At 59.0% G+C, this 42,443-nt stretch carries 36 protein-coding genes and 2 pseudogenes; 17 read left to right on the top strand and 21 right to left on the bottom strand.

Annotation, left to right across the window (positions count from 1 at the left end):
• Nucleotides 1-500: PAAR domain-containing protein (locus ACMWKK_RS21885; RefSeq protein WP_406542931.1), on the bottom strand; the 500-nt coding region annotated here is incomplete at its 3' end.
• Between the two features lie 278 nt (nucleotides 501-778).
• Here ACMWKK_RS21885 and ACMWKK_RS21880 point away from each other — a divergent pair.
• From ACMWKK_RS21880 to ACMWKK_RS21870, 3 genes are read left to right on the top strand one after another with little or no spacing between them, the layout of a single operon-like run.
• Nucleotides 779-2,155: a glycoside hydrolase family 1 protein gene (locus tag ACMWKK_RS21880; protein WP_045327423.1), complete on the top strand. Its 1,377-nt coding sequence runs from the start codon at nucleotides 779-781 to the stop codon at nucleotides 2,153-2,155.
• Between the two features lie 51 nt (nucleotides 2,156-2,206).
• Nucleotides 2,207-3,529 (top strand): PTS sugar transporter subunit IIC, encoded by a 1,323-nt coding sequence (locus ACMWKK_RS21875; RefSeq protein WP_112781531.1) that lies wholly within the window; start codon nucleotides 2,207-2,209, stop codon nucleotides 3,527-3,529.
• Nucleotides 3,530-3,544: 15 nt separating this feature from the next.
• Entirely contained in the window at nucleotides 3,545-4,261 is a 717-nt protein-coding gene (locus tag ACMWKK_RS21870; RefSeq protein ID WP_112781532.1) for a GntR family transcriptional regulator, read from the top strand.
• A gap of 42 nt (nucleotides 4,262-4,303) precedes the next feature.
• Here ACMWKK_RS21870 and ldtB read toward each other — a convergent pair whose 3' ends face one another.
• Nucleotides 4,304-5,224, bottom strand: a complete 921-nt coding sequence (gene ldtB / locus ACMWKK_RS21865; RefSeq protein ID WP_161656428.1) for a L,D-transpeptidase — start codon at nucleotides 5,222-5,224, stop codon at nucleotides 4,304-4,306.
• Between the two features lie 222 nt (nucleotides 5,225-5,446).
• Between ldtB and ACMWKK_RS21860 the strand changes: the two genes are divergently transcribed.
• The gene (locus tag ACMWKK_RS21860; protein WP_008501187.1) at nucleotides 5,447-7,042 is read left to right on the top strand and encodes an ABC-F family ATPase; all 1,596 of its coding nucleotides are present in this window, start codon (nucleotides 5,447-5,449) and stop codon (nucleotides 7,040-7,042) included.
• 84 nt (nucleotides 7,043-7,126) lie between these two features.
• Here the strand turns inward: ACMWKK_RS21860 and ACMWKK_RS21855 are convergent, their stop codons facing one another.
• Nucleotides 7,127-9,490 (bottom strand): TIM-barrel domain-containing protein, encoded by a 2,364-nt coding sequence (locus ACMWKK_RS21855; RefSeq protein WP_161656427.1) that lies wholly within the window; start codon nucleotides 9,488-9,490, stop codon nucleotides 7,127-7,129.
• A 17-nt stretch (nucleotides 9,491-9,507) separates the two neighbouring features.
• Nucleotides 9,508-10,809, bottom strand: coding sequence for an MFS transporter (locus ACMWKK_RS21850; RefSeq protein WP_112781535.1), 1,302 nt, complete (start codon nucleotides 10,807-10,809; stop codon nucleotides 9,508-9,510).
• Nucleotides 10,810-11,097: 288 nt separating this feature from the next.
• Here ACMWKK_RS21850 and ACMWKK_RS21845 point away from each other — a divergent pair, with 288 nt between their 5' ends.
• A complete protein-coding gene (locus ACMWKK_RS21845) occupies nucleotides 11,098-12,171 on the top strand; it encodes a LacI family DNA-binding transcriptional regulator (protein ID WP_045327416.1) in 1,074 nt (357 codons plus the stop codon).
• Here ACMWKK_RS21845 and ACMWKK_RS21840 read toward each other — a convergent pair.
• The 4 genes from ACMWKK_RS21840 to ACMWKK_RS21825 all read right to left on the bottom strand — a co-directional run bounded on the left by ACMWKK_RS21840 (nucleotide 12,168) and on the right by ACMWKK_RS21825 (nucleotide 17,889).
• Nucleotides 12,168-13,424, bottom strand: coding sequence for a DUF1479 domain-containing protein (locus tag ACMWKK_RS21840; protein WP_112781536.1), 1,257 nt, complete (start codon nucleotides 13,422-13,424; stop codon nucleotides 12,168-12,170). The genes ACMWKK_RS21845 and ACMWKK_RS21840 overlap by 4 nt on opposite strands.
• Before the next feature lie 147 nt (nucleotides 13,425-13,571).
• Entirely contained in the window at nucleotides 13,572-14,387 is an 816-nt protein-coding gene (locus tag ACMWKK_RS21835) for a Cof-type HAD-IIB family hydrolase (protein WP_112781537.1), read from the bottom strand.
• Nucleotides 14,388-14,552: 165 nt separating this feature from the next.
• On the bottom strand, nucleotides 14,553-16,985 hold the full coding sequence (locus ACMWKK_RS21830) for a formate C-acetyltransferase/glycerol dehydratase family glycyl radical enzyme (protein ID WP_112781538.1): 2,433 nt from the start codon (nucleotides 16,983-16,985) through the stop codon (nucleotides 14,553-14,555).
• A 4-nt stretch (nucleotides 16,986-16,989) separates the two neighbouring features.
• Nucleotides 16,990-17,889: a glycyl-radical enzyme activating protein gene (locus tag ACMWKK_RS21825; RefSeq protein ID WP_112781539.1), complete on the bottom strand. Its 900-nt coding sequence runs from the start codon at nucleotides 17,887-17,889 to the stop codon at nucleotides 16,990-16,992.
• Nucleotides 17,890-18,017: 128 nt separating this feature from the next.
• On the opposite strand from ACMWKK_RS21825, the gene fsa reads away from it, so the two are divergent.
• Nucleotides 18,018-18,680 carry a fructose-6-phosphate aldolase gene (fsa, locus tag ACMWKK_RS21820; RefSeq protein ID WP_112781540.1) on the top strand — a complete coding sequence of 221 codons (663 nt, stop codon included), beginning with the start codon at nucleotides 18,018-18,020 and terminating at the stop codon, nucleotides 18,678-18,680.
• 141 nt (nucleotides 18,681-18,821) lie between these two features.
• On the opposite strand, the gene moeB is transcribed toward fsa, so the two are convergent.
• Both moeB and moeA read right to left on the bottom strand, forming a co-directional pair.
• Nucleotides 18,822-19,574: a molybdopterin-synthase adenylyltransferase MoeB gene (gene moeB, locus ACMWKK_RS21815; protein ID WP_045327408.1), complete on the bottom strand. Its 753-nt coding sequence runs from the start codon at nucleotides 19,572-19,574 to the stop codon at nucleotides 18,822-18,824.
• Nucleotide 19,575: 1 nt separating this feature from the next.
• On the bottom strand, nucleotides 19,576-20,808 hold the full coding sequence (gene moeA / locus ACMWKK_RS21810) for a molybdopterin molybdotransferase MoeA (RefSeq protein WP_048994248.1): 1,233 nt from the start codon (nucleotides 20,806-20,808) through the stop codon (nucleotides 19,576-19,578).
• Between the two features lie 188 nt (nucleotides 20,809-20,996).
• Here moeA and iaaA point away from each other — a divergent pair.
• From iaaA to gsiD, 5 genes and pseudogenes are all read left to right on the top strand, one after another.
• A pseudogene (gene iaaA, locus ACMWKK_RS21805) lies at nucleotides 20,997-21,960 on the top strand (beta-aspartyl-peptidase).
• Entirely contained in the window at nucleotides 21,947-23,818 is a 1,872-nt protein-coding gene (gene gsiA, locus ACMWKK_RS21800) for a glutathione ABC transporter ATP-binding protein GsiA (protein ID WP_112781541.1), read from the top strand. Before iaaA ends, gsiA begins: the two are co-directional and overlap by 14 nt.
• Before the next feature lie 23 nt (nucleotides 23,819-23,841).
• Nucleotides 23,842-25,380 carry a glutathione ABC transporter substrate-binding protein GsiB gene (gene gsiB / locus ACMWKK_RS21795; RefSeq protein ID WP_045327402.1) on the top strand — a complete coding sequence of 513 codons (1,539 nt, stop codon included), beginning with the start codon at nucleotides 23,842-23,844 and terminating at the stop codon, nucleotides 25,378-25,380.
• Nucleotides 25,381-25,385: 5 nt separating this feature from the next.
• Nucleotides 25,386-26,306, top strand: coding sequence for a glutathione ABC transporter permease GsiC (gene gsiC / locus ACMWKK_RS21790; protein WP_045327401.1), 921 nt, complete (start codon nucleotides 25,386-25,388; stop codon nucleotides 26,304-26,306).
• A 1-nt stretch (nucleotide 26,307) separates the two neighbouring features.
• Nucleotides 26,308-27,219 carry a glutathione ABC transporter permease GsiD gene (gsiD, locus tag ACMWKK_RS21785; protein ID WP_045327399.1) on the top strand — a complete coding sequence of 304 codons (912 nt, stop codon included), beginning with the start codon at nucleotides 26,308-26,310 and terminating at the stop codon, nucleotides 27,217-27,219.
• A 60-nt stretch (nucleotides 27,220-27,279) separates the two neighbouring features.
• On the opposite strand, the gene rimO is transcribed toward gsiD, so the two are convergent.
• Nucleotides 27,280-28,605 carry a 30S ribosomal protein S12 methylthiotransferase RimO gene (gene rimO, locus ACMWKK_RS21780; protein WP_112781542.1) on the bottom strand — a complete coding sequence of 442 codons (1,326 nt, stop codon included), beginning with the start codon at nucleotides 28,603-28,605 and terminating at the stop codon, nucleotides 27,280-27,282.
• A 216-nt stretch (nucleotides 28,606-28,821) separates the two neighbouring features.
• Between rimO and bssR the strand changes: the two genes are divergently transcribed.
• Nucleotides 28,822-29,205 (top strand): biofilm formation regulator BssR, encoded by a 384-nt coding sequence (gene bssR / locus ACMWKK_RS21775; protein WP_112781543.1) that lies wholly within the window; start codon nucleotides 28,822-28,824, stop codon nucleotides 29,203-29,205.
• A gap of 106 nt (nucleotides 29,206-29,311) precedes the next feature.
• Nucleotides 29,312-30,430, top strand: coding sequence for a PQQ-dependent sugar dehydrogenase (locus tag ACMWKK_RS21770; protein ID WP_112781544.1), 1,119 nt, complete (start codon nucleotides 29,312-29,314; stop codon nucleotides 30,428-30,430).
• Here ACMWKK_RS21770 and ACMWKK_RS21765 read toward each other — a convergent pair whose 3' ends face one another.
• The gene (locus ACMWKK_RS21765; protein ID WP_045327394.1) at nucleotides 30,431-31,057 is read right to left on the bottom strand and encodes a glutathione S-transferase family protein; all 627 of its coding nucleotides are present in this window, start codon (nucleotides 31,055-31,057) and stop codon (nucleotides 30,431-30,433) included.
• Between the two features lie 241 nt (nucleotides 31,058-31,298).
• Here ACMWKK_RS21765 and dacC point away from each other — a divergent pair, with 241 nt between their 5' ends.
• Nucleotides 31,299-32,504: a serine-type D-Ala-D-Ala carboxypeptidase gene (gene dacC, locus ACMWKK_RS21760; protein WP_008501207.1), complete on the top strand. Its 1,206-nt coding sequence runs from the start codon at nucleotides 31,299-31,301 to the stop codon at nucleotides 32,502-32,504.
• Nucleotides 32,505-32,589: 85 nt separating this feature from the next.
• Here dacC and deoR read toward each other — a convergent pair whose 3' ends face one another.
• The 3 genes from deoR to ACMWKK_RS21745 form a co-directional block, all read right to left on the bottom strand.
• Complete coding sequence (gene deoR, locus ACMWKK_RS21755) at nucleotides 32,590-33,348, bottom strand: DNA-binding transcriptional repressor DeoR (RefSeq protein WP_045327392.1); 759 nt, start codon at nucleotides 33,346-33,348, stop codon at nucleotides 32,590-32,592.
• Between the two features lie 67 nt (nucleotides 33,349-33,415).
• Nucleotides 33,416-34,024 (bottom strand): undecaprenyl-diphosphate phosphatase, encoded by a 609-nt coding sequence (gene ybjG, locus ACMWKK_RS21750; RefSeq protein WP_112781545.1) that lies wholly within the window; start codon nucleotides 34,022-34,024, stop codon nucleotides 33,416-33,418.
• 7 nt (nucleotides 34,025-34,031) lie between these two features.
• Complete coding sequence (locus ACMWKK_RS21745) at nucleotides 34,032-34,760, bottom strand: phosphatase PAP2 family protein (protein ID WP_112781546.1); 729 nt, start codon at nucleotides 34,758-34,760, stop codon at nucleotides 34,032-34,034.
• 168 nt (nucleotides 34,761-34,928) lie between these two features.
• Between ACMWKK_RS21745 and ACMWKK_RS21740 the strand changes: the two genes are divergently transcribed.
• On the top strand, nucleotides 34,929-36,161 hold the full coding sequence (locus ACMWKK_RS21740) for an MFS transporter (RefSeq protein WP_112781547.1): 1,233 nt from the start codon (nucleotides 34,929-34,931) through the stop codon (nucleotides 36,159-36,161).
• 490 nt (nucleotides 36,162-36,651) lie between these two features.
• On the opposite strand, the gene ACMWKK_RS21735 is transcribed toward ACMWKK_RS21740, so the two are convergent.
• Together ACMWKK_RS21735 and ACMWKK_RS21730 are read right to left on the bottom strand one after the other, a co-directional pair.
• On the bottom strand, nucleotides 36,652-37,464 hold the full coding sequence (locus ACMWKK_RS21735; RefSeq protein WP_112781548.1) for a Cof-type HAD-IIB family hydrolase: 813 nt from the start codon (nucleotides 37,462-37,464) through the stop codon (nucleotides 36,652-36,654).
• On the bottom strand, nucleotides 37,454-38,668 hold the full coding sequence (locus ACMWKK_RS21730; protein WP_112781549.1) for an MFS transporter: 1,215 nt from the start codon (nucleotides 38,666-38,668) through the stop codon (nucleotides 37,454-37,456). The genes ACMWKK_RS21735 and ACMWKK_RS21730 overlap by 11 nt, the downstream gene beginning before the upstream one ends.
• A gap of 81 nt (nucleotides 38,669-38,749) precedes the next feature.
• Here ACMWKK_RS21730 and ACMWKK_RS21725 point away from each other — a divergent pair, with 81 nt between their 5' ends.
• The gene (locus ACMWKK_RS21725; protein ID WP_032639141.1) at nucleotides 38,750-39,301 is read left to right on the top strand and encodes a TetR/AcrR family transcriptional regulator; all 552 of its coding nucleotides are present in this window, start codon (nucleotides 38,750-38,752) and stop codon (nucleotides 39,299-39,301) included.
• A 21-nt stretch (nucleotides 39,302-39,322) separates the two neighbouring features.
• Here ACMWKK_RS21725 and arsC read toward each other — a convergent pair whose 3' ends face one another.
• The 3 genes from arsC to ACMWKK_RS21710 are packed head-to-tail and all read right to left on the bottom strand — an operon-like array spanning nucleotide 39,323 to nucleotide 41,417.
• The gene (arsC, locus tag ACMWKK_RS21720; RefSeq protein WP_406542930.1) at nucleotides 39,323-39,754 is read right to left on the bottom strand and encodes a glutaredoxin-dependent arsenate reductase; all 432 of its coding nucleotides are present in this window, start codon (nucleotides 39,752-39,754) and stop codon (nucleotides 39,323-39,325) included.
• 12 nt (nucleotides 39,755-39,766) lie between these two features.
• On the bottom strand, nucleotides 39,767-41,056 hold the full coding sequence (locus ACMWKK_RS21715) for an arsenic transporter (RefSeq protein WP_112781551.1): 1,290 nt from the start codon (nucleotides 41,054-41,056) through the stop codon (nucleotides 39,767-39,769).
• Nucleotides 41,057-41,096: 40 nt separating this feature from the next.
• On the bottom strand, nucleotides 41,097-41,417 hold the full coding sequence (locus ACMWKK_RS21710) for a metalloregulator ArsR/SmtB family transcription factor (protein ID WP_112781552.1): 321 nt from the start codon (nucleotides 41,415-41,417) through the stop codon (nucleotides 41,097-41,099).
• Nucleotides 41,418-41,584: 167 nt separating this feature from the next.
• Here ACMWKK_RS21710 and ACMWKK_RS21705 point away from each other — a divergent pair, with 167 nt between their 5' ends.
• Nucleotides 41,585-41,860, top strand: coding sequence for a hypothetical protein (locus ACMWKK_RS21705; protein ID WP_406542929.1), 276 nt, complete (start codon nucleotides 41,585-41,587; stop codon nucleotides 41,858-41,860).
• On the opposite strand, the pseudogene ACMWKK_RS21700 reads toward ACMWKK_RS21705, so the two are convergent.
• A pseudogene (locus ACMWKK_RS21700) lies at nucleotides 41,857-42,333 on the bottom strand (IS3 family transposase); the annotation flags it as partial. The gene ACMWKK_RS21705 and the pseudogene ACMWKK_RS21700 sit on opposite strands and share 4 nt — an antisense overlap.
• Nucleotides 42,334-42,443 lie beyond the last annotated feature (110 nt).

The following is a 42,443-nucleotide window of genomic DNA, read 5'->3' as shown; positions in this document are numbered from 1 at the left end:
ATGTTCTCCGTGTTTACGGCATTATTCCCCGTACCGTCAAAAAACAGGCCTATCGTCAGCGTCACGTCTTGCGGCGCGGGAGAATCTGACTCAGACGGCGTGGAAAGCGGTGGAGTGAAGGGCGGAGGTGATGTGACAGGCGGTTCATCCGGTTGTCTGCTGAATGACGAATGCCCCGTGGGTAGTACGGTGTCCTGAGTTACCGCACCAGCGTCCGATAAAGGGACGATAATGCGATTGCTTCCTGACGGACAGCCACATTTGACTTCGGAGTCATGAATAGCGGCCCACGCTCCGTCAATGATGAAATCCGGCGTGCCGGTGACAACGGTGCCGGGAATTTTACAGAGGGGACAGGGCGTTGTGTTATCGCCCACGCGAACCATGCCTCTGCCGGTATCCTGATTGACGGGAAGGGAGCTGATGCAGCGGGCGCCGGTGGTGGTTTTATCCCCGTCAAGGGCGAGACCGAGTGCATCAATACTGACAAAATGGAGCATTTCATATCCGTATGAAAAGTGCGGTTAGTGCACGAACTATACGCCCGGTCTGCAGGTGGAAAATATGTTTAGCACGCAAATTGTCACACCAGGAGAGAATTAGGATTTAAACCCGGTCTGGAGAAAGGCTTGATAATTTTTAATAGACCAACTTGTCCTTTACTCGGTTTTTTCCCGCACTGTTCACAAAAAACGATCCTCCTCTTTGATCAACTTTTCATCTTCGCCTATATGACTAGTCATGATATTTTAAATGACTAGTCATATAGGGAGAGAGCATGAACACATCGCTACCGGCCAATTTTTTATGGGGCAACTCGGTCTCCAGCATGCAGACGGAGGGCGCGTGGAACGAGGGCGGAAAGGGCATGTCGGTCTACGACATCCGTGAAGCCGGGGAGAATATTTCCGACTGGAAAGTGGCGACCGACTCCTACCACCGCTACCGGGAAGATTTCGACCTGATGCAGGATCTCGGCATGAACTGCTACCGCTTCCAGATTTCCTGGAGCCGCGTCTGCCCGCAGGGAGACGGTGATTTTAACGATGAAGGCATCGCGTTTTACGACCGCTTTATCGACGACCTGATCGCCCGCGGCATTGAGCCGATGATCTGCCTTTACCACTTCGATATGCCGCTGGCGCTGGCGCAGGAGTACAACGGCTTTAACGACCGCCGCGTGATGGAGGCCTTTATCCGCTACGGTAAAAAGATGATCGACTGCTTTGGCGACCGCGTGAAGTACTGGCTGACCTTCAACGAGCAAAACATCTTCCATATGCCGGAAGCCTTCCGCATTTCCGGCTATATGAAGGGCGACAAAACCCTGCGCGAGCTGTACGAGCTGCAGCATCATACGATGGTGGCGCACATGGCGCTGACCGAATACCTGCACCAGACCAAACCGGGCAAGCTGATGGGCGGCATGCTGGCGCACCAGCTGATCTACCCGGCCACCTGCAAACCGCGCGATATCTTCTGCGCCCAGCAGTATGACGAATTCCTCAACCAGAACCTGCTGCGCGTCTTTGCCGGGCAGGGCTACAGCCCGGCGGTAATGGCGGTGGTGGAGCGGGAAGGGTTTGGCGATATCTACCGCGCCGAGGATTTAGCCCTGCTGGCGCGCACCAAAAACGACTATATGGCCTTCAGCTACTACGCCAGCAAAACGCTGGACAGCGACGCCATCCCGGAAGGCACGCCGGTGAACGATTACCTGCTGCACGGCGAGAAAAACAACCCGTACCTGAAGGCCACCGAGTGGAACTGGCAGATCGATCCGCTCGGCTTTCGCACCATCATCACCCGCTACGCCAACGACTGGCGGATGCCGGTCTTCCCGATTGAAAACGGCATTGGGGTGATTGAGGCCTGGGACGGCGTGAACCCGATTGAGGACACCTACCGCATCGACTACCACCGGGCGCATATCGAGGCGATGAAAGCGGCGATGTTCGAGGACGGGGCAGAGGTCATTGGCTACCTCGGCTGGGGGTTAATCGACATTCTCAGCTCCCAGGGCGACATGCGTAAGCGCTACGGCGTGGTCTATGTCAACCGTGAAAACCACGACCTGAAAGACCTCAGGCGCGTGCCGAAGAAGAGCTACGCGTGGTTAAAACAGGTTATCCATACCAACGGACGCGAGATGTAAGCCGTACGCTGCCGGGCCGTTTTTGTGACTGATTGATGGGAACTCTCCGCTATGTCTGAAACAAAAATCACACCGCATATGCAGTCCTTTGTTGATAAATTTGTCGAGTTCTCGGCGCGCCTGGCAAACCAGGTGCACCTGCGTTCTCTGCGCGACGCCTTCGCCACGGTGATGCCCATCTTCATTCTCGCCGGTCTGGCGGTGCTGGTGAACAACGTGGTGTTTCCGTGGATTTTTCACGGCGATACGCTGGCACACTTCAAAGTGTGGGGCGAGGCGATTATTAACGGCACGCTGAACATCGCCGCGCTGCTGCTGGCGCCGATGATCGCCTGGTCGCTGGCGCGCAACAAAGATTTCGACAATCCGGTCTCGGCAGTGGTTATCGCCGTGAGCAGCTTCATCATCATGATGCCGATGCGCCTGCAGATTACGCCCGTCGGCAGCGATGCCACGGTGAACGTCACCCAGGTGCTGACGTTCGCCAATATCGGCTCGACCGGGATTTTCGCCGGGGTGCTGATCGGGCTGCTCTCAACGGAGGTGTTTATCGCCATCTCGCGGCTCAGGGCGCTGCACATTTCGCTGGGGGAAAACGTGCCCCCGGCGGTGAGCAAATCCTTCACCGCGCTGATCCCGACGATCCTCACGCTCTCCCTGTTCGCGGTGCTGGCGGCGATACTGGCAAACGTGCTGCATACGGACCTGATCCATCTCATTACCACCTTTATCCAGCAGCCGCTGCGGCTGATCAACACCAGCCTGCCGGGGACGATTTTCATCTATAGCTTCGGTAACTTCCTGTTCACGCTGGGGATTCACCAGTCGGTGGTCAACAGCGTGGTGCTGGAACCGTTCCTGCTGATCAACACCAACGAGAACATGCTGGCCTTCGCCAACGGCCAGCCCATTCCGCACATCATCAACAATATCTTCGTGCCGACCTTTGGCATGGTGGGCGGGACGGGCAGCACGATCTCGCTGCTGATCGCCATCTTTATCTTCTCCCGGCAAAAATCGGCGAAGCAGGTGGCGCGCCTGTCGCTGGCGCCCGGATTATTCAACATCAACGAGCCGGTGATTTTTGGCCTGCCGATCGTGTTTAACCTGCCGCTGATGATCCCGTTCGTGCTGCTGCCCGCCATCGGCATCTGGTTTGCGTGGCTGTGCACCACGCTGGGGTTAATGTCGCGCTGCGTGGTGATGATCCCGTGGACTACGCCGCCCATTCTCAGCGCCTGGCTGGCCACGGCAGGGGACTGGCGGGCGGTGGTGGTGCAGTTGGCAATCATCGTATTTGGTGTATTCTTCTACCTGCCTTTCCTCAAAATTGCCGAGCGAGTGGCCTTGAAAAACAGCGGGATAGAAAACTAACTGAAAGGAAGGACGATGGCGGCGAAGTACATCACCATAGCGCGGGAAATCAAGAAACGCATTATCAGCCAGCAGTACGCCGCCAACGAACCGCTGCCGGACCAGTTTGCGCTGGCGGCGGAGTTCAGCACCAGCCGGATGACCATCCAGCAGGCGATGCGCCAGCTGATCGTCGAAGGCCTGGTCTATACCCGCCAGGGGCAGGGCACGTTCATCCGCAAAAACTTCCTCCAGCTCTCGCAGTGGGATCTCTCCGGCAGCGACTATTTTGGCGCCACCAAAACCTGGGAACATCTGGGCACGGTCACGAGCCGGGTGGTACATTTCGAGCTGCGCTTCCCGAACGAAAAGGAGCAGGCCTCGCTGATGGTAAACGCCGATGCGCCTGTCTATGACTTCATTCGACTGCGCTTGCTGAACGGCGAACCGATGTCGCTGGATTCCACGGTGATGCCGATGAATCTGGTGCCGGGCCTGACGAAAAACCATCTTGAAGGCTCTGTGTTTCAGTACGTGCAGGAGACGCTGGGGCTGAAAATTATGGGGTCGTACCGGGTGGTGAGGGCGCTCAAGCCCAGCGCGCTGGACAGAGAGCATCTGGTCTGTGAGGAAACCGATCCCGTACTGGAAGTGGAGCAGGTGATTTATCTCGAGGACGGTACGCCGCTGGAGTACGCCCACTGCCACTATCGGTACGACCACGGCGGGATCGTGATCGTGAATAACGGATAAAAAAAAGCGGGCAACGTGGCCCGCTTTTTTAATGCTTCGCTATCAGTTCAAGCGCACCGGCATACCGGAGCGGTTCTGTACGGCCTGGTCAACGATGGTCGTTTCCACGTCTGGCTGAGAGGTCACCGCCTGCACCGCGCTGTTCAGCGTAACAGGAACAACTTCGTTGTTGTTGATCTGGTCTTCGCTGGTGGACAGCGGGTTGTGCACTTCGATGTAGCGGCTGCCGTCTGGCTCAGTGGTCGCTTTCACCGGTTCGTTGATGAACTGCACGCGCGTACCGACCGGCACGTTTTCGAACAGGAACTTGATGTCGTCGTTACGCAGACGCACGCAGCCGTGGCTGACGCGCAGGCCGATACCGAAGTTGGCGTTGGTGCCGTGGATAGCGTACAGGCGGCCAATGTACAGCGCGTACAGACCCATTGGGTTATCCGGGCCCGCTGGCACAACGGCCGGCAGCGGTTCGCCCGCAGCGATGTATTCCGCGTGCATTTTGGCGGTCGGCGTCCAGGTTGGACCCGCTTTCTTACGCTCAACTTTGGTGGTCCAGTTCATTGGGGTGTCTTTACCCAGCTGGCCGATGCCGATTGGCAGCACGATCACGGTGTTGGTGCCTTTCGGGTAGTAATACAGACGCATTTCCGCGCTGTTAATCACGATACCTTCATGAACGGTATCCGGCAGGATCAGCTGCTGAGGGATATTCAGCACGGTACCCGCTTTTGGCAGATACGGGTCAACGCCCGGGTTCGCTTCCAGCATGTTAGACAGGCCCAGCTGGTACTGCGCCGCGAAGTACTCCAGCGGCTGAGAGTTACCTTCAGGAACCGTCACCACCTGGTTTTGACCCACCAGACGGCTACCGTCTGTAGGCAGAGGGTACGTCACCGCAGACGCGGTCTTACAAAAACCTACTACGGCTAACGCCGCCGCAAAAAGCGTTGTTAATTTCATGTTCATGTTGTGCGAGGTATCTAAGCCATTCTGGCGATGAGTTGATAAGTCTGAATCTGTGATGGGAGCGCATTATATGTGCATTCCCGCTCACTGGGAATTCAGATGTGTACGAAATCACATTTTTTTCGATTTTGTTAAAGTTTAGTGGATTGCCGCAACACGGGATCTCAATTCGGAATTGTGGCATAATGCCGTGTTTATCACACTTTTCGCAGGAATCTCCCCGTGTTAGTTACCAGCAACGTCACTATGCAGTTTGGCAGTAAGCCGCTGTTCGAAAACATTTCCGTCAAATTTGGCGGCGGCAACCGTTACGGCCTGATTGGTGCCAACGGTAGCGGAAAATCCACCTTTATGAAGATCCTCGGCGGCGACCTGGAGCCGACGCTCGGCAACGTATCGCTCGACCCTAACGAGCGCATCGGTAAGCTGCGTCAGGATCAGTTCGCCTTCGAAGAGTTCACCGTGCTGGACACCGTGATCATGGGGCACGCGGAGCTGTGGGAAGTGAAGCAGGAGCGCGATCGCATCTACGCCCTGGCCGAAATGAGCGAAGAAGACGGCTACAAGGTGGCCGACCTGGAAACGCAGTACGGCGAGATGGACGGTTACTCGGCGGAAGCCCGCGCGGGCGAGCTGCTGCTGGGCGTGGGCATTCCTGTTGAACAGCATTACGGCCCGATGAGCGAAGTCGCGCCGGGCTGGAAGCTGCGTGTTCTGCTGGCACAGGCGCTGTTCTCTAACCCGGACATCCTGCTGCTCGACGAACCGACGAACAACCTCGATATCGACACCATCCGCTGGCTGGAGCAGACGCTGAACGACCGCGACAGCACCATGATTATCATTTCGCACGACCGTCACTTCCTGAACATGGTCTGTACGCACATGGCGGATCTGGACTACGGCGAGCTGCGCGTCTATCCGGGCAACTACGACGAATACATGACGGCGGCCACCCAGGCGCGCGAGCGTCTGCTGGCGGATAACGCCAAGAAGAAAGCGCAGATTGCGGACCTGCAGTCCTTCGTTAGCCGCTTCAGCGCCAACGCCTCTAAGTCGCGTCAGGCGACCTCGCGTGCGCGTCAGATTGACAAAATCAAGCTGGAAGAGGTTAAAGCCTCCAGCCGTCAGAACCCGTTCATCCGCTTCGAGCAGGACAAGAAGCTGTTCCGTAACGCGCTGGAAGTGGAAGCCCTTACCAAAGGCTTCGATGAGGGCCCGCTGTTTAAAAACTTCAACCTGCTGCTGGAAGTGGGCGAGAAGATTGCCATTCTGGGCGCCAACGGCGTGGGTAAATCCACTATGCTGAAAACCCTGGTCGGCGAACTGCAGCCGGACAACGGCACCGTGAAATGGTCCGAAAACGCGCAGATTGGCTACTACGCGCAGGACCATGAGTACGAGTTTGAAAACGACCTGACCGTCTTCGACTGGATGAGCCAGTGGAAGCAGGAAGGCGACGACGAACAGGCGGTGCGCAGCATTCTGGGCCGTCTGCTGTTCAGCCAGGACGACATCAAAAAGCCTGCAAAAGTGCTCTCCGGTGGTGAAAAAGGCCGCATGCTGTTCGGCAAGCTGATGATGGAAAAACCCAACATCCTGGTGATGGACGAACCGACTAACCACCTGGATATGGAATCGATCGAATCGCTGAACATGGCGCTGGAGATGTATCAGGGCACCCTGATCTTCGTCTCTCACGACCGTGAGTTCGTCAGCTCGCTGGCGACCCGAGTGATTGAAATTACGCCAGAGCGCGTGGTGGACTTCACCGGTAACTACGAAGATTACCTGCGCAGTAAAGGCATCGACGGCTAAAAAAAAAGCCCGGTGGCGCTGCGCTTACCGGGCCTACGGTTCAGCTTGTAGGCCGGGTAAGGCGAAGCCGCCACCCGGCAATGTTTAAAGCACCCACTCGCTCCCTTCAACCCCGTTCACCAGCAGCTTGCGTTTTTCCCCCGCCGGTAATGACACTTTCAGCGCCTTCCACGCCGGGCGATAGTCTCCGCGCGCGTTCACCTTCAGGTTGATGGTTGCGCCGTCGCACACCATTTCCCATTCCACCCACAGCGCATTGCCGTTCTGATAGCCCCAGGACTCGCCGTCGTCTTCAAACAGCAGCCCCGAGGTCGTGCCGACGCCTTTCACCGGGAACAGCTTCAGCTCGCGGGTCGTATCTTTTTCGGCACTCACATGCGTGATGCGCTCGCTCAGCGGCAGACCTGCTCCGGCGCGCACCAGCAGCGGCAGCTTTTCCAGCGGCGCATCGAGGACGATGGACTGCCCGCCCGCATACCACGCGTGGGTGTAAAAATCGTACCAGCCCGTTTCGTTATTCGGCAGCCAGACCCGGCGCTCGCGCTGCCCGGCTTCGACGACGCTGGCCACCAGCAGGTCGCGGCCCAGCAGGAAGTCGTCGCACTCTTCGAAGGTCTGCGCGTCGTGCTCGTGGTCGAGGAAGGTTGGGCGCAGCATCGGCTCGTCGTCGGCGTGCGCCTGCCAGAGCAGGGTGTAGAGATACGGCAGCAGGCGGTAGCGCAGCTCAATCGCGCCGCGAATCGCTGGCGTGACGCCCGGGTACATCCACGGCTCGTTCACCGTGTGGTCATCGTTCCACGAGTGAATGGTAAAGCGCGGATGCATCACTCCGTTTTGCACCCAGCGGACAAACAGCTCGGCGTCCGGCTTGTCGCCGGAGAAACCGCCGACGTCGTGGCCGACGTTGAACAGCCCGGAGAGGCTCATGCCCAGCCCCATGCGGATGTTATAGCGCAGGGTATCCCAGTTAGTGCGGTTATCGCCGCTCCAGGTCTGGACGTAGCGCTGCATCCCGGCACAGCCGGAGCGGGAGATGAGATACGGGCGTTTTTCCGGCGCAAAGCGCTGCTGCGCTTCCAGCGAGGCGCGCATCATCAGCAGCGGCATCACCGGGCGAATGTGCTTGATGGCGATCTCCCTGCCGAAGCCGAAGCAGCGCGCTTCCCCGTCCCACACTTCATATTCGTTGTTGTCGTTCCAGGTGGAGTCGATGCCCATCTCCAGCAGCTGCGTGGTCACGCCTTCCTGCCACCACTTCACCGTCTGCGGGTTGGTAAAGTCGAGGTGCGAGCCTTCGTCATCCCAGAAGCTTGAACGCTCCGGCGCATCGGTTTCTGAATCACGAATAAACAGGCCGCTCTCCGCCACTTCGCCGTAGCGCGGATGATCCTGCAGCAGGCACGGCTTGATGTTCGCGGCAAGCTTTAACCCGGCGTCGTGAAACGCCTGGCTCATCACCTTCGGCTGCGGCACCTTGTCGTAGTTCCAGTTGAAGACGTAGCGCTTGCCGTTGATGGAGGTATAGCCGGAGGAGAGCTGGAACGAGTCGCACGGAATGGCGTGCTCTTCGCACAGGCGGATGAAGTTCATCAGCTGGTTTTGCGCGTCCGGCGCGTCGGTATAGTGCATGGTCGAGCCGCTGTAGCCCAGGCTCCACTTCGGCCCGAACAGCGTTTTCCCGGTCAGGCGCACGAAGGCCTTGGTGACGTCCAGCACGCGCTTGCCGGTAAAGAGGTAGTAGTCGATATCGCCCGCTTCCGCCTGCCAGCGGCGGTAGGCGGTGTGGTAGTTGTCGATTTCGTTGCCCAGATCCAGCCAGCAGCTGCTCAGGTTGTCGTAGAACAGGCCGTAGCTGACGTCGTCACGGCGGGTGAGGGTGAACGGAATGTGCTTGTACAGCGGGTCGGTGCTGGCGGCGTTGTAGCCCATGGCATCGAGGTTGCGCATCTCGTAGCGTTTACCGTTGCGCTGCAGATCGCCCGCTTTTTCGCCCAGTCCGTAGAAACGCTCGTCCCTGCGGCGGCTGAGATAGTGCGCCGCACCGTCGCCGTGGGCGTTCAGCAGGTAGGCGCTGGTGGGGCGGTCGTTGACCAGAGGCTGCCACTCGCCCGCCTCGTTGCGATAGTGCCACTCCAGCCACAGGGGCTGGTGGACGGTCACGCGAAGCTGTTCGGTCGCCACCGTCACGGAATTTTCCTGCTGCGTCAGGGTCCAGGCCGGGCAGGAAAAGCCGCTTATATCGTCACGACGGCGACCTTCCCACGGCACGTCTTTTTCCGGCGCGATGCTCCAGGTACGATCGAGCGCCAGTTCGCCTTTGCGCTTGATCAGCACGCGGAACAGGTTCTCTTCCAGCACATACAGGCACAGACGGTGCTGGTTATCCACCAGCAGTTCCAGATGGTTTGCCGACTGCGTATCAACGGTCCAGTTTTTCAGGGTTTTCATATGCAATACATCCACTATCAGGCGCGCTTGGCGCGACGTTCAGCAATAAATGCTACCAGGAAGACGGCGCCAATCAGGTCAAAGAAGCCCATGGCGATAAAGAGCGGGTTAAAGCCGATTTTGTCGGCGGTCACCCCGATTAACAGCGAGAACAGGAAGCTGGCGACCCACGCCGCCGAGCCGCGCATGCCGTTGACGGTCGCCATCTGGCCTTTGTCGAACGACTCCACCACCAGGGCGCTCAGCATGCAGGAGATGATCTGGTGCCCGAAGCCGCCGATGGAGATCAGCACGATGGTGATATACGGGTCGCGGGTAATGGCCACGATGCCCAGCGAGATCATCAGGAACGCGCCGGTCACGGAGCTGGCGACCACCGAGTTAACGCGGGAGCAGCCGAACAGGCGGGCGTACAGACGCGTCAGGTAGCCGCTCGCCACGCTGCCGAGGTCGGCGGCGAGGAACGGCAGCCAGGCAAACATCGCAATCTGCTTCAGGTCCATACCGTGCTCTTTGGCGAGGTACAGCGGCACCCAGAAGCTCAGCACCGCCCAGGCCGGTTCCGCCATAAAGGCCGGGATGGCAATGCCGTAGAAACGTTTGTTTTTCGAGACGGTTTTCAGCGCGGTCAGGAAGGGCAGCTTCACCGCAGGCGGTTCGTTATCCTGCTTGATAAACGCCAGCTCGTCCTTGCTCAGGTTCGGGTGCTGCTCCGGGTTATGGTAGAACGCCCACCAGAGGATCACCCACAGCAGCGCCAGCACGCCGGTAAACATAAACGCGCCCTGCCAGCCGAACGACGCATGCGCGAAGTAAATGATGGGCGGAGCCAGCATCGCGCCAACGGAGAAACCGACGCCCGCCCAGCCCGCAGCAACGGGACGCTCGGATTTCGGGAACCATTCGCCGATGGTTTTGGCGTTCGCCGGGGTCGCGGCGGCTTCGGACGCCCCCATAAAGAAGCGCAGGATAGCGAGGTGCAGCCAGCTTCCGGCCCCCGCGTGGAAGATACACATCAGCGCCCAGATCCCGGCGCAGACCATAAAGCCAATCTTCAGGCCAATAACGTCAATCAGCCAGCCGCACAGGGGCTGGAAAATGGTGTAGGCGATCTGGAACGCGCCGACTATCCAGGAGTACTGCTCGGTGGTGATCCCGAGGCTCTCTTTCAGTTCCGGGGCGAGGATCCCTAATGAATTTCGGGTGATGTAGTTAACGGTGACGCCAAGCAGGAACAGCACCAGTACGTACCAGCGCAGGTTCTTGATGACGCGACGGGTTTTGCTTGTCGCTACGGTGTTATTGATGTCCTGACTCATTTTACTCTCCACAAGACGGACGGTAAGGGAACGGAGGTTCAGGTATCACACAGATTTTTATGCCTTTGATTTCTATCCGTTTACACTGTCTAAGTTGGTATACAACTAGTATGGAAGTTGTGTGACAAGTTCACCTTAAGGGAGAAAATGAGCGGGCAATAGTGGATTTTGTGCAAAGTTTCTCATAACGGGCGTAAACCCTCTGGCATGATGGCCTTTATGCCCGTTATTACCTGACGAACACGCTATGAAAATTTTTTCATTTCGCAAATGGAGCCAGATCACAAAATGGATAAAAGGCTAAAAATCACCGAAATCGCGGCCCGTACGCAGCTCTCTATCAGTACCGTTTCCCGCGTGCTGGCGGGCAAAGCGAACACCAGTGAAAAAGCGCGCGCAAAGGTGCTGGCGTGCGCGCGGGAGCTGGGGGTGATCGAGGGCATGGCGGCGGGACGGCTGCTGCTCAATAGCCTGGTGGTTTTTGCGCCGCAGCGCGCATTCGACGAGCGGTCCGATATCTTTTACTACCGCGTGATCCAGAGCGTGAGTAAGGGCCTGGCATCCCACGACGTGCGCCTGCGCTACTGCGCGCTGGAGGAGAACGACAGCGACGCCCAGCTGTTTCTGGCGCGCATGAACGAGTCGGACACCCAGGCGGCAATTCTTCTTGGCATTGACGATCCGCATATCCACGATCTGGCGGTGGACGTGGGTAAACCCTGCATGCTGATTAACTGCCGCGACCGGCACATGCGTCTGCCTGCCGTCGCGCCGGATCACCGCGCCATTGGCGAGCGGGCGGCGGAATACCTGTTCGAGATGGGGCACCGTGAGGTGATGAACGTGCTGTGCCTGCGTCGCTACACCATGGAGCTGCGCCTGGCGGGGATCCGCGACGCGTGGCGCGCCCATAATCTGTCGTTCAGCGATAAACGCGATCTGCTGGTGGTACCGAGCTTCAGCGCGCGCGAAACGGAACAGGCGGTCAGCGGCTGGCTCAGCGAAGTGCAGGGCAGGGATTTGCCGACCGCGTTCCTGGTCGGCGGCGACTTTATGGCGGCGGGCACCATCAGCGCCTTACAAAACCACGGTTTGCGCGTGCCGCAGGACGTGTCGGTGATGAGCATCGACGGCTTTAACCTGGCGGCGATTCAGGATGTGCCCTTAACGGCGGTGCATGTTCCCCGCGACGAGCTGGGAACGGAAGCGGTATACATGCTCCAGCAGCGGCTGATGCGCCCGGACGCGCCGGTGGGAACCTTGCTGCTTAACGGTACGCTGGCCGTGCGGGAATCGGTACGGCGGATACGTCAGGGGAAACGACGCACCGCCGTGGAGCGCGAAGGGCTGTACGACAGTTAGGCCATGCCCAGCGCGCGCCTGCCGTGGATATTGAGATCGTTCACGGTAAAGCGGTCCTGCCAGGTTTTTTCATAATCCTCACGCGGGAAGTCTCCCGGCGACGCGCCGGTTTCCAGGGCTTCCTTGACCTTTTTTGCGTAGGCGAGGTTTTTCTCGCACATCGGCGCGGCAGGAATGTACATCACGTTGCCCCATCCCTGCTGATTGTCCACCGGTGCGACGGAGTGGATCACATCGCAGTGCCACCACACGGAATCGCCCGCCTCAAGTGCCGGAATGCTGGTCAGCGCCTCGATGAGCAGCGGGTGCCACTTCTCGGAAACCGGCAGCACGCGGCCCGGCGCCACGCCGCAGAGCTCGTCTTCCGGCACGTCGTCCAAAAGCGGACGCAGCAGGATGTAGGCCATCGCTTCCGGGATCGGCACCACGTGCAGCAGACCCTGGCCTGGGATCATGTCCGACAGCGCCGTCCAGCCCTGGAAGGTGCGGAACACCGAGCACTTGGTGGTGTTGTCCACGGTGTACTCTTCTACCTCGGTGCGGTGCGCGGCGTTCCACGGATCGTATTTCTCAACGTTGCCGTCAAACACGCGGGCAAAGACCTGCTGGTAGGCCGGCAGCAGCCAGCGCTCCAGCGCCCCGGAGTCGGTATGCGCGCCCAGCCCTTTCGAGGTTGTTCCCGGCGGACGGCGGCGAATACGGTCCGGATAAATCACGCTGACGTCCGGGTTAAACCACGTTTTACCGTTGCTCTCGAACGTCCATAAACGGTTCAGGAACGACTGCACCTGCGCCATCTCTTCGCTCTGGCGCGCCTGCATCTGCGCCTGGGACCAGTAAATCGGGTAAATTTCCGGACGGGAGGCGGTCAGGGTACCGAAGAAGTTATCGCCCGGCCCTTTGTACACTTCGTCAAACTTGTTCAGATCGAGGTAGTCGAGCATCGACCGATCCCACGCCAGCGCCTGTTCGCGCGGGAAATGACCTTTGATCACCGCGCAGCCGCGACGCTTAACCGCCTCGCGCTGTTCAGCGGTGATGGTGCCGTTTTTCACATCGGCAAACGGGATCTCCGGCCAGACGGTTTCGCCTTTGTTCTTAAGGGCGTTGATTTCCGCCACGCGGGTGGCAATTTTATCGCTGAGCGTATTAAACACCGCCTGCACGTCGCCGATCTGCGCGCGCAGCTCGCGCTTCAACTGGCGGATTGCCGCTTTGTGGTCCGCCGGCAAGGTTTCACTGGTAAGGGTCATAACTGCCTCGCATCTTTCATTTGAAAGTAAAATTGTCTACAAATGATACTTTAAGTTAAAAATAAGTTAATGCAAGTTTAAAAACTTGACGGAAGCCACAGGACGGAAAAAGAGTGAGGCCGGAGCGAGGCTCCGGCGAGGAGAGGATCAGGCGTCGAACGGGGAATGGCTGTCGAGCACGGCCTGAATGACGTTCAGCGCGCCCTGATGATTGTTGTCGTCGGTGCCGTAGCGGGCGATCTGCTTGATGCTTTCTGCCGCGTTGTCCATCGCAAAAGAGTATTTCACCAGCTTCAGCATTTCGGCATCGTTGCCGCTGTCGCCAATCGCCACGCACTGTTGCGGGGAGAGCTCCCAACGCTTCAGCAGGCGGCTAATGCCGTTGGCTTTATGCAGGCCTGGAATAATCAAATCGACAAAGCCAAAGCCGCTGGTGACCGGCTTCATGATACCGTCCAGAGAGACGTGCAGCTTATCGATCAGGTTTGGGATATCGCTGTCCGGCAGGTTCAGGGAGAATTTAAACAGCACGTCGTTAATCTCGTGATAGTCGCTGACGCGCTTTAAGCGGTGGTAGTGCTTTGACATCAGAGCCACAAATTCATCCGGCGCTTCATCGCTCACGTACGCGCTCTCCAGCCCGCAGGCCACGAAGTTCAGCGCTTTGTCTTTCAGCAGCTCGCCAATCACGATTTGCGACTCGTGGCGCGTCAGCTCGCCGTGGAAAATCTGCTCGCCGCGATCGAACACCAGCGCGCCGTTTTCCGCCACGAAGGAGATGCGATCTTTCAGCTCGGGGAAGAAGGAGATGAGCTGGTAATACTGGTTGCCGCTGGCGACCACGAATTCAATGCCGCGGGCGTTAAGCTGCTCAAACTGTGCCTGGAAGCGGTCGCGATCGTACTGCTTGGCATCATCAAGGAAAGTTCCGTCCATATCGGTGACGATAACTTTAACGGTCATACTGTGCTCCTGGGTCACTGCGTTTTGAAACATTCTAATAACAAGGTGACGGGGAGCACAAATTTATTTCGAATGAAAGTCAAAAGCCGGGTGGCGGCTTCGCCTTACCCGGCCTACGGAGAGACTATGTAGGCCCGGTAAGCGCAGCGCCACCGGGCGTTTTTCTTACAGCGTATGTTCAGTACGGGCGATAATATCGTCCTGCGCATCCGGGGACAGGGCGGTGAAGAACGCCGAGTAGCCTGCGACGCGCACCACCAGATCGCGGTACTGGTCCGGGTGTTTCTTCGCTTCCAGCAGCGTTTCGCGCGAGACGATGTTGTACTGAATATGCCAGCCTTTATGCACCTCGAAGAAGGTGCGCAGCAGCACCATCAGCTTCTGGCGATCGCTGTCGTTCTCAAGCGTCGACGGGTTCAGCTTCTGGTTCAGCAGCACGCCGCCCAGAATCGCTTCCGTCGGCAGTTTGCCCACCGAGCCGATCACCGCCGTCGGGCCGAGGTGGTCGGTACCGGACGCCGGGCTGGCCCCTTCCGCCAGCGGGGTGTGCGCCTTACGTCCGTCAGGCGTCGCCATCGTCGCCGCGCCAAACGGCACGTTTGCCGAGATGGACGACGTGCCCGCGTAGTAGTTACCGCCAATCGGGCCGCGGCCGTAGCGCGGGTTATGGTACTGCTTCAGCTCCTCAATGTAGGTCTGATAGGCGCGCGTCAGCAGCATGTCCACGCTGTCGTCGTCGTTGCCGTACTTTGGCGCGCCGTTGATCAGGCGCTGACGCAGCTGCTCGTGGGTCAGGCCGTCGAAATCATCCGCCAGCGCGGCCGCCAGCTGCTGTTGACCGATGACGCCCTGTTCAAACACCAGCTTCTTCACCGCCGCCAGGCTGTTGCCGAGGTTGGCGATACCGACCTGCAGGCCGGAGACCCAGTCATACTTCGCGCCGCCCTGCTTGATGCTTTTTGCGCGCTCGATGCAGTCGTCCACCAGCGCCGAGCAGAGAATATCGTGGACGTTCTCTTCCAGCATGGTGTCCACCACGTATTCAATCTCGATGGATTTACGGGTGTAGTAGCGGATCTGGCTATCCCACGCCGCCATGACTTCGTCGAAGCTATTGAAGTTACCGGCAGAGAGCGCTTTCTCCTGCGGCAGGAATACCTTGCCGCTGGTGGCGTCGCGGCCACCTTCCAGCGCGGCCAGCATCACGCGGGCGAAGTTGATAAAGCTCATGCCGGTGCAGCGATAGCCCCACTTGCCGCCGACAGCGGTTTCGATACAGCCGATGGCCGCGTAGTCGTAGGCATCCTCTTTTTCGACGCCGAGCTTGATGAATTCCGGGATGACGATTTCGTCGTTGTTGAACGCCGGCATGCCGAAGCCGCAGCGGATCACCTGCACGCAGGCGTCGAGGAAGTCGTTGCTCATGCCCGCGTGGTAGCGCACGCTCAGGTTCGGCTGGGTGGAGCGCAGGCGACCGCAGGATTCCAGAATCGCGTAGGAGAGCGGGTTCACCGCGTCCATCGGCTCACCGTTGACCAGCTTCTGGCCGCCGATGGTCACGTTCTGGTACAGCGGGCTGCCTGCAGACGCTTTGGAGTGCGAGCCGGAGCGGATCTTGTTCACTTCCAGCAGCTTCAGCCAGCAGCTGTGCAGCAGCTCGATGGCGTGTTCGCGGTCAAGACTCTGGTTCAGCTCCACGTCGCGGCGGTAGAACGGATAGAGATACTGGTCCATGCGGGCAAAGGACACGGAGTGGCCGTTAGACTCAATCTGCAGGATCAGCTGAATGAAGTAGCACAGCTGCAGCGCCTGCCAGAAGGTTTTTGGCGGCTCGTGGGCAATGATGTCGCAGTTTTCCGCCATTGCGAGCAGCTCGTCGCGACGGCTTTCGCGGGTCTCTGTTGACGCCATTTCGCGCGCCAGATCGGCAAAGCGCGTGATGTGCAGGCTGACCGCCTCCAGCACGATATCAATCGCCTTCAGGAACTGGTCGCCGTGCAGGTCTTCCAGCACCGTCAGGTTGATGCGCGAGCGGCGTTCGGCCACTTTGGCGCGCAGGCCGTCGAGGCCTTTCTCCAGCACCAGCGGGAAGTTCACCGCCAGGTGCGCGTCACCGGAGGTCATGTTGCCTTCGGCTTTGATAATGCCGGTTTCCAGCAGGCCTTTCTGCTCGTCGGTGAACATGCCGTAGCAGCGGTCCTGCACCGTCTGGCCGCGCCACCACGGGCAGATTTCATGCAGGACGCGCTTGTTCTCTTCGCTTACCGCAAAGCCCGCGCCGGGACGGTCCGCCAGATCGTCGATCTCTTTCTCAATCCAGGAGACGGTGTATTCCGGGAAGATCGGCGCAGCGCGGACTTCGCTTGCCTGGTTACCGATAATCAGCTCGTCGTGTTTGATCCAGATGGTGCGTTTCGCCAGGTGATGCGCCAGCGCCAGGGCGCGACGCACCGGGATCGGCTTATCCATGTGCTGCTGATACATTTCGGTGTAATGCTGCGCGCGCTCGGTGCAGACCGGCGGCTTAACGATATGGACCAGCGCGGTTTTGTGCGCCTTGATGCGCTCGCTGAGGGTGTTGAGATTCAGGGTTGTCATAAGTTTATCCTCGTAAGGTCGCGGTTAACCCTTTCTGGCAGGCGTACTGCTGCGCGAAGTCCAGCAGGGCAGGGTTATCCAGCGGTTTGTCAGGGGCAGAGTAGGGTTGGCCGAGCAGGGTGTATTTGTTCATGCCCAGCGTGTGATACGGCAGAAAATGAATATCATCGACGCCGAGTTCGTCGGCGGCGAAGTTGGTAATGGCGGCTATGGACGCTTCGTCAGCGTTGAAGCCCTGGATCAGCGGCACGCGGATGGTGATCTTTTTCCCGGCAGCGGCCAGGCGTTTGAGATTATCGAGGATCCGTTTCGCCGAGCCGTCCGTCCACTGCTTGAACACCTCAGGATCGACGTGCTTCAGATCGGCGAGGAACAGGTCGACGTACGGTAATGACGGCGCGATATAGCGCCACGGCACGTGAAGACACGTTTCAACGGCGGTGTGGATCCCCTGTTCATGGCTGGCTTTAAACAGCGCATGGGCCAGCTCCGGGTTCATAAACGGCTCGCCGCCGGAGAGGGTGATCCCGCCGCCGCTGCGGTCGTAAAAGGGTTTATCGCGCAGCACGGTCGCCATGATCTCCTCGACCTGCTGCTCTTCACCGCAGACGGTCAGCGCCTGCGTCGGGCAGCAGTCGGTGAGGGCATTGAGCGTCTCTTCGCTCAATTTTTCACGGTGGATGACGAGGCCATTCAGCGCGCGTTCGATACAGCCCGGCGCCGCCTGCTGGCACAGGTCGCAGCCGTCCAGGCACAGGCGCGCATCAAACAGCACGTCCCGGCTGCGGGAGCGGCTTTCGGGGTTCTGGCACCAGCGACAGCCCAGCGAGCAGCCTTTCAGGAACACCACGGTACGAATACCGGGGCCATCGTGGGTAGAGTAACGCTGAATATTGAAGATCATGTTTTCGCCTCTCATCTTGCATATGAAGATTAAATGACTTTCGAATGAAAGTTATCTTGATGCAGGTCAACTCCTGAGCAGGTTTTCCTGTGATAGGTTAAGTGCAGGCTAATTTTGAGGGTGACATCATGGAACTTTATCTCGACACATCTGACGTTGCGGCGGTCAAAAAGCTGGCGCGTATCTTCCCGCTGGCGGGCGTAACCACTAACCCAAGCATTGTGGCGGCAGGTAAAACGCCGCTGGACGAACTGCTGCCCGCGCTGCACGACGCGCTGGGCGGTAAAGGCCGTCTGTTCGCCCAGGTGATGGCGACCACCGCCGAAGGGATGGTGGAAGACGCGCGTAAGCTGCGCGCCATCATTAACGATCTGGTGGTGAAAGTGCCGGTGACTGTCGAAGGGCTGGCGGCGATCAAGATGCTGAAGGCTGAAGGGATCCCGACGCTGGGCACGGCGGTGTACGGCGCCGCGCAGGGGATGCTTTCCGCGCTGGCAGGGGCGGAATATGTCGCACCTTACGTGAACCGAGTGGACGCGCAGGGTGGGGACGGGATCCAGACCGTGATTGAGCTGCAGCAACTGCTGACGCTGCACGCTCCGCAGTCAAAAGTGCTGGCGGCGAGCTTTAAAACCCCGCGTCAGGCGCTGGACTGCCTGCTGGCAGGATGCGAATCCATCACGCTGCCGCTGGACGTGGCGCAGCAGTTTATTACCTCTCCTGCGGTAGACGCAGCGATCGTGAAGTTTGAGCAGGACTGGCAGGGGGCGTTTGGACGGACGTCCATCTGATGCGGTTGCCGGGTGGCGCTAACGCTTACCCGGCCTGTGTTCATATCGCTGTTGCCGGGTGGGGCTAACGCTTACCCGGCCTACGTTCGAGCCGTTTTAGCCGTTGTAGGTCGGGTAAGGCGAAGCCGCCACCCGACTTGTTTATCGGCTACACACCTCACACCCCGGATTACGCATCAGCTTCATCTCGCGGAACTGGCAGGTCATCGCGTCATACATCACGATTTTCCCCGCTGCGGGCGTGCCGTAGTGCGCCAGCACTTTGATCGCTTCCATTGCCTGCAATGAGCCAATCACGCCGACGAGCGGTGCCATCACGCCCGCCTCAACGCAGGTCAGCGCATTCTCACCGAACAGGCGGCTCAGGCAGCGGTAGCAGGGTTCCCCTTCCGCGTAGGTGAAGACGCTGATTTGCCCTTCCATGCGGATTGCCGCGCCGGAAACCAGCGGGATTTTGTGGGCAAAACATCCCGCGTTGAGCTGGTTGCGGACGGCGACGTTATCGGTGCAGTCCAGCACCAGGTCATGCTGCGCAATCTGCGCCGACACCGCGTCGTCATCCAGCATTGCGTCAATCAGGGTGAACTGAACGTTGGGGTTGATGCGCGCCAGCGCGGCCCTGGCGGATTCCACTTTCGGCTGGCCCACCGTCGCGTCGCCGTGCAGCGTCTGGCGCTGCAGGTTAGACACCGACACGGTATCGAAATCCAGCAGCGTCATCCTGCCCACGCCCGCGGCGGCAAGGTATTGCGCGGCGGCGCAGCCCAGACCGCCAAGCCCGACGACCAGCACATTGGCCGCCTTGAGCGCTTCCTGGCCCTCGAAATCAAACCCGCGCAGCACGATCTGGCGGTTGTAGCGCAGCATCTCCGGGTCGCTCAGCTCCACCGTCATGTCAGCCTCCGAACAGGTGGTTAAAGCGCTCTACCTCAACCCACTCGCCCGCTTCCACGTTGCCGCGCTCGCGCTCCAGCACGATAAAGCAGTTGCCCTGGCTGAAGGAGCTGAAAATGTGCGAGCCCTGGTGCCCGGTGGTGCTCACCTCGAGCTGTCCGTCCGCGCTACGTGCCAGAATGCCGCGCTGGAAATCGAGGCGGCCCGGCGATTTTTTCAGGCGCGTGGCGGCACGCACGCGCAGGCGTTCGGGCAGCGGGCTGGCGCGGTTGCCGGAAAGCTTCGCCAGCAGCGGGATCACCAGCTGATAGAAGGTGAGCGCCGCCGAGACCGGGTTACCCGGCAGGCCGCAGAACCAGCCGTGCGGGAGCTTGCCAAAGGCGAACGGCTTGCCCGGCTTGATCGCCAGCTTCCAGAAGGCGATTTCGCCCAGCTCTTCAAGCAGGGTTTTGGTGTAATCCGCTTCCCCCACGGAGACGCCGCCGGAGCTGATGACCACGTCGGCGGAGGTGTCCGCCTCGATAAACGCCGCGCGCAGTTTTTCCGGATCGTCTGGAATAATCCCGAGGTTAATCACCTCGCAGCCCAGCTGCTCCAGCATCAGGTGTACCGCCAGGCGGTTGGTATCGTAAATCTGGCCGTCCTGCAGCGGCTGGCCCGGAAGCTGCAGCTCGTCGCCGGTGGAGAAAATGGCGACGCGCACTTTACGGATAACGTCGACGTCCGCGATGCCGAGCGAGGCCAGCACCGGCAGTTCGGCCACCGTCAGCTTCTGCCCGGCAGAAAACACCGTCGCACCGAGGGTGATGTCTTCACCCGTGCGGCGGATGTTCTGGCCCGCTTTGACGCTGGCGGTAAAACGCACGCCGTCGTCGGTTTGCTCGGTCTCTTCCTGCATCACCACGGCATCGCAGCCAGCCGGTATTGGTGCGCCGGTCATGATGCGCACGCAGGTGCCCGCAGGCCATTCACCGCTAAACGGCTGACCTGCAAAGGCCTTACCCGCCACCGGCAGGGCGTTACCCGTCTGGAGATCCGCCAGGCGCACCGCGTAACCGTCCATCGCGGAGTTATCAAACCCCGGCACGTTAAGCGGAGAGACGATATCGCGCGCGGCAATGCGGCCAAAACAGCGCACGAGGGGCAGCGTTTCGACATCTTGCAGCGGGGAAAGTCGGTCAAGCATCTGCGTGAGTGCCGTCTCAAGCGGCATCAGTCCGGCGGTAAAATCCATGGTGGGCTCCTGCGGAGTAACAACGAAAGCGCCCATTATGGCAGAAAAGTGCGGCTAACTGTATGACCCGATGGGTGTACGCTTTACATCACTGTTACGTCTTTCTATATTCAAAAATCATCTGAAGTTTCGTCGACGATAATGATATTTATAGAAAAAGCCGCCAATCAGGCTAACGGGTGATGCGAATGGTTAATGCGGTAATCGCAATTCATGGTGGCGCAGGGGCAATCACCCGTGCTCAGCTCAGTCCCGAGCAGGAAAAGCGCTACATTGACGCGCTGTACGCCATTGTGGAAACGGGGCAGAAAATGCTGGAAGCGGGCGAGAGCGCGCTGGACGTGGTCACCGAGGCGGTGCGCCTGCTGGAGGAGTGTCCGCTCTTTAATGCGGGCATCGGTTCAGTCTTTACCCGGGATGAAACCCACGAGCTGGATGCCTGCGTGATGGACGGCGTCACCCTGAAAGCAGGGGCCGTGGCGGGCGTGAGTCGTCTGCGCAATCCGGTGCTGGCGGCGCGTCTGGTGATGGAGCAAAGTCCGCACGTGCTGCTGGCGGGCGCCGGGGCGGAGGCGTTTGCCTTCGAATACGGGATGGAACCGGTATCGCCGAATCTGTTTTCCACGGAAGAACGTTATCAGCAGCTGCTGGACGCCCGCTCCGCGGGCATGACGCAGCTTGACCATGCTGCCCCGCTGGACGAAAAAACCAAGATGGGCACGGTGGGCGCGGTGGCGCTCGATAAGGCAGGCAACCTTGCGGCGGCAACCTCCACGGGCGGGATGACCAACAAGCTGCCCGGACGCGTCGGCGACAGCCCGCTGCCGGGCGCCGGCTGCTACGCCAATAATGCCACGGCGGCGGTGTCGTGTACCGGCACTGGAGAAGTGTTTATCCGCGCCCTCGCGGCCTACGACATCACCGCGCTGATGGACTACGGTGGCTTAAGCCTCAGCGAAGCCTGCGAGCGCGTGGTGATGGAAAAACTGCCTGCGCTGGGCGGCGTCGGCGGGCTCATCGCGGTGGATCGTGAGGGCAACGTGGCCCTGCCGTTCAACAGCGAGGGCATGTATCGCGCCTGGGGTTATGCCGGTGATGAACCGAGCACGGGCATCTATCGTGAATAAGGGGGCCACGCGTGCCGCACAGTGAAGAACTGGACACCCGCGAAGTGCTGGCTGTCCATCAGCTGAATATTGCGTTTCAGGAAGAGCGGCAGTTCATCCCCGCAGTGCAGAATTTATCGTTTACGCTCCGGCGCGGCGAGACGCTGGCGATTGTTGGCGAGTCCGGCTCCGGTAAATCGGTCACCGCGCTGGCGCTGATGCGCCTGCTGGAACAGACGGGTGGGCAAATCAGCAGCGAGAAAATGCTCCTGCGCCGCCGTAACCGTGATGTCATTGATTTAAATGAGCTGAGCGGTTCGCAGATGCAGGGCGTGCGCGGGGCGGATATTGCAATGATCTTCCAGGAGCCGATGACCTCCCTGAACCCGGTGTTTCCGGTGGGGGAACAGATCGCCGAGTCCATCCGCCTGCATCAGAGGCTGAGCGGCGATGAGGCGCTCAGGGAAGCCAGAAGGATGCTGGAGCTGGTGCGCATTCCGGAGGCGCAGGCCATTCTGGGGCGCTACCCGCACCAGCTTTCCGGCGGCATGCGCCAGCGGGTGATGATTGCCATGGCGCTCTCCTGCCGTCCGGCGGTACTGATTGCCGATGAACCGACGACGGCGCTGGACGTGACGATTCAGGCGCAGATCCTGCAGCTCATCAAAGTGCTGCAGCAGGAGATGGAGATGGGGGTGATTTTCATCACCCACGATATGGGCGTGGTCGCCGATATCGCCGATCGGGTGCTGGTTATGCACAAGGGCAGCGCGGTGGAAACCGGCCCGGTGGAGCAGATATTTCACGCGCCCGCGCATCCTTACACCAACGCGCTGCTGGCGGCGGTGCCGCGCCTGGGGGCGATGAACGGGCGCGACCTGCCGCGCCGTTTTCCGCTGATTTCTCTTGAGGCATCAGAGGTGCAGGAGGAGGAACGCGAGCAGGACACCGTGGTGCCGGGCAGGCCCATTCTGGAAGTGCGCAATCTGGTCACCCGTTTTCCGCTGCGAAGCGGCGTACTGAACCGCGTGAAGCGCGAAGTGCACGCGGTGGAAAACGTCAGTTTCGATCTCTGGCCGGGCGAAACCCTGGCGCTGGTGGGGGAGTCCGGCTGCGGCAAATCCACCACCGGACGCGCGTTGCTCCGTCTGGTGGAGTCTCAGGAAGGCAGCATCACCTTTAACGGTGAGCGCATTGATACCCTGCCGGACAGCAGGCTGCAGGCGGTGCGGCGAGATATTCAGTTCATTTTTCAGGATCCGTATGCCTCTCTCGATCCGCGCCATACGGTGGGGTACTCGATCATGGAGCCGCTGCGGGTCCATAACCTGCTCGACGGCGACGCGGCGCAGCGGCGCGTGGCCTGGCTGCTGGAGCGCGTCGGCCTGAAGCCGGAGCACGCCTGGCGCTATCCGCACGAGTTTTCCGGCGGGCAGCGCCAGCGTATCTGCATCGCCCGCGCGCTGGCGCTGAACCCGAAGGTGGTGATAGCCGATGAGTCCGTCTCGGCGCTGGACGTCTCCATCCGCGCGCAGATCATCAACTTATTACTGGATTTACAGCGGGATATGGGGATCGCCTTCCTGTTTATCTCGCACGATATGGCGGTAGTTGAGCGCATCAGCCATCGCGTGGCGGTGATGTTTATGGGGCAGATCGTGGAGATCGGGCCGCGACGAGCGGTGTTTGAGAACCCGCAGCACCTGTATACCCGCAAGCTCATCGCGGCGGTCCCGGTCGCCGACCCGGCGCATCGTCACGGCCAGCGGGTGCTGCTGCAGGATGAAATGCCGAGCAATATTCGTAAACGCGGCGAGGCCGTGGAGCGCGTGGCGCTGCGCGAGGTCGGTCCGGGCCATTTCGTCGCGCCGCCGCGTCAGGACAACGCGTTTTCGCGGTTATAACTTACAACAGGCAGGAGAACACAATGGTTACATTTGTAGCGCGTAGATGGTTGTTAGCCGCGAGCGTGACGGCAGCCCTGGCCGCTGCCCCCGCGTTCGCTGCCAAAGATGTGGTGGTGGCCGTCGGCTCTAATTTCACCACGCTCGATCCGTATGACGCCAACGACACGCTGTCGCAGGCGGTGGCGAAATCGTTCTATCAGGGCCTGTTCGGCCTGGATAAAGAGATGAAGCTGAAAAACGTGCTGGCGGAGGGGTACACCGTCTCCGGCGACGGGCTGGTGTATACCATCAAGCTCAGAACCGGCGTGAAGTTCCAGGACGGAACCGATTTCAATGCGGAGGCGGTAAAGATTAACCTCGATCGCGCCAGCAATCCGGACAATAGCCTCAAGCGCTATAACCTGTATAAAAATATCGCTAAAACAGAGGTGGTCGACCCGGCCACGGTAAAAATTACCCTGAAAGAGCCGTTCTCCGCGTTTATCAATATCCTGGCGCATCCGGCAACGGCGATGATTTCCCCTGCCGCGCTGAAGAAATACGGCAAGGAGATCGGCTTCCACCCGGTCGGTACCGGCCCGTACGAGCTGCTCACCTGGAACCAGACCGATTTTGTGAAGGTGAAGAAATTCGCGGGTTACTGGCAGCAGGGGCTGCCGAAGCTGGACACCATCACCTGGCGCCCGGTGGTCGACAACAACACCCGCGCGGCGATGCTGCAAACCGGCGAGGCGCAGTTTGCCTTCCCGATCCCGTATGAGCAGGCCGCCATTTTACAGAAAAACAGCAAGCTGGAGCTGGTCGCCAGCCCGTCGATCATGCAGCGCTACATCAGCATGAACGTCACGCAAAAGCCGTTCGATAACCCGAAGGTGCGTGAAGCCATCAACTACGCCATCAACCGCCAGGCGCTGGTGAAGGTCGCTTTTGCGGGCTATGCCACCCCGGCGACCGGCGTGCTGCCACCGGCGATTGCCTATGCCCAGAGCTATCAGCCGTGGCCGTACGATCCGGCCAAAGCCCGCGAGCTGCTGAAAGAGGCGGGCTTCCCGAACGGCTTCAGCACCACGCTGTGGTCGTCGCATAATCACAGTACCGCCCAGAAGGTGCTGCAGTTCACCCAGCAGCAGCTGGCGCAGGTGGGCATCAAGGTGCAGGTCACCGCGATGGATGCCGGACAGCGTGCGGCTGAAGTGGAAGGGAAGGGGCAGAAAGAGAGCGGGGTGCGGATGTTCTACACCGGCTGGTCGGCCTCGACCGGCGAAGCCGACTGGGCGCTGTCGCCGCTGTTTGCCTCGCAAAACTGGCCGCCAACGCTGTTCAACACCGCGTTCTACAGCAATCCGCAGGTGGACAAAGACCTTGCGGATGCCCTGAAAACCACCAAACCGGACGAGAAAGCGCGCCTCTACAAAGACGCGCAGGATATTATCTGGAAAGAGTCGCCGTGGGTGCCGCTGGTGGTGGAGAAACTGGTGTCAGCCCATAACAAAGCGTTGACCGGGTTCTACATCATGCCGGACACGGGCTTTAGCTTTGACGATGCGGATTTAAAATAAACCTCATGCTGAATTATGTTTGTAAACGCCTGCTGGGGCTTATCCCAACGCTGCTGATTGTGGCAGTGCTGGTGTTTTTGTTTGTGCATCTGCTGCCGGGCGATCCGGCGCGCCTGATCGCCGGGCCGGAAGCGGATGCCACCGTCATTGAGCTGGTGCGCAAGCAGCTGGGGCTCGACCAGCCGCTGTATATGCAGTTCATCCATTATATCTGCAACGTTCTGCAGGGCGATTTCGGCATCTCGATGGTGTCGCGTCGTCCGGTGTCCGAGGAGATTGCCAGCCGCTTTATGCCCACCTTCTGGTTAACGATTGCCAGCATGAGCTGGGCGGTGGTGTTTGGGCTTGGCGCCGGGATTGTGGCGGCGGTCTGGCGCAACCGCTGGCCGGACAAGCTCGGCATGGCGCTGGCGGTGACCGGCATCTCCTTCCCGGCGTTCGCGCTGGGGATGCTGCTGATGCAGATCTTCTCCGTTGAGCTGGGCTGGCTGCCGACCGTCGGGGCCGATACCTGGCAGCATTACATCCTGCCGTCCCTGACCCTGGGGGCTGCCGTTTCGGCGGTGATGGCTCGCTTTACCCGCGCCTCGTTCGTTGACGTGCTGAGCGAAGACTATATTCGCACCGCGCGGGCGAAAGGGGTCAGCGAGAAGTGGGTTATTCTCAAGCACGGGTTCCGCAATGCGATGATCCCGGTGGTGACGATGATGGGGCTGCAGTTTGGCTTCCTGCTGGGCGGCTCGATCGTTGTGGAAAAGGTGTTTAACTGGCCGGGGCTGGGGCGCCTGCTGGTTGATTCCGTCGAGATGCGCGACTACCCGGTGATTCAGGCGGAAGTTCTGCTGTTCTCCCTGGAGTTTATTCTTATCAACTTAGTGGTGGACGTGCTCTACGCCGCCATTAACCCGGCCATCAGGTATAAGTAAGATGCGATTGTTGAACTGGCGACGTCAGGCCGTGTTAAACGCGATGCCGGGGCTCAAACCGGACCATATCCATACCCCATGGTCTGAATTCTGGCGGCGTTTTCGCCGTCAGCCGGTCGCGATGGCGGCGGGGCTGTTCGTGCTGCTGCTGATAGCGGTGGCGATTGTGGCGCAGTGGGTCGCGCCGTTTGATGCGGAAAACTATTTTGACTACGACCGTCTGAACGACGGCCCCTCGATGCTGCACTGGTTCGGCGTGGACTCCCTCGGTCGCGATATCTTCAGCCGCGTGCTGGTGGGGGCGCAGATCTCGCTCGCCGCCGGGGTGTTTGCGGTGCTGATCGGCGCGGCCATCGGGACCGTGCTGGGTCTCGTTGCCGGGTACTACGAAGGCTGGTGGGACCGCATCATCATGCGCATTTGCGACGTGCTGTTTGCCTTTCCCGGTATTTTGCTGGCGATTGCCGTGGTGGCGATCATGGGCAGCGGCATGGCAAACGTCATCGTTGCCGTCGCGGTCTTTTCGATTCCGGCGTTTGCCCGCCTGGTGCGCGGCAACACGCTGGTGCTGAAGCAGCAGACGTTTATCGAGTCTGCCCGCAGCATGGGGGCCAGCGACGCCACCATTCTCTTCAGCCATATTCTGCCGGGAACGGTGTCGTCCATCGTGGTCTATTTCACCATGCGCATCGGCGTGTCGATTATCTCGGCGGCCAGCCTGTCGTTTCTGGGGTTAGGTGCACAGCCGCCCACCCCGGAGTGGGGCGCGATGCTGAACGAGGCGAGGGCGGATATGGTGATTGCGCCGCACGTGGCGATCTTCCCGAGTCTGGCGATTTTCCTGACCGTGCTGGCGTTTAACCTGCTGGGAGATGGGCTGCGCGACGCGCTGGATCCGAGGATAAAGGGGTAGTGCAGTGAAAATGTGCCGGGTGGCGGCTACGCCTTACCCGGCCTACAACAGAGGGGGAGATTAAACCCGGCTACCCCACAGATCATACTCGTCCGCGTTTTCAACCTTCACGCGAATGATATCGCCCGGCTTAACGTTGGTTTCACCGTTCAGGTACACCGCACCGTCGATTTCAGGGGCGTCCGCCATGCTGCGGCCAATCGCGCCTTCTTCGTCCACTTCGTCGATGATGACCATGATCTCGCGGCCCACTTTCTCCTGCAGACGCTCGGCAGAGATCTGCTGCTGGAGCTGCATGAAGCGGTTCCAGCGCTCTTCTTTCACCTCTTCCGGCACCTGATCCGCCAGCTCGTTGGCGGTCGCACCTTCCACCGGGCTGTACTTGAAGCAGCCGACGCGGTCCAGACGCGCTTCCTTCAGGAAGTCGAGCAGCATCTGGAAATCTTCTTCGGTTTCACCCGGGAAGCCGACGATGAAGGTTGAGCGCAGGGTCAGCTCCGGGCAGATCTCGCGCCACTGCTTGATGCGCGCCAGCTGACGGTCAACGGAGCCTGGGCGCTTCATCAGCTTCAGGATACGCGGGCTGGCGTGCTGCAGCGGGATGTCGAGGTACGGCAGAATTTTGCCTTTCGCCATCAATGGGATCACGTCGTCAACGTGCGGATACGGGTAGACGTAGTGCAGACGCGTCCAGATGCCGAGTTTAGACAGCTGCTCGCACAGGCCCACCATGCTGGTTTTCACCGGCTCGCCGTTGTGGAAGCCGGAGCGGTGCTTCACATCCACGCCGTAGGCAGAGGTGTCCTGGGAGATGACCAGCAGCTCCTTCACGCCCGCGTCGGCCAGACGCTTGGCTTCTGCCAGCACTTCACCAATTGGACGGCTCACCAGATCGCCACGCATGGACGGGATGATGCAGAAGGTGCAGCGGTGGTTGCAGCCTTCGGAAATTTTCAGGTACGCGTAGTGGCGCGGCGTCAGCTTCACGCCCTGTTCCGGCACCAGGCTCAGGAACGGGTTGTGCTTAGGTTTTGGCACGTAGTGATGAACATGTTGCAGCACCTGCTCATAGCTGTGCGGGCCGGTGATCTCCAGCACCTTCGGGTGCACTTCGCGGATCTGGTCTTCTTTCGCGCCCAGACAGCCGGTCACGATCACTTTGCCGTTTTCCGTCAGGGCTTCACCGATGGCTTCCAGGGACTCCTGAACCGCGCTGTCGATAAACCCGCAGGTGTTAACAATCACCATATCGGCGTTGTCGTAGCTTGGCACCACGTCATAGCCCTCGGTGCGCAGTTCGGTCAGGATGCGTTCGGAATCCACGAGGTTTTTCGGGCAGCCCAGGGAGACGAAGCCGATTTTCGGCTGGTGCGTAACATTGCTCATAGGTTAAAAATTCATCAATTATGGAGTTGTCAGGGCGGGATTTTACAGCGTATCGCGGGGGATTTATACACTCTTTGCATGGCGGATGCGTCGGGCGGAGGTTGTAACATTGTAAATAATGTTAATCAGTTAATAAAAATTGATCCCAGGCATTAAACTGTACAAAAAATGTACTTATGCTGACTATGCACCATGGCTGACAGAGGAGGAAAGAGCATGACCGTTGACAGACTAAAACGCGATCTGCTGAACAAGCTGATCAACGCCCGAATCGACCTGGCCGCGTACCTGCAGTTGAGGAAGGCGAAAGGGTATATGTCAGTCAGCGAAAGCGAACATCTGCGTGATAACCTGTTTGAACTGTGTAATTTCATGCGTGAAAAAGCACCGACCATGAAGGCGGACTACGGCGAAAGTGAAGAAGTCGCGCTGCGCCGCGCCGCCGAGGTGCTCTCCATTGCTGGGGTATGTTTGATGAATGGACGCCACGACTGTCCGAACTTTATCGCCGTAAACGCGGAGAAGCTTGAAAACTGCCTGACCACGCTCTCTCTATGCATCATGTGCCTGAACGAGCACAAACAGCTTGAACAGCACTGATTCCGGGGGAGGCAACTCCCCCTTCTGATTAAGCTTTTGTAAAAGTGATAACGCCCCCGGTCGCAGTGGCTACCCTTTATGCCATATGCCGAAAAAGGAGCGCGTTATGCACCGATCCTCGCTGATTTTCCTGCCTGCGTTGTTGTTTCCCGTGTCGCTGCTTGCTGCGCCAGAAGCGGTCAAGGTCGAGGTGCTGCAAAACCGGCTCGATCATCCCTGGTCCCTGGCTTTCCTGCCGGACAATCAAGGGCTGCTGGTGACCCTGAAGGGCGGTCAGCTCAAACGCTGGCAGGCCGGAAAAGGACTCTCCGATCCGATTGTCGGCGTACCTAAGGTGTGGGCAAACGGTCAGGGCGGATTGCTGGACGTGGTATTGGCGCCGGATTTTAAAACGTCGCGCCGCGTCTGGCTGAGCTACGCCGAGGCCGGTGATGACGGCAAAGCCGGAACGGCGGTGGGCTATGGCCGTCTGAGCAACGACTATTCCCGCATCGAAGGATTCCAGGTGGCGTTCCGCCAGATGCCGAAACTCTCCACCGGGAACCATTTTGGCGGGCGGCTGGTGTTCGACGGCAAAGGCTCACTCTTCATCGGGCTCGGCGAGAATAACCAGCGCCCGACGGCGCAGGATCTGGACAAGCTGCAGGGCAAAGTGGTACGTCTCACCGAAGACGGAAAAGTGCCGCCGGATAACCCCTTTGTGAATACCCCCGGCGCGCGGCCCGAAATCTGGTCTTACGGCATCCGCAACCCGCAGGGGATGGCGATGAATCCCTGGAGCGACACGCTGTGGCTGAACGAGCACGGTCCGCGAGGCGGGGACGAGATCAACATTCCGGAAAAGGGAAAGAACTACGGCTGGCCGCTGGCGACGCACGGCATCAACTACAGCGGGTTAAAAATCCCGGAAGCCAAAGGCGAGCACGTTGAGGGAACCGAGAAGCCGCTGTTCGTCTGGAAAGTCTCACCTGCCGTAAGCGGCATGGCGTTTTACAACAGCGACGTTTTCCCGCAGTGGAAAAACAAGCTGTTCATCGGCGCGCTGAAGGAGAAGGACGTTATCGTCCTGAGCGTGGACGGCAACAAGGTGACGGAGGACGGGCGCATTCTGGGCGACCGGGACCAGCGTATTCGCGACGTGCGGGTGGGGCCGGATGGCTATTTATATGTTCTGACCGACGAGACGGACGGGCAGCTGTTAAAAGTCAGCCCGTCCGGTGCGTAATCAGGTAACCGGGATCATCACCACGTTGCGGTACGCCGGGCGATCGCTCAGCTGGTTTAGCCAGCGCTCAAGGTGAGGGCGCGGCGTCCACGTCAGGCCCATGTTGGTCAGGTTCCAGACGAACGGCGCCACGGCGATATCGCCCGTGCCGAAGGCCTCGCCGGAGAACCAGGCGTGCTTCGCCAGCTCGTCATCCATCATTGCAAACAGACTTTCGCAGGCATCCTGCGCGGCGTGAATCGCGGGATAATCGCGTTCGGCTTCCGGCGTGCGGATAAGCCCCATCAGGATCACGCGGTGGGTCGGAGATAGCGTCTGGTTTGCCCAGTCCATCCATTTATCACCCTGTGCGCGGCGGGCCGGATTTTCAACCCACAGGCGGCCCTGGCCGTACTGGGCGGCAAGATAACGCACAATGGTATTGGATTCCCAAAGCGTCGCGTCTGTTTCATCATCGCGCAGCAGCGGCACCAGGCCGTTCGGGTTCATTGCCAGGTAGTCGGCCTCCTTATTTACGCCAAACGACAGCCCGGCCATGATTTGATTGAACGGTAAATCCAGCTCTTCCAGCGTCCAGAGCACTTTCTTAACGTTGGTCGAATTATTCCTGCCCCACAGCGTAATCATATTTACTCCCGATGAGATGTGAATCCGAGTCAGCTTTTCGCCATGGTGAGATAAACCTAACAATTACGCAACAGAAGACAAAAAAATCGTCTGAATCAAAGCGTATCTGAATGTTATTGCATAAACTTTAATAACTTTACCCTCGCTGGGTTTCTTTAACCGTTTTAGTGCGCTATTACTCATCGCTTCTTGCGACACGGTGATGTGACGTAATTTTTGAATGGACACTCGGGTGGCATTTATGACGCGTAAAATGACTTCTCTGCGCAGCCTGGCGGCAGGCTCTGCGCTCCTTTTCCTGTTTGCACCAACGCTCTACGCAGCTGAGCAGGCTGCGCCCGAAGCGCCGCCTGTGGATGCGCGCGCCTGGATCCTGATGGACTACGCCAGCGGTAAGGTGCTGGCGGAAGGCAATGCGGATGAGAAACTCGATCCGGCCAGCCTCACCAAAATCATGACCAGCTATGTGGTGGGCCAGGCGCTAAAAGCGGGCAAGATCAAGCTGGACGATATGGTCACCATCGGGAAGGATGCCTGGGCGACCGGCAACCCGGCGCTGCGGGGCTCTTCCGTGATGTTCCTGAAGCCGGGCGATCAGGTTTCTGTTTCCGATCTGAATAAAGGGGTGATTATTCAGTCGGGGAATGATGCGTGCATCGCGCTGGCCGATTACGTTGCCGGCAGCCAGGATTCTTTCATCGGTTTGATGAATGGCTATGCGCAGAAGCTGGGCTTAACCAACACCACGTTTAAAACGGTTCACGGTCTGGATGCGCCGGGGCAGTTCAGTACCGCGCGCGACATGGCGCTGCTGGGGAAAGCGCTGATCCACGACGTGCCGGATGAATACGCCATCCATAAAGAGAAAGAATTTACCTTCAATAAAATCCGCCAGCCGAACCGCAACCGCCTGCTGTGGAGCAGCAACGTTAACGTGGACGGCATGAAGACCGGCACCACGGCGGGCGCGGGTTATAACCTGGTAGCCTCCGCAACGCAGGGCGACATGCGCCTGATTTCGGTGGTGCTGGGCACCAAAACCGACCGCATTCGCTTTAACGAATCAGAAAAGCTGCTGACCTGGGGCTTCCGCTTCTATGAGACCGTGACGCCGATTAAGCCGGATGCAACGTTCGTCAGCCAGCGCGTGTGGTTTGGAGACAAGAGCGAAGTCAACCTGGGCGCGGGGGAGGCGGGTTCGGTAACCATTCCGCGCGGCCAGCTGAAAAACCTGAAGGCCAGCTACACCCTGACAGACCCGCAGCTCACCGCCCCGCTGAAAAAAGGCCAGGTGGTCGGGACGATTGATTTCCAGCTTAACGGGAAGTCGATTGAACAGCGTCCGCTGATTGTGATGGAAGCGGTGGAAGAGGGTGGCTTCTTCAGCCGGATGTGGGATTTCGTGATGATGAAATTCCACGGGTGGTTTGGCAGCTGGTTTAGCTAAGTCTTTGCCGGGTGGCGCTGCGCTTACCCGGCCTACGTTCGAGCCCCTGTAGGCCGGGTAAGGCGAAGCCGCACCCGGCATAACCTCAATACATCAACTTCACCTGCTGCGCCTTCGCGTGGGCCACAATCTCGTCATCCGGGCGGCAATCGCTGACGATGGCGTCAAACTGCGCCAGTTCGCCCATTCGTGCCGAACGCACCTTGCCAAACTTGCTGTGGTCGACCACCAGCACATGGTATTGCGCCGCGCTTAACGCCCAGTGCTTTACCGGCAGCTCTTCCAGGTTAAAGCAGGTCGCCCCCTGATGCACATTCACGCCCGCGGCGGAATAAAACGCGATATCCGGGCAGAGATTGCTGAGGGTGTCCTGCAGGTTGAGCGGCTTAAAGATCGCGTTGCTGGCGTGAAACTCGCCGCCGCAAAGGATCACCCGGCATTCGGGTTTTTCCTGCAGCGCCAGAAAGGTGTTCAGGGAGTAGCACACGGCGGTAAACGGAATGCTGCTGTCGATGGCTTCGATAATCCACGGCGTGGTGGTCCCGCAGTCAAAAAACAGCGTCTGGTGCGGCTGCACCAGCGAGGCCGCAAGCCGTGCGGCTTTGCGTTTCTCTTCCACCAGGCGCGTCTTCTGGTCGCTGATCAGATAATGGCTGGCGCTGCGCGGCTCAAGAACGATGTATCCGCCCAGCAGCACGACGGGCGCGCTTTCGCTGTTCAGATCCCGACGAATGGTCATCTCCGAGACGCCGAGGAGGTTGGCAGCTTCCTTAAGATGCAGCTTATCGCTGCGCTTCAGCGCCTGCAGCAGCTGAGCAATGCGGTCATCGCGACGTGTTTCCATAGTTCCTCGGCATAAAAAAGTGAACCCCCGCAGGGCGGGGGTTCAAGTGTAACCTGTCAGGTCAGGGTTAGTCACGTATCCAGCCTTTGCGGATCGGGATAGCGAAAAGGGCGCGATAGAGTGAAGACAGCGTGCGATAAAGCGCTTCACCAAAGAGGCTCCACAGGATAGCCGCGCTTACGCAGCCAATCAGCCCCACCAGGAAACCGCCCACCATATCCAGCGGCCAGTGAACGCCAAGGTAAATGCGGGACCAGGCGATGGCCAGAGCCGCCACCATCAGGACCGCGCCCGACCACAGGCGGTGCCAGAACAGGAAGGCCAGCGCGAAGGTGAAGATCACCGTACCGTGGTCGCTCGGGAAGGAGTCATCCGGCGCGTGGTGCAGGAAGGTATAGCCGACGTGAGCAACAAAAGGACGGGGATGCGGGAACACATGCCCCAGTGCAAAGCTCACCAGTACGCTCACGCCCAGCGCCATCGCCACTTTGATCACCAGCTGGCGGTGTGCCATCACCTGGCTGCGGGGACCCCACAGCCAGAGGATGGCGGCCAGCGCAGGAACGATACCGATCAGATCTTTTGCCAGAAAGGTAGCGAAATCAATCATCGCCTCTGGCGAGGCCGGGGTAGCGTTGATCAGATAAAACAGCTGATAATTCAGATTCTCTAACATAGCGTTATCACTCTTTAGCAAACCGGGTGGAAATAAGCCCGTAGACCACCACCTGGGAAAACCAAACCCACCACCCGGCCCACAGGTTGTGAGAGAAAAAATGTGCCCCGCGCATGATCTGGCCGTAGCCCATCACCAGACCTAGCACCACGCCCAGCGCGACGAAGCTCCAGGCAAGACGCGGACGCTCGCGCCAGAAGGCAAAAAACAGCCCCATCACCATAAACCCGCTGGAGGCATGACCGCCGGGGAAACAGCGCCCCGGACCGCTGTCAGCAGGGACGGCGCTGAACAGGGGATAAGACACTGCCTTACCGCCATATTCCACCAGATCCCACGGGCAGCTGTGATGGCTCACGCTTTTCAGCACGCCCACCACCAGCGCGCCAACGCCCATCAGCAGCGCCGCCGTCACCAGCCTTGCGTTACGCCTGTAAGCGCCGTAAAGCAGCGCCACGGCACCTAAGGCGATGGCGATATACTTCGCCAGGCGGTGATTCAGCAGATCCAGCAGGTGGTCTTTCTGCAGCGGGAAGCTTTGCGTTGCCGCGTCATACCAAAAGCCGGTAATCCATCTGTCGAGTGCTTCATTGCGCGATAACCACGTGAAAAGCACGGCAAGGGCCACCAGTACGAAAAGCTGATAACCATAAAAGCGGCCCGGCAAGCGGTAAAGTCGTTTTGTCTTATTTGTCTGTAAGTTAGACAATTCTGAACGGCTGGAAGTGAGTGCCATAATTAGGGGTCGTTGACGAGTAATGGGGGTATCATAAAACTGTCAACTTAAGGAAACCTTAAACGAAGACGATATGTGCTTTATTTCTGTTTATCCTCGATAAATCACTATCTCGGGCTGCGGCATTTCATTACACTCGTCGCGATTTTGTCATTATAAAGAGATTGCATGTTAAACCGTTCTTCTTCAGGTTCACGTCTGGGTCGTCAGGCGTTGCTTTTCCCTCTGTGTCTGGTGCTCTACGAATTTTCTACCTATATCGGCAACGATATGATCCAGCCCGGTATGCTGACCGTTGTGGCGCAGTACAACGCGGGCATTGAGTGGGTACCGACCTCCATGACCGCCTATCTGGCCGGCGGCATGTTTTTGCAGTGGCTGTTAGGCCCGCTGTCGGATCGCATTGGCCGTCGCCCGGTGATGCTGACGGGCGTGGTGTGGTTTATCGTCACCTGTCTCGCCACGCTGCTGGCGCAAAATATTGAGCAATTTACCCTTCTGCGCTTCCTGCAGGGGGTAAGCCTGTGCTTTATCGGTGCCGTAGGGTATGCCGCCATTCAGGAGTCGTTTGAAGAGGCGGTGTGTATCAAAATTACCGCGCTGATGGCCAACGTGGCGCTGATCGCTCCGCTGCTGGGGCCGCTGGTGGGGGCCGCGTGGGTGCACGTAGCCCCGTGGGAAGGGATGTTTGTCCTCTTTGCGGTACTCGCTGCCATAGCCTTCTTTGGTCTGCACCGCGCGATGCCGGAAACCGCCACCCGCATCGGCGAGAAGCTCTCGCTCAAAGAGCTGGGCCGGGATTACAAAGCAGTGCTGAAGAATGGTCGCTTTGTGGCGGGCGCGCTGGCGACCGGGTTCGTTAGCCTGCCGCTGCTGGCCTGGATTGCGCAGTCACCGGTCATTATCATCAGCGGCGAAAAGCTCAGCAGCTATGAGTACGGTCTGCTGCAGGTGCCGATCTTCGGCGCGCTGATTATCGGGAACCTGGTGCTGGCCCGTCTGACGTCACGACGCACCGTGCGTTCACTGATTATCATGGGCGGCTGGCCGATTGCGGCAGGGCTGATTCTGGCGGCGGTGGCGACCGTCGCCTCATCCCACGCCTACCTGTGGATGACGGCGGGGCTGAGCATTTACGCCTTTGGGATTGGCGTGGCCAACGCCGGGCTGGTGCGCCTGACGCTGTTTGCCAGCGAGATGAGTAAAGGCACGGTATCCGCGGCGATGGGCATGCTGCAGATGCTGATTTTTACCGTCGGTATTGAGGTGAGCAAGCATGCCTACGCGATGGGCGGCAACGGGCTGTTCAGCCTGTTTAACCTCGCCAACGGCGTGCTGTGGGTTGGCCTGATGGTGGTGTTCCTGAAGGACAAACGCGTCGGCAACGCCCTGCAACCGTGATCTTTATTCCCTCTCCCTGTGGGGTGAGGGAGCCCCACAAAATAATGCCAGCACAGTCGGCCCCCTCTCCATTGAGGGAGAGGATTGGGGTGAGGGGGGGAACATACGGCTGTGGTGGTCTTTCCGTTCACTTCATGTTCCTTGCTACTCTGTGACGACATGACCGGTGAACGTGCCAGGGTGGCTCAATCGCCACCACCCTGGCGACCCGGGCTCCCGGCGGTAAATCGCCGCTTCGCGGTGCCCTCAGCTTATTCCTTCAGGCTTTCGGGTCGGGCATGAGCCTGCATCCCTGCAGGCCATGCCCTCTCGGCGCATCCCTGCGCCTCGCCCCGGCCTTACGGAAACGCTTCGGCGATTTACAGCCGGACCGGGGCATCGCTGTAAGGCATTTATAACCCTGATGGCACATACATTGCTTCAGGTTTAAAAAATTACTGGGGATCCCTCAGCCCTGTGGGAGAGGGTTAGGGCATCAGACCGCACGATATCAATTAAACGGCTCCTCCCCGTTCAATACCTTCTCAATCACATCCAGCACGCCTTCGTCGTTATTATGCGGCGCTTCAAAACGCGCCACCGCCTTGATGTGCGGTCTGGCATTCGCCATTGCAAAGCTGAACCCGGACTGACGCAGCATCTCCACGTCGTTTCCGCTGTCCCCAAAGGCCACCACTTCGCTGTTGTCTATGCCCCAGCGCTGTTGCAGGAGCCGCAGGCCGTTGGCTTTATGCACGCCGGGGATGATGAGGTCGATGCTGCCGTGACCGGTGGTGACGGGCACCATAATGTCGCTCAGCTTTTCATGCAGCAGCGCCTGAATGCGCGGGATCTCATCGTCAGAAACGTTAAGCCCGAACTTGAAGAAAATATCGTTCAGGTTGTCGAAATCACTCACCATTTCGAGACGGTGATAGTACTTCGCCGCGATCGCCTTGAAGCCCTCGTCATAATCTTTCAGCGTGTAGGCGCTGCTTTTCCCGCAGGCGATGATCTCAATGCCCGGCACGTCGCTTAAGACGTTGGCGACGGTCTCGAAATGGGCTTTCGACAGTTCACCGTTAAAGACGTCTTGACCTTCGCTCACCACCCAGCCGCCGTTTTCGGCGACGAATGAAATTTCATTCGCTATTTCCGGGAAAAAGGAGATCAGCTGGTAGTACTGGTTGCCGCTGGCGACCACGAAGCGAATGCCCTGCGCCTTCATGCGGGCGTACTGCGCCAGAAAGCGCGGGCGATTGTAGGTCTTGGCATCGCTCAGGAATGTGCCATCCATGTCGACGGCGATCAGTTTAACGCTCATATCCCTTCTCCAGTGTCGTTTGATTCGTTTCCGGTTTCGCCACCGCGCGCGCCACCAGCGCCGCGATAATGACTAACCCTAATACCACCAGCATGGCGCTGCGCAGCCCGTAGTGCTCGCCGAGGAAGCCGAGCAGCGGCGGCCCCACCAGGAAGGCGAGATAGCCCGTTGTCGCGACCACGCTGACGCGCGTCGGGGCATCCGGGCCGGTATCGCTGGCGGCTGAAATGGTCAGCGGGAAGCCGAGCGACGCGCCCAGCCCCCAGAGGATCACCGAGACCCCGGCAATCCAGTCCACATCCACAAAGATAATCATCGCGATACCCAGCCCGCCCAGCAGGGCGCTGGCGCGCACCACCGCCACGCGGCTGTAGCGGTCGATAAACCAGCCGCCGGTGAAGCGCCCAACGGTCATCCCCAGCGTAAATCCGGCGTAGATCAGCGAGCCGGAGGTGGGGCTAAAGCCATGACCGTCCACCATCAGCAGCGGCAGCCAGTCGTTGGCGGAACCTTCCGCGAACGCCATCGCCAGCACCACCACGCCAATCAGCATCAGCTGAAAATCGCGGTAGAAGGGCAGCCCTTTTTCGGCCGAGTGCTGTTCGTCAGCAGAGTTTTTTCCGGTGCCGTCCGGAATAGCCCGGATGCCGGTCAGAATCGGAACGATGCACACCAGCGCCGCCAGCAGGATATGCAGATTCGCGCTCACGCCCGTAGCCGTCAGCGCCATCCCCACGCCCGCACCGGCCAGCGTGCCGAGGCTGTAAAAGCCGTGCATCATCGGCAGCACGGTTTTGTTTATCTCGCGCTCGACCGCTGCCCCTTCAACGTTGATCGCCACTTCCGCCGAGCCGAAGCTGCCGCCAAATACCGTCAGCCCCATGGCAAACAGCACCGGCGACGCACACCACAGGGCGGCGCTCAGCACGATCATCCCCACGACCGCGAAGCACATCGTGGTGCGGATCACCGCCCGCGTGCCGAAGCGCTTTACCAGCCACGCGGAGCAGAGTATGCCGCTCATCGAGCCTATCGACAGGCCGAACAGCACGATGCCCATCTCAGCGGTCGAGACCGACAAAATGTCGCGAATGGCGGGGGTGCGCGTGGCCCAGGAGGCCATCAGCAGACCGGGAATAAAGAAGAACATAAACAGCGCCCACATGCGGAGCTGCAGGGCTTTACGGGGAGAGGTCAGCGTCATTGGGGTAGCACCAGAAGTACAACAATAGCGACAACACTAGCAAGTTTGTGTACATTTGTACACAAACCACGTGAGGAATTTATGAGCAGACCACCGAACGATCCGCATCGCCGGGAAAAAATACTCCAGGCAACGCTCGATACCATCGCCGAGCACGGGATTCACGCCGTCACGCACCGTAAAATCGCCACCTGCGCGGGCGTGCCGCTGGGGTCGATGACCTACTATTTCGACGGCATGGAGCCGCTGCTGGAGGAGGCCTTCACGTGGTTTACCCGCCAGATGTCGCAGCAGTACCGGGATTTCTTTGCAGGCGTCACCGGGCCGGAAATGGCGTGCGAATCCATCACCACGCTGATCCACAGCTCGCAGGTGACCACGCCGCACAATATGGCGCTGATGTACCAGCTTTACGCCTTTATGCACCGCAGCGCGGCGCTCAAGACGGTGATGCAGGACTGGATGAAGATGAGCCAGACTACGCTTGAGCAGTGGTTCGACCCGGTCACCACCCGCGCGCTGGACGCGTTTATCGAAGGGATGACGCTGCACTATGTGACCGACCGGACGCCGCTAACACGGGAAGAAATCCGGGCGATGGTGGGCAGGATTGCGGGCGAGGGGAACCCTTAGGTATCCCGCGCCCTGTCAGTTTTACCTGTGTTGAATTTTTTTCCCGCTGGCGTCCACGACCGCTTCGCCATCCTCTTTCGTAAATGCCCCTTTCTGCGCGTCAGGCAGGATGTCGAGGACAACTTCAGACGGGCGGCACAGGCGGGTGCCCAGCGGCGTGACCACGATCGGACGATTAATCAGGATCGGGTATTGAAGCATAAACTCGATTAGCTGGTCGTCGGTGAAGCTATCTTCGGCAAGGCCGAGCTGCTCATAGGGCTCCACGTTTTTACGCAGCAGATCCCGCACCGAAATGCCCGTATCGGCAATCAGGGCGGTCAGCGTATCGCGCGACGGCGGGGTTTCCAGATAGAGGATAATCTCTGGCTCCGTGCCGCTGTTGCGGATCATCTCCAGCGTGTTGCGCGAGGTGCCGCAGGCGGGGTTGTGATAAATGGTGATGTGGCTCATATCGGTTGCTCATTACAGTGTGAAGGAGAGACATAGCGCCAGCGCGGCGAGCGTCACAAACAGGACCGGCAGCGTCATGATGATGCCCGTCCGGAAATAGTAGCCCCAGGTAATCGTCATGTTTTTCTGCGCCAGCACGTGGAGCCAGAGCAGGGTGGCGAGGCTGCCGATAGGCGTGATTTTCGGCCCCAGATCGCAGCCAATCACGTTGGCGTAAATCATCGCGTCCTTGATCAAGCCGGTTGCCGTACTGCCGTCAATGGAGAGCGCGCCAATCAGCACCGTGGGCATGTTGTTCATTATGGATGACAGGAACGCGGTGATGAACCCGGTGCCCAGCGTGGTGGCCCACAGCCCGTGCCCGGCCAGGCTATCCAGTACGCCTGAGAGATATTCCGTCAGCCCGGCGTTGCGCAGGCCATACACCACCAGATACATCCCCAGCGAGAAGATAACGATCTGCCACGGTGCGCCGCGCAGCACCTTTCCGGTGTTTATCGCATGTCCGCGTTTTGCGACGGCAAACAAAATCAGCGCGCCGACGGCCGCAATGGCGCTGACCGGAATGCCCAGAGGTTCAAGCACGAAGAAGCCGACGAGAAGAAGGAGCAGGACGAGCCAGCCCGTTCTGAACGTCGGAAGATCGTTTATCGCGCGCGCGGGCTCGCGCAGTTTCGACAGGTCATATTCCGACGGGATTTCCTTGCGGAAGAACAGATGCAGCATCACCAGCGTCGCGGCAATTGCGGCGATATCTACCGGGATCATCACCGAGGCGTATTCGCTGAACCCCAGCTTAAAGAAGTCTGCCGAGACGATGTTGACCAGGTTGGACACAATCAGCGGCAGGCTGGCGGTATCGGCGATAAATCCTGCCGCCATCACAAACGCCAGCGTCGCCTGCTTGCTGAACCCCAGCGCCAGCAGCATGGCGATAACGATTGGCGTCAGGATCAGCGCCGCGCCGTCATTGGCAAACAGCGCCGCCACGGCTGCGCCCAGCAGCACGATATACGTAAACAGCAATCGCCCGCGACCGTTCCCCCAGCGGGCAACGTGCAGCGCCGCCCACTCGAAAAAGCCGGACTCATCCAGCAGCAGGCTGATGATGATGACGGCGATAAACGTCGCCGTGGCGTTCCAGACGATATTCCACACCACCGGAATATCGCTAATGTGGATCACCCCGCAGGCGAGCGCCAGCACGGCACCGATGCTGGCGCTCCAGCCGATACTCAGCCCTTTTGGCTGCCAGATGACCAGCACCAGCGTAAACAGAAAAATAGCCCCTGCCAGAAACATCGCTTACCCCATTATATCTGTTTTTGTGAATGTGTTGTTATCAGCACGAGCCTGAAAGTCGGTTTTTAAGCTTCATGCGCGTCTCTTCCCGCAGGCAGTTCCAGCTGCTGTCGATAACGGTTGCCGCCCACGCAGGCATGTTGGGAGAGAGACGGTAATGGACCCACTTACCCTCGCGACGGTCGATCACCAGCCCGGCCTCGCGCAGCAGGGCCATGTGGCGTGAGACCTTCGGCTGAGATTCGGCGGTCGCGGAGCAGAGATCGCAGACGCACAGTTCCCCCGCTTCGCGGAGCAGCATGACGATGGCGAGCCGCGTTTCGTCGGAGAGGGTTTTGAAGAGGTGGAGTGGGTGGAGCATGATCAAATCTGCGGGTAGTTAATACACATTTGATAAATCATATGTGTTTGATGTGGGGGATGGAAGAGGGGAGAGACTTGGCTGCTGTTAAACTGTAAAAAATCGTCTGGAATCGCTAATTAGCTTTGGTTATTCTTTGTGCGGGACAGGGTTACTAAGGGCGAGATATGGATGCTAAACAGATTGCATTAGGGATTCTCGATGGGATCTCCTCCATACCAAATACAGCTTACATGGGGGTTGTAAGGAGCTGGGAGGGGAGCGGATTTGCCGGTGATAGCGCCAAACAAAGAAACCAGGCCGAGACAGAGCGCTTTTTCTATATGCTCAAAAGTCTGGGTAATGCTGAGTCACCTTTACGCAGACTGATTACTATTGTTTTCACTTCCTTCTATAAGAAACTCAATGATGAAGGTAAAGATGAATCGCCACGGATAATCTAGACACTTCCGAGCCGTTGATAATACTGGTTTTCATATTCTGTCGGTGACATCTGTTCGCTAGAACCATGCCGACGCTTACTGTTATAAAACATTTCGATGTAATCAAAAATATCACTGCGGGCTTCTTCCCGCGTTCCGTAGATCTTTTTCTTTATCCGTTCACGTTTCAACAACTGGAAAAAACTTTCTGCAACCGCATTATCATGGCAGTTACCGCGACGGCTCATGCTACCCTCCAGGCCGTGTGATTTCAGGAACGACTGCCACTCATGGCTTGTGTACTGACTGCCCTGATCCGAATGAACCAGCACCTGTTTTTCGGGATTACGCCGCCATACAGCCATCAGCAGTGCGTTCAGGACAATGTCCTTTGTCATCCGGGATTGCATGGACCAGCCGATAATTTTGCGTGAGAACAGATCAACAACAACGGCAAGATACAGCCAGCCTTCGTGGGTCCTGAGTAGAGTAAGAGGCAGGGCGTAGTCGGACTATTTCCCTGCCTCTCCTCCCCGAACCGGACGTGCACCTTTCAGCGCATCCGGCTCTCCATTTAAATGCTGGCGAACGCCATTGCCACTTC

This window comes from Enterobacter sp. 01-M-03-SI-ECC, assembly GCF_047530215.1.
Lineage (GTDB): Bacteria > Pseudomonadota > Gammaproteobacteria > Enterobacterales > Enterobacteriaceae > Enterobacter > Enterobacter chengduensis.
The sequence above is the reverse complement of the archived record's forward strand: the minus strand, read 5'-3'. Positions and strand labels throughout refer to the sequence as shown.

What these genes read in the sequence shown, in the direction of transcription:
- ybjG (WP_112781545.1), bottom strand. Translation starts at nt 34,024, where the DNA reads ATGTTAGAGAATCTGAATTATCAGCTGTTTTATCTGATCAACGCTACC.
- arsC (WP_406542930.1), bottom strand. Translation starts at nt 39,754, where the DNA reads ATGAGCCACATCACCATTTATCACAACCCCGCCTGCGGCACCTCGCGC.
- rimO (WP_112781542.1), bottom strand. Translation starts at nt 28,605, where the DNA reads ATGAGCAATGTTACGCACCAGCCGAAAATCGGCTTCGTCTCCCTGGGC.
- ACMWKK_RS21855 (WP_161656427.1), bottom strand. Translation starts at nt 9,490, where the DNA reads ATGAAAACCCTGAAAAACTGGACCGTTGATACGCAGTCGGCAAACCAT.
- fsa (WP_112781540.1), top strand. Translation starts at nt 18,018, where the DNA reads ATGGAACTTTATCTCGACACATCTGACGTTGCGGCGGTCAAAAAGCTG.
- ACMWKK_RS21715 (WP_112781551.1), bottom strand. Translation starts at nt 41,056, where the DNA reads ATGTTTCTGGCAGGGGCTATTTTTCTGTTTACGCTGGTGCTGGTCATC.
- ACMWKK_RS21850 (WP_112781535.1), bottom strand. Translation starts at nt 10,809, where the DNA reads ATGAGTCAGGACATCAATAACACCGTAGCGACAAGCAAAACCCGTCGC.
- ACMWKK_RS21730 (WP_112781549.1), bottom strand. Translation starts at nt 38,668, where the DNA reads ATGACGCTGACCTCTCCCCGTAAAGCCCTGCAGCTCCGCATGTGGGCG.
- ACMWKK_RS21725 (WP_032639141.1), top strand. Translation starts at nt 38,750, where the DNA reads ATGAGCAGACCACCGAACGATCCGCATCGCCGGGAAAAAATACTCCAG.
- gsiC (WP_045327401.1), top strand. Translation starts at nt 25,386, where the DNA reads ATGCTGAATTATGTTTGTAAACGCCTGCTGGGGCTTATCCCAACGCTG.
- ldtB (WP_161656428.1), bottom strand. Translation starts at nt 5,224, where the DNA reads ATGAACATGAAATTAACAACGCTTTTTGCGGCGGCGTTAGCCGTAGTA.
- ACMWKK_RS21870 (WP_112781532.1), top strand. Translation starts at nt 3,545, where the DNA reads ATGGCGGCGAAGTACATCACCATAGCGCGGGAAATCAAGAAACGCATT.
- ACMWKK_RS21835 (WP_112781537.1), bottom strand. Translation starts at nt 14,387, where the DNA reads ATGACCGTTAAAGTTATCGTCACCGATATGGACGGAACTTTCCTTGAT.
- ACMWKK_RS21710 (WP_112781552.1), bottom strand. Translation starts at nt 41,417, where the DNA reads ATGCTCCACCCACTCCACCTCTTCAAAACCCTCTCCGACGAAACGCGG.
- ACMWKK_RS21765 (WP_045327394.1), bottom strand. Translation starts at nt 31,057, where the DNA reads ATGATTACGCTGTGGGGCAGGAATAATTCGACCAACGTTAAGAAAGTG.
- moeB (WP_045327408.1), bottom strand. Translation starts at nt 19,574, where the DNA reads ATGACGGTGGAGCTGAGCGACCCGGAGATGCTGCGCTACAACCGCCAG.
- dacC (WP_008501207.1), top strand. Translation starts at nt 31,299, where the DNA reads ATGACGCGTAAAATGACTTCTCTGCGCAGCCTGGCGGCAGGCTCTGCG.
- gsiB (WP_045327402.1), top strand. Translation starts at nt 23,842, where the DNA reads ATGGTTACATTTGTAGCGCGTAGATGGTTGTTAGCCGCGAGCGTGACG.
- moeA (WP_048994248.1), bottom strand. Translation starts at nt 20,808, where the DNA reads ATGGATTTTACCGCCGGACTGATGCCGCTTGAGACGGCACTCACGCAG.
- ACMWKK_RS21745 (WP_112781546.1), bottom strand. Translation starts at nt 34,760, where the DNA reads ATGGCACTCACTTCCAGCCGTTCAGAATTGTCTAACTTACAGACAAAT.
- ACMWKK_RS21770 (WP_112781544.1), top strand. Translation starts at nt 29,312, where the DNA reads ATGCACCGATCCTCGCTGATTTTCCTGCCTGCGTTGTTGTTTCCCGTG.
- ACMWKK_RS21825 (WP_112781539.1), bottom strand. Translation starts at nt 17,889, where the DNA reads ATGATCTTCAATATTCAGCGTTACTCTACCCACGATGGCCCCGGTATT.
- ACMWKK_RS21880 (WP_045327423.1), top strand. Translation starts at nt 779, where the DNA reads ATGAACACATCGCTACCGGCCAATTTTTTATGGGGCAACTCGGTCTCC.
- ACMWKK_RS21705 (WP_406542929.1), top strand. Translation starts at nt 41,585, where the DNA reads ATGGATGCTAAACAGATTGCATTAGGGATTCTCGATGGGATCTCCTCC.
- ACMWKK_RS21735 (WP_112781548.1), bottom strand. Translation starts at nt 37,464, where the DNA reads ATGAGCGTTAAACTGATCGCCGTCGACATGGATGGCACATTCCTGAGC.
- ACMWKK_RS21740 (WP_112781547.1), top strand. Translation starts at nt 34,929, where the DNA reads ATGTTAAACCGTTCTTCTTCAGGTTCACGTCTGGGTCGTCAGGCGTTG.
- ACMWKK_RS21840 (WP_112781536.1), bottom strand. Translation starts at nt 13,424, where the DNA reads ATGACCCTTACCAGTGAAACCTTGCCGGCGGACCACAAAGCGGCAATC.
- ACMWKK_RS21875 (WP_112781531.1), top strand. Translation starts at nt 2,207, where the DNA reads ATGTCTGAAACAAAAATCACACCGCATATGCAGTCCTTTGTTGATAAA.
- deoR (WP_045327392.1), bottom strand. Translation starts at nt 33,348, where the DNA reads ATGGAAACACGTCGCGATGACCGCATTGCTCAGCTGCTGCAGGCGCTG.
- ACMWKK_RS21845 (WP_045327416.1), top strand. Translation starts at nt 11,098, where the DNA reads ATGGATAAAAGGCTAAAAATCACCGAAATCGCGGCCCGTACGCAGCTC.
- ACMWKK_RS21830 (WP_112781538.1), bottom strand. Translation starts at nt 16,985, where the DNA reads ATGACAACCCTGAATCTCAACACCCTCAGCGAGCGCATCAAGGCGCAC.
- gsiD (WP_045327399.1), top strand. Translation starts at nt 26,308, where the DNA reads ATGCGATTGTTGAACTGGCGACGTCAGGCCGTGTTAAACGCGATGCCG.
- bssR (WP_112781543.1), top strand. Translation starts at nt 28,822, where the DNA reads ATGACCGTTGACAGACTAAAACGCGATCTGCTGAACAAGCTGATCAAC.